The sequence below is a fragment of the Rathayibacter sp. PhB152 genome, assembly GCF_003751395.1.
In the GTDB taxonomy this organism is placed as follows: domain Bacteria; phylum Actinomycetota; class Actinomycetes; order Actinomycetales; family Microbacteriaceae; genus Rathayibacter; species Rathayibacter festucae.
Genome location: NZ_RJUT01000004.1, coordinates 1 through 56576, shown reverse-complemented (window position 1 = coordinate 56576; position 56576 = coordinate 1). Strand labels below are relative to the sequence as shown.

Below are 56576 nucleotides of genomic sequence, written 5' to 3'. Positions count from 1 at the left end.
ATCCAGCGCTGGGTCGGCTCCGCCGTCTCCGGCGAGGTCACCGTGCGCCTGCGCCGAGGCGACGACTACACGATCCTCGACACCACCGGCCCCGCCCTGAGCTACCACCCCGACAAGCTCTCGATGGAGCGCGTCGGCGACGCCGCCTTCGGCCCCGAGGACCGCATCGGCCAGCTGACCATGCGCAACCTCGACATCGCGGACTCCCGCTCGCGCCTCGAGCAGTACGCCGCCGCGGGCCTGGTCGGCGGCTCCACCGCCGAGCTGGTCGGCCACCTCGAGATCGGCGAGTCCGAGGCGATCACCGAGGGCAACGGCTCCGCCGCCGCCGACGCGCTCGGCCGCGCCACCGACCTCGCCTCCGAGGGCGCCGCCTTCGACGCCGGCACCGACTGACGCCCCCCTCCTGAGGGCCGGCGGAGACCCCTCCGCCGGCCCTCCGTCGTGCCGGGACTCCGCCCCACCACCTCCGGCACGCGAACCCACCCCCGGCACGCCGAATCCCCCGGATTCCCCGAGCCGAACGTGATTCCACGAGCCGAACCCGCCCGCCCCGCACCTCCGGCACGCGAAACCACCTCCGGCACGCCGAAGCGGCCCGATTCCGCGAGCCGAACGTCACTCCACGAGCCGAACCGTCCCGCCCGCCACCTCCGGCACGCCAAACGAGCCTCGGCACGCCGGGACAGCCCGATCCGCGAGCCGGCCGCACTTCCACGACCCGAACCCGCCGCCCCGCCACCTCCGGCACGCGAACCCACCCCCGGCACGCCGAAATCATCGGATTCCGCGAGCCGAACGTGATTCCACGAGCCGAACCCGCCGCCCCGCCACCTCCGGCACGCGAAACGACACTCGGCACGTCGGAACAGCCCGATCCCGCGAGCCAGACGCACTTCCACGAGCCGAACCCGCGGCGCCGACACCTCGGGCACGCGAACCCAACCCCGGCACGCCGAAGCCCTGAGATTCCACGAGCCGACCCTCGATCCACGAGCCGAAGGTCCCCACCGGCCACCTCCGGCACGCGGAACACCCCTCGGCACGCCGAATCGGCCCGTTCCCGCAAGCCGAACGCGGTTCCACGAGCCGAACATCCGCCCACGCCGCCCGATCCCTGGCGTTCCCCTCCGGCCCGAGCACACGGCCGCCGCCATCTCCTCCGAACGGAGGGGTGGTCGCGGTGCCTCGCCGCGGCTCCTGGCTCGGGCCTGGCGGGCGCGCCGCAGGCGCGCGGGAAGGAGCCGCGACGAGGTGCCGGGACCACCCCGTTCGCACCGACGAAGCGATGTCGCGAAGCGACAAGCACTCCAGCATTCAGCGCCCCGGGCCGTCAGTCCCCCCGCACCATCCCCAGCGCCGCTTCCGCTGTCGCCACCGACTGCCCCGGATCGACCCGCGTCAGAACCAGCGCCGTGACCAGCAGCGACACCAGCACCCCCGCCTGCCGCCCCGGGCCGTCAGTCCCCCCGCACCAGCCCGAGCGCCGACTCCGCTGTCGCCACCGCCTGCCCCGGATCGACCCGCGCCAGAACCAGCGCCGTCACCAGCAGCGACACCAGCACCCCCGCCTGCCGCCCCCGCCACTCGGCGGACTCCCCCGGCCACCGCGCCGCCGCCCCCGCGAGCATCGCCCGCTGCAGCTCCGCCCGGTACTCCGCGATCACCTCGCGCACCGCGTCGTCGCGCGCGATCGGCGCGCCCGCCGCATTGAGGAGGAGGCACCCGCTCTGCGCCGACACGGTCCGCGGATCCGCGAGCGCATCCCGCAGCCCCGAGAAGTAGTCCCCGAGGGCCGTCGGTGAGACGTCGACCCGGATGAGCGGTTCCAGCCGAGGCCGCACGATCTCGTCGAGGTAGCTCTGCACCGCCGCGTCGAAGAGCCCGCGCTTGCTGCCGAACGCGTGATAGAGGCTGGAGCGGCCGAGTCCGGTCGCCGCCTCGAGCTCGGGCAGCGACGCCTCCTCGAAGCCGCGGTCCCAGAAGACGGCGCGCGCCGACCGGACCACCTGGTCGGTGTCGAAGCTCTGCGTGCGTCCCACGGCGACTCCCTCTGCTGACTGCCGGAAAGAACCGGACTGTTGTGAACCGGTCGTTCCAGTATAGAGTGAGGCCGTTCGGTAGTGAACCGAGCGATACACAATCAGGAGGTCCCGTCGTGATCGTCATCGGACTCGTTCTCGCCGCCCTCGCGGCGCTGCTGCACGTCTACATCTTCGTGCTCGAGTCGCTGCTCTGGACGACCCCGCGCGCCCGCTCCACCTTCGGCACCACCGCAGGAGAGGCCGAGTCGACGAAGGAGCTCGCCTTCAACCAGGGCTTCTACAACCTGTTCCTCGCGATCGTGACGATCGTCGGCGTGATCGTGCTCGCCTCGGGCGCCACGGCCGTCGGCGCCGCCCTCGTCTTCACCGGCACCGGATCGATGGTCGCCGCAGCCCTCGTGCTGCTGCTCTCCTCCTCCGGCAAGCGGCGCGCGGCGCTCACGCAGATGGCACCCGGACTGCTCGCGGTCCTCGCGCTCGGCATCGGCCTCGCCGCCTCCTGATCCCCACCCCCACGACCCCTCGGAAGGCTCCATGACCACCGTCACCAGCACCCAGATCCAGCTCGTCCGCCGCCCCGTCGGCTGGCCCGTCGCCGAGGACTTCCGCACGGCGCAGGTCGAGTACGACGAACCCGCGGCCGGCGAGATCCGCGTCGAGAACGCCTTCCTCTCCGTCGACCCGTACATGCGCGGTCGGATGAACGACGTCAAGAGCTACACCCCGCCGTACGCGCTCGGCGAGACGATGACCGGCGGCGCGATCGGCCGCGTCACCGTGTCGGCCGACCCGGACTTCCCCGTCGGCGCCGTCGTGCTGCACCAGCTCGGCTGGCGCGACATCGTCCAGGCCGAGACCTCGGCGTTCCGCGTCGTTCCCGAGATCCCCGGCGCCCCGCTGTCGCTGCGACTCGGCGTCCTGGGCATGACCGGCCTCACCGCCTTCGTCGGCCTCACCACCATCGCGGGGCTGAAGGAGGGCGACACCGTCTTCGTCTCCGGCGCAGCGGGAGCCGTCGGCTCGGCCGCCGGCCAGATCGCGCGCCTGCTCGGCGCGAAGCGCGTCATCGGCTCCGCCGGCTCGGCCGAGAAGGTCGCGCTGCTGACGGAGAAGTACGGCTACGACGCCGCGTTCGACTACCACGCCGGTCCCGTCCGCGAGCAGCTCGCCGCGGCGGCGCCCGAGGGCATCGACGTGTACTTCGACAACGTCGGCGGCGACCACCTCGAGGCGGCGCTCGACGCGTTCAACGACGGCGGACGCGCGGCGCTCTGCGGCGCGATCGCCGGCTACAACAGCACCGAGAAGCCGGCCGGCCCCGACAACATGGCCAACGTCATCACCCGCGCGCTGACCCTGCGCGGCTTCACCCTGTCGGCGTACCTCGACCACGCCCCGGAGTTCAACCGCCTGATGGGCGGCTGGTTCCAGGAGGGGAGCATCGCCTACGACGAGACCGTCGTCGACGGCATCGACCACGCGGTCGACGCCTTCCTCTCGATGATGCGCGGCGGCAACACCGGCAAGATGATCGTCCGCCTCTAGGGCCTTCCCTGCTGGCCGAGGGGGTGCGCAGCGCCCCCTTACATGCTGGTCGAGTAGCCGCGCAGCGGCGTATCGAGACCCGCCCACCGGACGACGGCGGATCTCGATACGCCCTCTGCGAGGGCTACTCGATCAGCACGAGGGCAGCCCACTCCTAGCGCTACGCGATCAGCATGAGGCAGCCCTCTCCGAGCGCTACGCGATCAGCATGAGGGCAGCCCTCTCCGAGCGCTACGCGATCAGCAGGCCGTGCCCTCGCCGGTCAGCGCTTGACGGCGTCGATCTTCAGCATCTTGGCGATGACGGAGTCGAGCTCGGAGTCGTCGAAGATCTTCTTCCAGTCGTCCTTGATGAGCGCCTCGCGGCCGTAGCCCATGGCGATGTGGCACGCCTCGGAGAACGGGTTCGAGCCACGCAGGCCGTTCGTCAGTGCGATCCAGGTGTGGCCGTAGAGCATCGCGCGGGCCGCCTCGTAGGGCACGCCGACGCCGTTGACGGTCTCGTCCAGCGCCTCCTTGAGGAACTCGCCGACCATGCAGGCGATGGTCTCGACCAGGGTCGGCTCGAGCACGGCGAGCTGCTTGACGGTCACCCAGTGCACGGCGATGACGGGCGCGTAGATGGTCGAGATGACCTTCTCCGCGATCGCCCGCACATCGTCGTCCGCGTCCTCGAGGGCCGCGACGACCTCCTGCGGCGCCGCGATGCCGCCGAATGTGTCGGCCCACTCCTCAGGAGTGGTGCGCTCGAGGAACACCGACGGGTGGCACGGGTGCGCCACGGCGTAGTGGATGTCCTCGCGCTTCGCCAGCAGCCCCGCGTAGGCGGCGGCCGGGTCGAGGGTGAGGATGATCGCGCCGGACTTCATCTGCGGGATCACGTCCTCCGAGACCGCGCCGAGCACGACGTCGGGGACGGCGAGGATGACCACGTCGGCGTCCTTCACGGCGTCGGGCGTCGCGGTGATCTCGCGGCCCGCCTCGCGGGTGCGCTCCTGACCGGCGGGCGAGGCCTCGCTGTAGAGGGCGTTGTACTCGGACTTCTGCAGGTTGTTCGAGACCCGCATGCCCATCTTGCCGCCGGCGCCGATGACGGCGACGGTGAGAGCGGAGGCGGCGGTGCCCGGGGCGGTGGTGGCGGTGGTGTCGGTCATGAGTTCCTTCTCCTGAGCTGGTCGAGGGTGGTGCGGGTCCACTCGGCTTCGAGCCGGGTGGTGACGAGCGCCTGCTCCGCGGCGGGGACGGTGTCCTGCCAGGGGAGCCAGAACTCGATGATCTGGGTGATGCCGTGCTCGGCGGGCCGGAGCAGCGCGAGCATGCCGTCGTAGTCGAGGCGGCCGTCGCCGAGCGCCGTGCCGGTGTAGACGAAGCCGACCCAGCCGGGATTGCGGCTGAAGTCGAAGTCCTTCACGTGCCAGTTCGCGACGTACGGTGCGCAACGCGCGGTGACGTCCGTCGGCAGCTCGAGATTCGCGACGGTGTTCGCCGGGTCGAGGCAGATCCGGATCCGCGGGTGATCGAGCGTCGCGATCACGTCGACGAGGTCGGCGGTGCTCACCTGCTCGTAGGTCTCCAGGGCCAGCGTGACGCCGGCCTCCTCCAGCTCGGGCGCGATCTCGCGCAGGCGCCGCAGCGTCTCCGCGCGGTCCGGCCGGTCCTCCCCCGACGTCCACATGCTGCGCAGCAGCACGACGTCGAGCGCGCGGGCGAGGCGGAGCCAGCGGCGCAGGTGCACGGGATCGGTGCCGCGGGTGCCGAGCTCGAGCCCGACCCCCTCGGCGTCCGCGACCGCGCGCAGCGAGGCGAGCCGCTCCTCCGAGTACTCCTCGAGCGCCGGCACGTCGCAGAGCTGCAGCAGGTCGACGCCGAGCGCGGCGGTCTCGCGGACCATGTCCTCGACGCCGAGCGGCTCGGGAACGCGGTCGGAGGAGCGCCAGAAGAAGGCGTAGCTGCTGAGGCCGATGCGGCTCACTGGCGGGCCTCCGAGCGGGAGCGCACGAGGGCGAGCGCCTCGTCGAGAATCGCGCCGACCGCCTCGGGGTCGTGCGCGAAGCGGCCGAGGAACAGCCCGGGCACGCGGCCCTCGAGCGCGGTCAGCAGGCCGGGTCCGGCGCTGCCGCCGTAGATGACGCGGCTGCCGGCGCGGCCGGGGAGCTCCGCGAGGGCCGCCTCGAGCGCGATGACGACGCCGGCGATGAAGGCCGGCTCGGCGGGCTCCGGGGCGCCGATCGCCCAGACCGGCTCGTAGGCGGCGAGGATCGGGCCGACGGCGCCGGCCGCGTCCGCGTCCGCGAGGGCGGAGCCGATCTGCGCGAGCACGAGCTCGACGGCGTCCTCGACGGAGCCGCGCTCGGTCTCGCCGACGCAGAGCAGCGGGACGAGGTCGTTGCGGAACGCCGCCGCGACCTTCGCGCGCACGCGCTCGTCGTCGTCGCCGAAGAGCGCGCGCCGCTCGGCGTGGCCGATCTCGACCAGCCGGCAGCCGACCTCGCGCAGCTCCGCTCCGCTGACCTCGCCGGTGAATGCTCCCGCGTCCTCCCAGAACAGGTCCTGGGCGCCGAGCGCGACGCCGGCCTCCGCCGCGAGGGCGCCGACCGGCACCAGCGCGGGGAAGGTCGGCACCACGAACAGCTCGACGGCTCCGGAGGCGGTCGCCTCGTGCGTCCGCGCGATCTCGGCGATGCGCCGCATCCACTCGAGCGTCCGCGCGTGACCGAAGTACATCTTGAGGCTCACGCCGACGGTGAACGCCGGGGCGTCCCCGGCGGCGCGGCTCAGCACGAGCCGACCGTGGCGGCGTCGTCGGCGACCGGGTTGCCGGCCTCGTACGCCTCGATCACGCGCACCTTCTCCGCGGAGGCGGAGGACGTGTCGAACTCGTAGCCGAGCCACTCCTTCGCGAGGCGGCGGGCCAGCTCGATGCCGACGACGCGCTGGCCCATGCAGAGCACCTGCGCGTCGTTGGAGAGGATCGAGCGCTCGACCGAGAACGAGTCATGCGCGGTGACGGCGCGGATGCCGGCCACCTTGTTGGCGGCGATCGCGACGCCGAGTCCGGTGCCGCAGATCAGGATCGCGCGGTCGGCCTCGCCGCGGGCGACCATCTCGGCGGCGGCGATGGCGACGCTCGGGTAGGGCGTGTGCGACGAGCCGTCCACGCCGACGTCGACGACGGACGCGACGCGGGAGTCCTTCTCCAGGTCGGCCTTGACGATCTCCTTGTAGTCGAGACCGGCGTCGTCGGAGCCGACGACGAGGCGGAAGGGTGCGCTCATGGGTGTTCTCTCCTTGCTGGAAGCGGATTCGGGGACGGTGTCGACGCTACGCGCCGCTGCCGACAGAGCCGGGGGTCGCGGAGCCGGAGGTGCCCGAGCGCAGCACCGCGCCGATCGCGGTGACGATCAGCCCGAGCGAGTGGGCACCCGCATCGGGCGTGCCGAGGCTCTTCTCGGCGTGCGGCCGGGCGCGGCCCATCCTCGGCAGCAGCTGCGCGGTCGCCGCGGCGGCGGCGGCGCAGGCCTCGGCGGCCCGGGTCCAGGCCGCGGGCAGCTCCTCCCCCGCGGCGACGGCCTCGGCGAGGACGTCGGCGAAGGGCACGAGGGAGTCGACCATCGTCTTGTCCCCGGGCGTCGCGCCGAAGCGGAGGATCGCGGCGCGGGCGCCGTCGACCCCCTCGACCACCGCGGCGGCCGTGGGCGCGGCGGTGTCGCCGAGCGCCGAGCCGACCGCGGCGAGCGCGGCGCCCCAGAGCGCTCCGGAGGTGCCGCCGGCCCGGTCGGACCAGGCGTCGCCGGCATGGGCGAGCACGGTCCCCGCCCCGGCACCGGCCTCGAGTGCGGCCCGGGCGGCGGAGACCGCCGCGTGCACGCCGCGCTGCATGCCGATGCCGTGGTCGCCGTCGCCGGCGACCGCGTCGATCCTCCCGAGCTCGTCGGCGTTCTCGTCGATCGTGGACTGCGTCGCCTCGAGCGCCGCGAGTACGGTGCGGGCGGCGTCGCGGGAGTCGTCGCTCGCCTCGCCGATGACGACCGCGGCCGTCTCCTGCTCGGTCACCGCGGCCTGCTCGGCGGGACGGACCGAGCCCTTGCGGTAGGCGGGCGCCTCGGCCGGCGCGGCCCAGAGCCGCTCCAGCTCGTCGTCCACCCAGAAGAAGGTGAGCGAGACCCCGGCCATGTCGAAGCTGGTGACGAGCTCGCCGACCTCGGGCTCGAGCACCTCGAGGCCGCGCTCGCGCAGGCGCCGCTCGACGCCGGCGTAGACGACGAACAGCTCCTCGTACTTCACCGAGCCGAGCCCGTTCAGCACGACGACGAGGCGCGAGCCCTCGGCCGCGTCGACGCCGTCGGGCACCTCGGCGAGCAGGGACGAGACCAGCAGCTCGGCGAGACCGTCGGCCGTCGGCACGTCGTCCTCGCGGATCCCCGGCTCGCCGTGGATGCCCATGCCGACCGCCATCCGCCCCTCCGGCACGGTGAACAGCGGCTCGGACGCCCCGGGCAGCGAGCAGCCGGAGAAGGCCACGCCGAAGGAGCGGGTGCGCTCGTTGGCGAGGCGGGCGATGCGCTCGACCTCGTCCAGCGATGCGCCCTCCTCCGCGGCGGCGCCCGCGACCTTGAAGACCGTCAGATCGCCGGCGATCCCGCGGCGCTTGTGCTTCTCGGCGACGCTCGCGCTCGAGACGTCGTCCGTCACCGTGACGGTGCGGACGTCGATCCCCTCGTCGCGCAGGCGCCGCTCGGCCGCGTCGAAGTTCAGCACGTCGCCCGCGTAGTTGCCGTAGCTCAGCAGCACGCCGCCGCCGTGCTCGGCCGCCGCGGCGACCGAGTGCACCTGCTGCGCGGACGGCGAGGCGAAGAGGTTCCCCATCGCCGCGCCGTGCGCGAGACCCTGCCCGACGAGCCCGCCGAACGCCGGGTAGTGGCCGGAGCCGCCGCCCACCACGAGGGCGACCGAGCCGGGCGCGCTCACGGTCGAGCGCACCACGCCGCCCTGCACCCGCCGCACGAAGCGGCGGTTCGCGGCGACGAAGCCGTCGATCATCTCGTCGGCGAAGTCGGACGGGTCGTTGTAGAGCCGGGTCATCAGGAGTCCTGTTCGAGGAGAGGCGTCGGGCGGTCGGCGAGTCGTGCGGGTGCTCAGTGCGCGATCACGTCGACGCTGGGGGCGTCGAGCGGTGCGTCCTTGTAGCGGCGCGCCAGCAGGGACATCAGCACGGCCGAGAGCAGCAGGAAGAAGCCGACGATGAACATCGGGACCTCGTAGCCGCCGGTCGCATCCTTCAGGGCGCCCGTGATGTACGGGGCCGAGAAGCCGGCCAGGTTGCCGACCGTGTTGATCAGCGCGATGCCCGCGGCGGCCGCCGCACCGGTGAGGAACCGGGTCGGGAAGGTCCAGAAGTTGGGCAGCGCCGAGAAGATCGCCATCGCGGTGACGGTGATCACGGCGATCGTGGCCGCCGGGGAGCCGGCGAAGAGCGCGAGCGGGATGGACAGGCCACCGGCGATCGCGGGGATCACGATGTGCCAGGTGCGGACGCCGCGGCGGGTCGCGTCGCGCGACCAGAGGTAGAGGGCGATGGCCGCGGGCACGTAGGGGATCGCGGTGATCAGGCCCTTCTCGAAGATGCCGAAGGTGGTGCCGTACTGCTCCTGGAAGCCCTCGATGATCGTGGGCAGGAAGAAGGCGAGGGCGTAGAGGCCGTAGATGAAGCCGAAGTAGACGAAGCTCAGCATCCAGACGCGGCCGCTCGTGAAGGCGGAGGACATCTTGGGGTGCGTGGTGACGCCCTTGGTCTTCACGTCCTCCTCGCGCTTGAGCGCGGTGGTGAGCCAGACCTGCTCCTCGCGGGTCAGCCACTTCGCGTCGGAGGGCTTGTCCTTGAGGTAGAACCAGGCGATGACGCCGATGACGATCGCGGGCAGCGAGACGCCGAGGAACATGAAGCGCCAGCCCTCGAGGCCGAGGATGCCGTCCTGCTCGATCAGCAGCCCCGCGAGCGGAGCGCCGATGACCGTGGTGAGCGGCTGCGCCAGGTAGAAGAGCGCGAGGATCTTCGAGCGGTGCTTGGCCGGAACCCAGAGGCTGAGGAAGAGGATCGCGCCGGGGAAGAAGCCCGCCTCGGCGACACCGAGCAGGAAGCGCAGGGCGACGAGCTGCTCGAAGTTCTGCACCCAGGTGAAGAGCAGCGCGACGATGCCCCAGCTGACCATGATGCGGGCGAGCCAGCGGCGAGCGCCGAAGCGGTGCAGCGCGAGGTTGCTCGGCACCTCCAGCAGGATGTAGCCGATGAAGAAGACGCCCGAGGCGAAGCCGAACTGGGCCGCCGAGAGGGCGAGGTCGGCCTCCATGCCGTTCGGCGCGGCGAAGCCGATGGCCGTGCGGTCGAGATAGTTGATGAAGAACATCAGGGCGACGAACGGCACGAGCCGGATCGACACCTTCCTGATGGCGCTCTTCTCGACGGCGGCGTCCGCTGTCGCGGTTCCGCCTGTGCGGGAGGGAAGGTCCACGTCGATCTCCTGATCCGTGTCAACGACTGTGTTGGGTGGTGCGGGGTGGGGCTCGGGCCGCCTTCGGGGGAATTGGCTGACCGGTTGACCAATTAGAGGATGCCGTGCCGGGACGCCGGTTGTCAACCGGTTCTGCGGTCGCGTCGCTGCGGGTGGGGTGTCGGCGCGGTTGCTACGGTCGGAGCATGCCGGCGTACCCCGAAGACGACCCGTCCCTCGTGCGCCTGGAGCTGCAGGTCCTCCCCCGCGGCACCGCCGTCGCCGAGGTGGCCAAGCAGCTCACCTCGCTGCTCACCCGCGGCGATCTCGTGCCCGGCTCCCGCCTCCCGCCCGAGCGCCAGCTCGCCGAGAGCCTCGGCGTCGGCCGGTCGGCGGTGCGGGAGGCACTCGCGGCGCTGGAGATCCTCGGCATCGTCACGGTGCGGCCCGGCTCCGGCACCTACCTGCGCGACAGCACCTCCGAGCTTCTGCCGACCACGCTGAGCTGGGGCCTGATGCTCTCCGCGGGGCGCACGGCCGAGCTGATCGAGGTGCGCGGCACCCTGGAGGTGCAGGCCGCGATGCTGGCAGCGCTCCGGATCGACGAGGAGGGCCTCGAGCGCCTGCGCGCGCACCTGGCGGCGATGGAGTCGCATCTCGACGACATCGCGGCGTTCGTCGAGGCCGACGTGCGCTTCCACCTGCAGATCGCGGTCAGCGCCGAGAACGTGGTGCTGCGCGATCTGCTGCAGACCATCCGCTCGCTGCTGCGACTCTGGGTCGAGCGCGCGCTCAGCAGCCCCGAGCAGGCCCTCGACGCCTTCACCGAGCACCGCGCCGTGCTCGAGGCGATCGAGGCGCGCGACCCGTCCGCCGCCGCGCGGGCGATGGAGGCGCACATGAGCACCGCGTCCCGGCGCCTGGCGGACACCGGGAGCTGATCGCGGGCCGCCGATCCGGGGCTGCAGATCGTGGGCCGTCGATCGCGGGCTGCCGGTCCGGGGCCGCCGATCGCGCCCCGCGGTGGCAGACTCGGCCCATGAGCGTCCTCCTACGCCGCGGTGCCGCGGCGGCCCTGACCCTCGCCACGGTCGGCCTCCTCGTCACCGGCTGCGCGGGGCGCGCCGACATCGCCTCCTCCACCTCGCCGCTGCCGCGGCCGAGCGCGACAGCCACGGTCACGCCTACTGCCTCGCCCACCGCGACGGCGTCGGCACCCGCCTCGATCGTCCCGACCGCGGAGCCGACCGCCGCGCCGACGGCGGCACCCGAGACTCCCGCCCCGCTGCCGACCGCGTCCCAGCAGCCGGCACCCGCGCCTGCGCCTGAGCCCTCGACCGTCCGCTGCGTCGGGAGCGACCTCTCGCTCGAGTACCGCGCCGACCCCGACGCGTCCGGCGCGGGCAGCAGCGCCTTCGACCTGATCTTCACGAACACGACCGACCGGACCTGCACGCTCGCCGGCATCCCCGGGGTCTACGCCGCGGGGGCCGACGGCAGCCGCCTCGGCGCGGTCGCCTCCGCCGACGGCCCGAACCCGGCCGGCCTGCTCGCCCTCGCTCCGGCGGCACAGGCGGACGTCCGGGTCGCCTGGCACTCCCCCGGTGCCTTCGGCTGCCCGGCCGCGACGTCGACCTTCCTGGTGGCCGAGGTGATCGACGCGGCCGATGCCGCCGTCCGCGCGCCCGCCGCGATCGAGGTCTGCACCGACAGCACCGTGTACCTGGACGCCTCGACCTACACGCTGCTCGGCTAGGTCCTGCGCCGGTCCCCCGAGGACCGCGCCCAGGTGGTGGAATGGACGAGGACAAGGAGAACCCATGCTCATCCCCCTGCACGACACCGGCGCCCGCGCCCGGTCCACCCGCCTGCCCTCCGTGCCGGCCACCCGCTCCGGCGATCACTCGCCGCTGTCGTCGACAGTCGCCGTCTGATGGCCGAGGAGCGCGCGATCCTCGCCGGCGGCTGCTTCTGGGGCCTGCAGGAGTTGATCCGGGATCTCCCGGGCGTCTTCGAGACCCGTGCCGGCTACGCCGGCGGGACCACCCCGAACGCCACCTACCGCCACCACGGCGACCACGCCGAGGCCGTGGAGATCGAGTTCGACCCCGAGCAGACCTCGTACCGCGATCTGCTCGAGTTCTTCTTCCAGGCGCACGATCCGACCACCCGGAACCGGCAGGGCAACGACATCGGCACGGGCTACCGCTCCGTGATCGTCGCCCTCTCGCCCGAGCAGGAGCGCGTCGCCCGCGAGACGATCGCCGAGATCGACGCCTCCGGCCGCTGGCCGGGCCCGGTCGTCACCGAGATCCAGCCGGCCGGCGAGTTCTGGGACGCGGAGGAGGAGCACCAGGACTACCTCCGGAAGCACCCCGGCGGCTACACCTGCCACTGGGTGCGCCCGGGCTGGACCCTCGACGCCTGAGCGGCGGACCGCTTCCGGCGGCACCCGGGCAGCGGATCGGGGCCGACGCCCTGATCGCGACCCGGGTGCCGGCGGCGGCGCTCACGTCCCGCGGAGGGCCGCGATCGGCTCGATGCGGGACGCGCGCCGCGCCGGCACGCTGCCCGCGAGCAGTCCGATCAGCGCGCCGAGGAGTGCGCCGCCGAACGCCACCCCGGGGTCGAGCACCGGGGTCCACTGGTGCGCGAGCGAGACCGCGAGCACCGCGAGGACGCCGGTCGCCGCACCGAGCAGACCGCCGAGGAGGCCGATCACGGCCGACTCGACGATGAACTGCTGCGCGATCCTGCGTCGTGTGGCGCCGAGGGCACGGCGCAGGCCGATCTCGCCGACGCGCTCCATCACCGACAGCGTGGTGACGTTAGCGATGCCGACGCCGCCCGCGAGGAGCACCACCACCGAGAGGATCAGGAACACCAGGTCCACGTCGGCGCGGACGTCGCCGGCCAGCTCGGACCGGCCGCCTGGCGCGGAGACGGAGACGGAGTCGGGTGCGTCCGGGGCGAGGGTCAGCGGTGCCTGCGCCGCGACCTGCGGGCCGGCGCCGATGTCGATGCGCGCCTGGAGGTCCCCCGGCGTCGCGAGCGCGAAGTCGGCTCGCGCGGTGCCGGTGGGGAGGACGACCGCGTCGAGCAGCTCGGCGCGGGCGTGGACGTCGGCGAAGATCCCGAGGACCGAGTAGGCGACCCCGTCGATCAGGATCGACGGCCGGGAGTCGACGCGCTCGACACCGAGCCGCTCCGCCGCGCGGCTGCCGAGGACGACGACGCGATCGGCGCGCGCGTCGTGTCCGGAGTCGAACATCCGCCCGGTGGTCACGTCGCCCTCGAGGGTGCCGAGGAGATCGGCGGAGGCGGCGAACACCCGCGGCGGGGCGGCGGCGGGCGCCGAGGGATCGTTGACCGGGACGGCGGTGACGCTCGCGCCCTCGCGGAGGGACACCTCGCCGACGAGAGCCGCCTGCTCGACACCGGCGAGCCGGAGCACCCGGTCGACGGCGTCCCAGGGCAGGCGCCCGGTGGCGACGCTGTCGCCGGAGGAGTCCTTCGCCTCGGCCGGCTGCACGACGACCTGGGTGGCGGCGAACGCGTCGAACCGGCGGGCGAGCTGATCGGCGGTCGTCTGGGCGAAGCCGATCGTGGCGACGAGGGCGCCGATGCCGAGCACCGTGCCGAGCAGGGTCATCACCAGCCGGGCCGGCCGCGTGCCGATGTCGGAGGTGGCCTCGGCGAGCAGGTCGGCGGCGGTGAAGCGGTCCGCGCGACGGACGGGCCGCAGCAGCGCGGACGCGGCGGCCGAGCGCGGTCGCCGGCGCCCGAGCCGCCGGCGCAGCGCCGCGAGTGCCGGGCTCATGCGGTCACCTCCTGCATCCGTCCGTCGGCGATGCGGAGGCACCGGCGCGCCCGCCGGGCGACGGCGAGGTCGTGGGTGATGACGACCAGGGTGAGTCCGGTGTCCGTCAGCTCCTCGAAGAGCCGCATGACGTCCGCCGTCGTCGAGCCGTCCAGATTGCCGGTGGGCTCATCGGCGAGGAGGAGGCTCGGGCGGGCGACCACGGCGCGCGCCACGGCGACGCGCTGGCGCTCGCCTCCCGAGAGCGTGGTCGGCAGGAAGCCGAGCCGGTGCCCGAGGCCGACCCGGAGCAGGGCGTCGCGGGCGCGCGCCTCGCGGTCGGCGCGCGGCGTCCCGCTGTAGAGCATCGGCAGCATCACGTTCTCGAGCACCGTGCGCCGCGGCAGCAGGTGGAAGGACTGGAACACGAAGCCGATGCGCTGCGCCCGCACGGCGGCCCGGGTGTCCTCGTCGAGCGCCCCGGTGAGCGCGCCGTCGAGCCGGTACTCGCCGACGCTCGGCCGGTCGAGCAGCCCGAGGATGTTCAGCATCGTCGACTTGCCCGAGCCGCTGGGGCCGACGATCGAGACGTAGTCCCCCTCGTCGATCCGGAGGCTGACGCCCTTGAGCGCCTGCACCTCGGGCGGACCCGGGAACGAGCGGGTGACGTCCCGCAGCTCGACCAGCGGAGCGGTCACCGTCCGACCACGACCAGGTCGCCCTCGTCGAGCGTCCCGTCCACCGGCGACACCTCGACCGCGCCCTTCGCGGCGAGTCCGGTGGTGACGACGACGAGCCGGGTGGCGGCGCCCGGGTCGCGCGGATCGCCGTCGACGACCTCGACCCGGCTCTCGCCGCCGGAGCCGGCGGACAGCGCGGCGACCGGGACCGAGAGCACGGCGCCCTCGGTCGCTCCGACCGCGACCGTGACCTTGACGTTGGTGTCGCGCAGCTGCTCGATCTGCTCGGGCGAGAGCGGATCGGGGGTGAGCGTCACCGTCCAGCGCCCCTTGCCGTCCTTCGCGGGATCGACACCCGACACCGTGGCGCCGTGCGACGAACGGTCGGGAAGTTCGAACGAGGCCTTCTGCCCGACCGAGAGCAGCCGCGCGTCGGCCTCGGCGGCGGAGCCGGAGAGCTCGACCTGCGCGCCGGAGACCGTCATCGCCGCCCCGGACAGCACGCTGCCGCGCTTGGCGGTGACGGCGTCCACCCGCCGCGGGAGCGAGGTGAGGAACAGCACCTCGCCTGCGGGGAGCGCCGGGAGGACGGACTGGCGGGCGCGGGTGAGGTCCTCCTGGGCCTGCGTCACCTGGGACTGCGCCGACTCGACGGCGCCGCGCTGGGCGCCGGTGTCGGTGCTCGCGCCCAGCTGGGCTCGCCGGAGCTCGGCGAGGCCGAGCGCGTCGTCGAGGTCCGCGATGCGGAGGCCGTCCGGCGGCTCGGCCGCGCGGGCGGCCTCCAGTTCGCGCCGTGCGCTCGCGACCGCGTTGTCCGCCCCGCGGACCTCGACGGGCGAGGAGCCGGCCCGAGCGGCGTCGAACTCCTTCTGCGCGGCGACGAGCCCCTGCTCGGCCGAGCGCAGCGTCTCCTGGGCGGCGCGGACGACGTCCTCGCCGTCCTCCTGCGTCGCGGGCGGCGCGTAGCCTGCCTGGGCGTAGAGCTCGGTGACCGCGTTCGCGGCCGTCTCGTCGAAGACGCCGTCGGCCGGATCGCCGGCATCGATCCCGAGGCCGCGCAGCGCCGTCTTGAACTGCACCACGTCCGGTCCGGACACCCCGAACCGCAGGGTCCGGTAGGCCGGCAGGTCGCCGGGGAGGACGATGACGGGGCGACCCGCGATCTCCAGGGCGATCGACAGCGGCGACAGTTCGGCACCGGCCGCCGGGACCTGACCGGTCACCACCGCCGCGCCCTGGATCCCGGTCGTGTCGATGGTCACCTCGACGGCGTCCGCGTAGCGCACCTCGCCGCGGAGGGTCACGTCGTTGCTCAGCTCGCCGGACTCGACCGGCGCGGTGATCAGGCCGGGGGCGGGTGGTTCCGCGTTCGCGGCGGCCTCGGCGGGCGACACCACGAACCTCCCGACGAGCAGGCCCGCGACGAGGCTCACCAGCGCGGCGGCGGCCACGATCCAGAGGACGCGGTTGCGCGAGACGACGGCGGCGAGCGCGGCGAAGCGGCCGCGGCGTCGCGGAGCCTGGGAGCCGTCGTCGGGGGGCTCGGTGACCGCGAGGAGGTCAAGCGGATCGGTCGGCGTCGGATCGGAGGTCGTTCGACCGGTCGGCTCCGAGTCGGGCGGCGTCGGATCGCCGGAGCCCGGGCGGCGGGGAACGCGCATCTACTCGCCCTGCTCGGCATCGGCCTTCAGCGCGTCGAGCTCGGCGCGGTGGTCGTCGATGAACCGCTGCTCCAGCGCGTCCTGGACCTTCTTGTGCACCGCGGTGTAGTCGGTCTTCTCCCGGCAGTCCAGATCGGCGAGGGCGAGCTCGATCTCCTCGTCCTTCACCGCGACGAGCTTCGGGTCGGTCGGCTCGACCACCTGGTCGCCGGCCGCGTCGTAGACCGCCGTCAGCTTGTCGCTGATCGAGTTCACGGCGTCGTAGGGGGTGGCGAAACCGGGGTAGCCCGCGTCGCTCAGGCAGGAGGACCACGCCGCATCGAGATCCGCCAGCTCGGGGACCGACTGCAGATCGGTGTAGAACTCGTTCAGCGCGTCCATCACCGGCTTGTGCTTCTCCGCCGACGCCGGATCCTCCCCCTCGAGCTCGTGCTGGGCGGCGCCGAATCAGCCCGCCGTCGTCCAGTCGTACTCGTACGATCCGTCCTCGGAGGCCGCGGCGTCCTCCGGCTCCGCCGGGCCGTGGAGCGCCTCGGAGTAGGCCGCCTTCTCGGACTCCGAGAGGCTGTCGTAGTACTCGGAGTTGGCGTCGACGTACTCGTCCTCCGGCTCGGCCGAGTCGTAGCGACCGGGAGAGTCGACGACGCCGTAGCCGTACTGCGCGACCCATTCGCGATCGTCCGGCTTGTAGGCGTCGGCGTCGGACGACGAGAACGACGCCGACTGCACGCTCGGGGTGTAGTCGAAGCCGGACTCCTGCATGCACGTCGCGACGAGCTCCTCGCGCTTGCGGTCCTGCTCCTTGTACTTCTCCTCCTGCTCCTCCGGCGAGAGGTCCCCGCCGGAGAGCGCACCGAGGTAGTCGATCAGCGGAGAGGTCGGCTCGGCGGTCTTCGCGTCCTCGGCGGGGGCGGAGCAGCCGGAGAGCGCCAGCACGCCGGACAGCGCCAGAGCGGACAGTGCCAGTGCGGAGCGTGCGGTGGTCAGGTGGGCGCGGCGTCGATGCTTCACGGAGGTCCCTCTCGTTCAGGGGCGCGCGGCGCGGGCGGGGGTCCCGCGCTCGCGCGCCGCCGACGACGATACCGACGGATCCTCACCACCGTGTGGTCGTGGCGGGCTCTGGCGTCGCACGTCGGTCGACGCGCCGCAGGACGCCCGCGTCGAGCGGTTCCTGCGGCGCGGGACGTCGCTTCGCGGACGCGGCTACGGCGTCAGCAGCACCCGCGCGGCTCCGCCCGGTTCGAGCACGAACGGCTCGCCGTCCGCTCCTCCGGCCGCCTCCCAGCGCTCGATCCCCGTCGGATCGATCGCCACCGCGACGCCGCTCGGGTTGCCGAGCAGCACCACCCGGCCGTCCGCGGCGACGCCTCCGAGCGCGACGAGCCCCGGCGCGTCCACGTCCAGACGAGGTGACCCGGTGAGGGCTGCCGCCCACTGCAGCACCGTGCCGGCAGCCGTGACGCCGGCCTCCGCGGTGACACCGCGCGGTCCCCACTGCTCGAAGTAAGCGAGCGAGGCGACGCCCGGTTGCGCGAGCGCGTCGAGGCTGCCGACGACCCAGGCCGCGAGCGCGGGCGCGTGCTGGCGCGCGTCGTCCGCACCCGGGACGATCTGCGGACCGTAGCCGGACCGGTCGACGTCGACGGCGCCGGGGTCGAACGGCGAGGTCGACACCGCGTTCATCCGCGCACCGAGCGTGACCGGACCGATGTGCAGGCGGCGGCCCTGCGCGAGCGCCGTCGCGTCCCGCACCACCGTGCGCTGCACGGCGAGGGACTCGACGAGCTGGTGCCCCGAGCGGTCGTGCATGAAGGGAGTGATGCTGAAGGCGAGCGCCGCGTCCACGTTCGCGAGGGCGTCCGCGCCGCGGTTGAGCTCGGTGAAGTGCGAGCGGACGCCGCCGACGACCTCGGCGCCGCGCTCGGCCGCCGCCCGGCGCGCCGCCTCGAGCAGCTCGGGTGTGCTGCGGTGGCCCCGGGCGGCGAAGACGCCGAGGCGGGCGAGCGGCGCGTCGCCGAGCTCGTCGAGGACCGCGCGGACGTCCTCCGGGCCTGACGCGACGATGCGCAGATCGACAGGGCGTCCGTCGGCGTCCTCGAGCGCGCGCCGCAGCGCGCGACGCCAGCCCGCCCAGCGCACGTCGCACTCGACCAGCAGATCGAGCGCCGGTCGCACGTCCGGCCGGAGGTCCGTCGGCGCGCTCGCGGCGGAGGTGCGGATCTCGGGGAGCGGGTGCCCGGCGCTCCCGGTCCGCAGGACGGAGGGGGACGCGGGCGATTCCCGCGTGACGGTCGGCGGAGTGCCGCCGCAGTCGATCCGCAGGCTCTGCCGGACGATCTCCCCCGCGGCGACCGGCACCGGGAACGGCAGGCTCAGCGGCGTCGAGTAGGTCTTGAACGATGCGTCTGTCCAGTTGCGCTGATCCTCCGTCTCGAACACGTCGCCCTCCAGGGTCAGCTCGACCGGGACGCCGTCGGCGGTCCAGGCGAGACCGGCGAGGTCCTGCACGGGCTGATGGGGCGCGATCCGCTCGGGGAAGGCGAGGCGGTCGGCGGTGCCGTCCGGGTGGCGCGCCTCGACGGCCGCTCCAGCGCTCTCCGTGCCGTGCAGCACGATCAGCCCCATCCGGTTGCGGAGGAAGGGCGTGCTCGCGCGTGCCTCGAGTGCGATCGTGAGCGAGTCGCCGGAGAAGTCGGTGCGCAGGGTCCAGGTGACGCGTGCTTCCCCCTGAGCGCTCTCGCCCTCGACCATGAGGGTGCCGTTCTCGACCTCGAGGGCCGCGCGGACGGTCGCGAAGGTCCCCCAGTCCTCGTCGCGGACGACGAAGCGGACCCCGCGGAGGATCCGCGCCGTGCCGAACCGGAGGTCGTCGAGCCGGCCGTCCGAGAACCGCAGCGACCACGGGCCGCAGCGGACCGTCCGCTCGTCGCGCTCGGCGGTCTGCAGGAGCCCGGCCGGGACCGTCGGCGCGGCCGGCCGGATCTCGATCGCGGGCACGATCAGAGGGTGGTCATGCCGCCGTCGACGCGGAAGAGCGCGCCGGTGGCGTAGCTCGACTCGTCGCTGGCGAGGTAGACCATGATGCCCTCGACGTCCGCCGCGGAGCCGGGTCGGCCGAGCGGGATCCGCGAGGTGATCGCGGCGCGGGCCTCGGCGTCGCCCGAGATCGCGGTCACCAGCGGGGTCTCGGTGTAGCCGGGGACGACCGTGTTCACGCGGATCCCCTCGCCCGCGTACGCGGCGGCGACGGTGCGGGCGAGGCCGTGCATGCCGGCCTTCGAGCTGCTGTAGGCGGTGAAGTCCTGGCCCTCGCCGTTGAGCCCGGTCGGGCTGCCGGTGAGGACGATGGAGCCGCCGCGGCCTCGCATCGCACGGACGGCGTGCTTGACCGTCAGGAAGGTGCCGGTGAGGTTGATGTCGATCGTGCGGCGCCAGACCTCGAGGTCGAGGTCGGCGATCTTCGCGTCCTGCCCGAACAGCTGCACGCCGGCGTTCGCGACGACCACGTCGACCGCGAAGCCGTCCGCCGCGAGGCGGGCGAAGGCCTGCTCGACGCTGCTCTCGTCCGAGACGTCGAGCTGGACGGCGACGGAGTCCGGGAAGGCGGCCGCGGCGTCCTCCGCGGCAGCGAGGTCGCGATCGGTGAAGGCGACCCGGGCGCCCTCGCGCGCGAAGCGCTCCGCCACGGCCCGGCCGATGCCGGAGCCGGCTCCGGTGACGAGTGCGGTCTTGCCAGTGAGGCGTCCGGTCATGCGTGCTCTCCTTCGAGTCGATCTTCTCCGATCATAGGAGGCGAACCGGTTGACCGCCTAGGCCGCTCCTGCTCGATCTCCGCCCCTCGCGCGACCCCTTGACCCGGCCCGGCCGAGCCGCGACGCTCGCTCTACACGTCCCGCACCACCCCATCCCTCCCGGAGGTCACCATGAAGGTCGGCTCGCTCGTTCTCCGTCTCGCCGTCGGCGGTCTGTTCGTCGGACACGGACTGCAGAAGCTCCGCGGCTCGTTCGACGGCCCGGGCCTCGACGGCACCGAGCAGATGATGAAGAGCCTGGAGCTGCACCCGGCGCGCCGGAACGCGGTCGCCGCCGCCGTCACCGAGACCGCGGGGGGCGCCGCGCTCGCCCTGGGCCTGGCGACGCCGGTCGCGGCGGCCGGGCTCATCGCGACGATGGTCACGGCCGTCCGCAAGGTGCACTGGTCGAACGGCCTCTGGAACAGCGGCGGGGGCTGGGAGTACAACGGCCTGCTCGCGGCCGCCGCGACCGCGATCGTCGCGGACGGACCGGGCGCTCTCTCCTTCGACGGCCTCGTCGGGAAGCGGAAGTGGGGGGCCGGCTGGGCGCTCTTCGCCCTGGTCGCCGGCGCCGCCGCCTCCACCGCCGTGATCGAGGCCGGACGCCGCGCCGCACCCGCCGAGGTCGAGGACTCCGGCAGCGACACCCTGGCCGCGCCGGACTCCCCCACCGCGTCGGGCGACACCGCCACCGCATGAGCGCACCCCTGCTGATCGAGTAGCCCGCGCAGCGGGCGTATCGAGACCCGGTAGCGTCGGCACGTGACCGCCTCCACTCCTCCCGCCGTCCGCCAGCTCCGCCTCGTCGTCCAGGTGGACGACCTCGACGCGGCGCTCCGCTTCTACCGGGACACCCTCGGTCTGTCCGAGCGCGCCGCCTTCGAGGGTGACGGCGACGCCCGCGTCGCGATCCTCGAGGCCGGCGTCGCCACCCTCGAGCTGGCGAACCCCGCGCAGGTCCGGATGATCGACGGCCTCGAGACGGACGGCGACACGAGCGACCCCCTCCGCGTCGCCTTCGAGGTCGACGACGCCGCCGCAGCGACCGCGGCCCTCGCCGACGCGGGCGCCGCGCTCGTCGCCTCCCCGCGGGAGACGCCGTGGCGCTCGCTCAACTCCCGCCTGCGCTCCCCCGACGGCCTGCAGCTGACGCTGTTCGAGGAGCTCGGAGCGGCGTTCGAGGACGACGCGGACGACGAGCTCCTCCTCTGGCAGCGCGCCGTCGATCGGCTCGACGGCCTCGAGGATCCGGACGGTGTCGTCGAGCGGATGCGAGTGCTCGCCGCGCGCTACCCGGGCACCGACGGCGTCGCGCACTTCGAGCTCGGCGGCGCCCTGGACAGTGCGGGCCACGAGGCGGAGGCGGCCGCGGAGTACGAGCGCGCCGTCGCCGCCGGTCTCGACGACGAGCGGCTCGCCCGGCTGAGCATCCAGTACGCCTCGACCCTGCGGAACCTCGGCCGGACCGAGGAGGCGATCGTCCTCCTCTCCTCCGCCCCGCAGCACCCGTCGATCGGTGCGGCGCGCGAGGTCTTCCTCGCACTCGCCCTTCACAGTGCCGGTCGCACCGACGAGGCGCTGCGGACCGCCCTCGAGGCGCTCGCCCCGACCCTGCCGCGCTACCGCCGATCGGTCGCCGCCTACGCCGCCGATCTCACCGACTCGGCGCCGCAGAGCTGAGACGGCCGGTCGCCGGACGGCGCGCCCACCGCCGCCGGCCGTCGGCCCTGCTCACTCCGCGAGCAGCGCGTCGATCTGCCCCATCGCCTGGTTCATCCCCTCCTCCATGCCCATCTGCACCATCTGCTCGAGCTGCTCGAGGGTCTCGAAGGAGGAGCGGACGGTCATCCGTGTGCGTCCGTCCACCTCGGCGAGGGTGACGACCGCGTGGGTGACCCCCATCGAGTCGTCCGGGCTCCCCTCCTCATCGGCGAAGCCGTCGTCGAATTCGAACCGCGTCGGCTCCTCGACCTTCGTCACCACCCAGTAGCCGCGAGCCTTCTCCCCGTCCGGCCCCGTCATGAAGTACCGGCTTCGCGAGCCCTCCACCGCCTCGTGCGTCTCGAAGGTCGCCGGCCAGGTCGGCGGTCCCCACCAGCGCTCGAGCCGCCGCGGGTCCGCCCAGATCCGCCACACCCGCTCGACGGGCGCCTCGAACTCGGCGGTGATGGTCATGGTCAGGTTCTCGATGTCCTTGACGGACTCCACGACGGTCATCCTGCACGTCCCTTCCTTCGTTCCTCCGGTGGTCGCACCTCGTCCTCGGCGAGGACGTCGGCGATGCGGTCGACGCGATCGCGCCAGAGCAGCTCGTAGGCCTCGAGCAGTCGCGCCGCCCTCCTGAGCGAGGCGACCTCTCCGCTCACGAGCTGCTCCCTCCCGCTGCGGCGCTTGCGGACGAGCTCCGCCCGCTCCAGCACCGCGACGTGCTTCTGCACCGCGGCGAAGGACATCTCGTAGCGTGCCGCGAGCACCGTCACGGACTGCTCCGCTTCCAACACCCGAGCGACGATGTCGCGCCGCGTCCTGTCGGCGAGCGCCTGAAACAGCCGGTCGACATCGCTCTCGTCCTCGATTCGTACAACCATGTGGTTGCACGTTACTCGCGCTCGTCCAAGGCGGCAAGGGCCGCGCTCGGAGCGGCGTCACCACGTGCTCTCCGCGCCGGTCACACGTGTGCCGCCGCCCGGTCCAGCGACCGGGTCGCGGAGTCGAGCACCCAGTCGGGCACGGCGCGGATCTCGAGCACCGACCGGTGGAGCTTCGCCAGCGAGTAGTGCGGGTCGATCCGGAGCGCCTCCTCGAGGTGCCGGGTGGCGATCGAGGAGACGCCGAGCGCCCACCAGCACCAGGCGAGGACGGTCAGCACCGGCGGCCGCGCCTCGACGGGCGCGAGCGCCGCCGCGCGAGCGAGCCGACCTGTCGCTCGCTCGGTCCGCTCGAGATCCGGGCCGGGCCCCGTCCCCATCATCAGCGACGCGGAGAGCAGGTCGTGCGCGTCCTCGAGTCCCGCGTCGGCGTCGCCCTCGACGAGCTCGTCCATCGGGCGGCCGGTGCGCGCCTGCTCCTCCTCGAGCCGCTTCTGACGCCGCCGCTCCTCGATCGCCGTCTCGCAGCCGAGGGCGATCTGCAGGGTCGCCTGATCGCGCAGCGCCGGGGACTGCAGCACCCGGATCAGCGTGGCCTCCTGCCGCGGTGCCGGCGGACCGTGCAGCCACCGCTCGACCAGGCCGATCACGTCGTGCGCCCCCGAGGCGGGATGACGCACGATCGCCTCGACCGTCGCGCGATCGGAGTCCGAGACCGTCGGCAGTGCGGCGAGCGCCGTCACGTCGAGCGGCTCGGGAGCCGCCGCGCGCGCGAGGACGCCGGTCCCGCTCTCCTCGATCTCGGCGAGCGGGCGCGGCTCGCGCGTCTCCTCGATCGAGGTGTAGCGCCCCCAGCCGTCGGCGGCGACACAGGCCACGCCGACGATCCCGAGGTCGGTCCGCTCCAGCCGCCGGAGGACGGTGCGGCCGAGGTCGAGCAGCGGGATGCCGTGCGCGGTCTCGTAGCTCTGCCGCGTGTAGACGATGGCCAGCACCCCGGTCGCCCGCGAGATCGACGCCGTGAAGCGCTCGCACCGGCCCGCCAGCTGGTCGACCTCCGCTCGGCGCAGTCGGTGAGGGATCGGGAAGCGGAAACCGCCTCCGGCCCGGTTCCCGAGGAACGGGACGACGACGAGGGCGTCCTCCGGATGGAGGCCGATCATCGAGGGGACGGCGGCGAGCAGGTCGGGCAGCCCGCTCACGCGGAGGAGCTCCGGCTCCCGGGAGGGGCTGTGGCGGGCGGTGGCGAGGCGATCGGTAGGAGTCATGCCAGCAACGGTCGTCGTCGCCGCCTCCGCCGTGGGAGCCGGTCGGCGGATCCGTGGAGAGCCGCCGCGACTCCTCTCCTGTGGAGGGACGGCGTCACCTCGATGCAGCCGCGTGCATCCGCTCGAGAGCCGCGCGCACCGCCGCGAGCGTGTCCGGATCCCCGTCCACCCGATGCTCCACGCCCACCGGGACCCAGACCAGCGCCGCGAGCAGACCGGCCACCGTCTCCGCCTCCACCGGCCAGCGCGTCCACCGAGCGTCGAGCGCGACGGATCCCGCCGACCACCGTCCGAAGACCCGCACCACCTCGTCGATCGGCATCGCCAGATCGACCATCAGCTCATACCGCGCCGTCCGCCCGGACGACGCCACGAACGCCGCGGCGTCGTCCTCGGGGATCCGCCGCGGCTCGAAGTGCACGCGCGTCTCGAGGAGCCGGCTCACCCGGTCGAGCCGGAACGTCCGCCAGTCCTCGCGCTGCCGGTCCCAGCCGACCAGCACCCAGGAGCGGTGCGTGGACACCACCGCGTGCGGCTCGACGACACGGTCGCTCTCGGCCCCGTCCGCCGCGACGTAGTGGAAGCGGAGCCGTTCGTGGTCGCGGCAGGCCAGCGCCATCCGGCCGAGGATCTCCGGCGGGATCGACGCGGCGCGCGGCCTGGCGGACCGGAGCACGCCGCCGACCGCGCTGACGCGCTCCCGCAGAGCACTCGGCAGCACCTGCTCGAACTTCGCGAGGGCGCTCAGCGTCGTCCGCTCGCCGTCGGCGAGCCCCTCGTCGGCCGCGAGCCGGAGTCCGACCGCCACGGCCACGGCCTCGTCGTCACTGAGGAGCAGCGGGGGAACGCGGCTGCCCGGCTCGAGCCGGTAGCCGCCGAGTGCGCCGCGGGTCGCCGCCACGGCGTAGCCCAGCTCGCGCAGCTGCTCGATGTCGCGGCGCAGAGTCCGCTCCGTCACGCCGAGGCGCGCCGCGAGGACCGGCCCCGACCACTGCCGGTGGGTCTGCAGCAGGGCGAGCAGAGCGAGTGCGCGGGAGGTGGTCGCAGCCATGCCGACATCCTGCTCCTCCATCAGGACGTGATCCGACCTGATGCCGCTCGAACGTCGTCCCCGAGAGCCCGGCCGGGCACTCGAAGGACACGGAGCGGGAGAGACACCATGGACATGAAGCTCGAGCTCGTCGCGGTTCCGGTGACCGACGTCGATAGCGCCAAGCGGTTCTACGTCGAGCGGATCGGCTTCGTCGCCGACCACGACCACACGGTGCACGAGGGGCTGCGCTTCGTGCAGCTGACGCCGCCCGGGTCGGCCTGCTCCATCGTCCTCGGCGTCGGCATCACCGAGATGGTGCCCGGCTCGCAGAAGGGCCTGCAGATGGTCGTCGCGGACGCGGCGAAGGCCCGGGAGGAGCTGCTGGCTCGTGGCGCGGAGGTGTCCGAGGTCGACTCGCAGCCCTGGGGCGAGTTCGTGTACTTCGCCGATCCCGACGGCAACACCTGGGCTCTGCAGCAGATCGTGATCCCCGATCTGTCCTAGCGGGGGGCGCTCTTCTCGGCGGCCGGATCGGATTCTGAGACGATCCGCGCCCGCCCGACACTGTCAGAGTGAGAGGGAGAGGAGGTCCGCGGATGACGCCCACTCAGGAGAGCACGCCTCAGGCGCGAACGCCTCGGGAGGAGACGACGGCACCTCGCGGGGCGGGCACCGCCTCGGAGGAGACCGACGCCGAGCTCGTGCGCCGCGCGGCTGCGGGCAGCGAGCTCGCCTTCCGCTCCCTCTATCGCGCCTACGTCCGCCCCGTCTACTGGCTCGCGCACGGAATCCTCCGCGACCCCCGGGACGCCGAGGACGTCGCGCAGGAGACCTTCGTCCTCGCCTGGAGCCGACTCGGCGGGCTCGAGCTGGTGAGCGATTCCCTCCTCCCCTGGCTCGCGACGATCTGCCGCTTCCAAGCGGCCAACCGCCTGCGCTCCCGCCTCCGCGACCGGGAGCGGACCGTCGAGGCCGACGACGAGACGCCCTCTCCGCACGACCTCGAGCAGCAGATCGTCACCGCGGCGCTCGCCGAGGCGATCCTCCGAGAGACGGCCGGGCTCGCCGAGCTCGACCGTGCGATCTTCCGCCTCTGCGCCACCGAGGGGCGCGGCTACGAGGAGGCCGCGGTCACCCTGGGCGTTTCGCACGCCACCGTCCGCAACCGCCTGTCGCGCGTCCGTCGACGCCTCCGACTCGTGGTCGACGACTTCCGAGGAGCCGAGACGTCATGACCGAACCCACCGACGAGCGGGTGAATGCGCTCCAGGCCTCCGAGTTCCAGCCTGCCGAGATCCACGCGTCCGATCGCCCAGCGCCCGAGCTCGACACCCTCGACGAGGACCGCGTCTCGGCACTCGAGGCGCGGGTCTTCCGCTCCATCAGCGCCGCGCGCCGCGAGAGAGGAGCCCGCCGCCGACGCGTCGCCGCGATCGGGAGTGTCGCCGCGGGCCTCCTCGTGGTCGCCGTCGTCGTCGGCCCCCTGATCGGAGGCGGTGTCGGAGTGGGGTCCGCTTCGAGCGCGGCAGGGTCCTCGAGCGAGGCAGGCGGTCCCGACTCCGGGCAGTCGGGCGCGGACTACGCGCCGCAGTTCACCGACGGCTCGGCACAGGGCTCGGCGGAGGCACCCGGCGACGCGTCCGCGGAGGGGACCGGCAGGGAGGTCGTCTCCACGGCGAACGCGACGCTCGAGGCCGGCTCCGTCGCCGACGCGATCGCCGCGCTCAGCGCGACCGCCGCCGCGCTCGGCGGCTACGTCGAGAGCTCCAGCATCAGCTCCAGCACCTCCGAGCCGGCGGCCGGAACCGACCCCGCTCTCGACCCGTCGCAGTACGCGCCCCTGCCCGAGGGCGCTGGGAGCGTCTCGATCCGGGTCCCCGCTGACCGGCTCGCCGACGCTCGAGAGTCGCTGGCGGCCCTCGGCACGGTGACCGGCTCGTCGATCGACCGGCGCGACGTGACCACCCAGGCGATCGACCTCCGCGCGCGGGTCGACGCCGCCCAGGCCTCCGTCGACCGGCTGACCGAGCTGATCGCCCAGGCCGGCAGCCTCGCCGACCTCCTCGCCGCGGAGTCCGCTCTCGCCGATCGCCAGGCCTCGCTCGAGTCCTCCCAGCAGCAGCTCGCCGCCCTCGAGGGCCAGGTATCGCTGGCGACCCTCACGGTGACGGTCCTCCCGGAGTCGTCCCCCGTCACCGCAGAGCCCACCGGCTTCCTCGACGGCCTGCTCGCCGGCTGGAACGGTCTGGTCGTCGCCGCGAACGGCGCCCTCATCGGCCTCGGCTTCCTCCTCCCCTGGCTCGCCGTCGTCGCCGTGATCGCGCTCATCGTGGTGGCGGTCCGCCGTCGTCGCGGGCCACCCACCGGCGCGCCGACATCGGGTCGGCCGGGCCCCGATCGGAGCGAGGGCGCCGACGGAAGCACGGTCGAGAGTGCAGGCAGTGGCAGGAGCCGGGCCGCCGGAGGGTGACCGCGCCGCGAGCAGCGGTGACGTCAGCCGCGCAGCACCTTCGTCATCGCCTTGCCCTTCGCCAGCTCGTCGACCAGCTTGTCCAGCCAGCGGATCCGCTGCATCAGCGGATCCTCGACGCTCTCGACGCGAACGCCGCAGACGACTCCCGTGATCAGGGCCGCGCTCGGGTTCATCGGCGCCGCGGCGAAGAAGTCCTCGAAGGTCGTCCCGGCCTCGAGGTGGCGGTGCAGCTCCTCGTCCGAGAAGCCGGTCAGCCACACGATCACCTCGTCGACCTCGGCCCTCGTCCTCCCTTTCCGCTCGGCCTTCGCCACGTAGTGCGGGTACACGGAGGCGACGCTCGTCGTGAAGATCCGGTGCATGCGTCGAAGGGTAGCCCCGCACCCCCGACCACGGCGAGGCCGCGCCCTGCGGACCCCGCCGATCAGCCCCGAGCCCGCGCCGCGTAGACCGCGGGCGTGGCCGCATCGCCGAGCAGGGCACGCACGCCGAGCTGCTCGCCACCGGCGGGCCGTACGCGCTCCTGTGGGCGTCGTGGAGCGGCCTTCCGCGCCAGTGAAGCGGCAGGGAGCGGACAGGCGGAGCAGGCTCCGCCGCTCACCGACGGGATGTCGGTGCAGTGCACGAGAATGACGGCATGCCCGCCGTCGCTCAGGTTCATCACCTCCGCAAGCTCGCCGATGACGACGTCGCCCTGCGCCTTCTCTCGACCGACAACCTCCCCGTCATCGCGGGACTCCTCGGCACGCACCTCGGCGCCGACGAGCGACGGGTCGACGCGGAGGAGCTGTACGAGCGCCTCGACGGCGACCTCGAGCGGCTGCGCGATCAGGGCCTGCACCTCCCTCTGAGTGCGAAGGGCTACTGCGCCGACTGGCGTTCGGCCGGCTACCTCGTGCGTCGGCCGTCGACCGAGGCTCGCGGCGAGACGTTCGAGCTGTCCCCCGAGGCCATCGTCGCGATCCGCTTTCTGGAAGGGCGAGCCGCGCCGCGCTCGAGCGTGACGGAGTCACGGCTCACCGGTCTCGCGACGCAGGTCCGGCTCCTCGCGATCGAGACCGACCCCGACACGAACACCCGGGTCGCGCTGCTCGAGGAGGAGCTCGATCGCATCGAACGACGCATCCGCGACCTGCAGGCCGGAGACGCCCCCACGCTCGACCCCGATCGCGCGCTCGAGAGGGTGCGCGACCTCCTCGCCCAGGCCGCCGAGGTGCCCGACGACTTCGCCCGCGTCCGCGGCGAGTTCGAGGCGCTCAATGCGTCACTGCGAGCCAAGATCGTCGAATCCGGCGCCTCCCAGGCGACCGTCGTCGACGAGGTGTTCCGCGGGATCGACCACATCAGCGACTCGGACGCGGGGCGCAGCTTCGCCGCGTTCTCGCAGCTCGTGCTCGATCCCGCGCTCGGCGCGGCGTTCGAGGCGGATGTCCGGCGGATCCTCGACCGCTCGTTCGCCAGCGCTCTCAGTTCGGCGGAGCGCCGGTCGCTGCGCTCCTTCCTGACGACGCTCAAGGGCCGCAGCGCGGAGATCCACGACGTGATCACCCTCTTCGCGCGGGCGCTCCGCCGCTACGTGCAGTCCCAGGACTACCAGCAGGATCGGGTGATGCGCTCGCTCCTCCGGACCGCGCAGCACGCAGGCATCACTGCCGCACCGCACACTCGGCCGTGGTCGTCCGTCGGTCTGTCTCTCGACCTCTCCGCGGTCTCGATGACGAGCGTCGGCTCGATCGACCTCCACGATCCGGCCGAGCTCGACGCCACCGCGGAGATCCACGAGAACCCCGCGGCGGTCGCCGACCTCGCGCACCTCCGGGCTCTGGCCCGGGAGACCGAGATCGACTTCGACGAGCTCATCCGCAACACGAACGATCTGCTCGCCGCGCGAGGGTCCTGCACGGTGGCCGAGGTCCTGCAGGTCCATCCCGCGACGCAGGGCGTCGGCAGCGTCGTCGGCCTGCTCGCCCTCGCAGCCGAGCAGGGAACCGTCGACGACGAGCTCGAGATGCTCTCCTGGCGCGGCACCGACGAGATCCCACGGACCGCCGTCGTCGCGGCGCACCGCTTCATCGGGACCGTGTCGTGACCGGCGAGCAGCAGGCCGTGCCCTCCTCCGCCGGAACGGACGACCTCGACGAGCCAGGTCTCTGGCAGGGTGACAGCGGGACCTTGCCCGACCGCACCCGGCGCGTGCAGCTCCGGCTCATCCGGGGCCCCTACCTCTCGGGAGCACGGGAGCCGCAGCTCTGGGCCGTGCTCCTGAGCGACGAGAGAGTGATCCGCTCGCGACTCGCCGATCTCTTCCTCGAGCTGGTCCTCGACCGCGACCGCGAGTTCGCGTTCGTGCGGAACGCGCCCTCCGACGACGCACCGAGCGCGGTGCGCTCCGAAGCCCTGACCTTCCTCGACAGCGCGATGCTGCTCGTGCTTCGGCAGACCCTGCTGAGCGAGGAGGGGCGAGGACGCGTGATCGTGGGCAGGACCGAGGTGCTCGAGCAGCTGACCGTCTACCGCACCAAGGATCGCGACGAGAAGGACTTCGCAAGCCGCCTGAACGCGTCCTGGCACAAGATGCAGAACAAACTGCGTGTCCTGCACCCGCTGAAGGACGACCGCGCTGAGATCTCTCCGGTGCTGCGGCTCATCGTCGACGCCGACCAGGTCCGCGCCATCACTGCCGAGTACGAACGGATCTCTCGGCAGGGTGCGGCCGCTCCCGAGGCCCTCCGCGACGAGAGCGACGACGAAGACCTGAAGGACGAGGACGACGAATGACGATGCTCACCTTCGACGACGACGCCTCCGACGTGACGCCCGGGCTTGAGCCCACCCGGCAGTGGCGCCTGGCGGAGGTCGAGCTCTTCAACTGGGGCACCTTCTCCGGCCGGGTGAGAATCGGCATCGCGCGCTCCGGCCACCTCCTCACCGGCGCGTCGGGCTCGGGCAAGTCGTCCGTACTCGACGGGATCGCCGCGGTCGTGACTCCCGACCGCTGGCTCAGGCTGAACGCCGCGGCACAGGACGGCGCCTCCAGGCAGAGCGATCGCTCCCTGATGAGCTACGTGCGGGGCGCCTGGACGAAGGAGGTCGACGAGAGCTCCGACCGGGCGACCACGACCTTCCTCCGGTCCCGCGCCACGTGGAGCGGGGTCCTGCTGCGCTACGAGAACCTGCACGACGACCCCGTCGTGCTCGCTCGTGTCTTCCATGCTCCGGGCACCCGCACCGAGACGACCGCGCTGAAGGACGCCCGGATCTTCACGCGCGGCGACCTCGACATCGTCGCCCTTGCGCCGCACGTCGCGACCGGAATCGATGCGCGGCGGATGTCGGCCGCGCTGCCCGACGCGCTCATCACGACCGGCGGCAAGCACGGCAGGTTCCACGAGCGGGTGGTCCGGCACTTCGGCTTCCGCAGCGACACCACGCTGCAGCTGCTCCACAAGACGCAGTCCGCGAAGAATCTCGGGACGCTCGACGCCCTCTTCCGCGGTTTCATGCTCGAGTCCCCAGCGACCTTCGCGCGGGCCGACAATGCGGTGGAGCAGTTCGTCGAACTCGATCACGCGCACGCGCACGTCGTCGATCTCCGGCGCCAGGCCGACGCCCTGCGGTCGCTCGACGCCTCGATCACGGCGTTCGATCTCGCCTCCGCCGAGTCGTCCTCGGTCGCCCAGCTGCACGACGCTGTCGAGCCGTACACCGATTCGGTCAAGCGGCGGCTGGCGCACGAGGCGCTCGGCCCCGCGCGCGCGACACTCGCCAGAGCCCGGTCGCGGTTGTCTGATACCTCGCGCCAGCAGGCGATCGCGCGGGGTGCCCTCGACACTGCCGTCGCGAGGGTGCGGGAGGAGGGCGGCGCTCGTGTCGAGCTGCTGCAGGAGCGGATCACCGCCGCCGAGCGGGCCGAGCGCGAGGTGACACGGGAGCGAGATCGCCTGTCGAGTGAGCTGAAGCGGATCGGCGTTCCGCTGCCTGCCGATGCGGCGCAGTTCGCCGACCTCCTCGCGACGGCCGCCGCCGAGCTGACGAAGCGCGTGGCTCCTGTGCCCCATTCCATCCGGGATGCGGCGAGCGAGACCCGGAAGCGGTTGGCAGCCGTCGAGGCTCAGATCGTCGCACTGCGCGAGCATCGCAGTAATCTCGACCCTCGGCTCCTCGCCGCGCGCCGTTTCCTCGCCCGCTCGCTCGGCGTTCCGGACGCTGCGGTTCCCTTCGCCGGCGAGCTCGTCGCCGTCCTGCCCGAGCACGCGGCCTGGCGCGGCGCGATCGAGCGGGTGCTCGCACCACTCGCCACGACGCTCCTCGTGCCCGACGACCTCCTCCCTGCAGCTCGTCGGGCGTCCGACGCCCGACATCTCGGTGTCCGTCTGGTGATGGAGGCCGTCCCGGAGGTGAGCGAGCCACCTCGCCGACCACGCGACCCCCGCTCACTCCTCCATCGCGTCACGGTGAGTGAGGGCCCGTTCACCCTGTTCCTCCGGCGGCGACTCGCATCCGACTTCGATTTCGCCTGCGTGGCCGACGCCGACGAGCTCGATGACGTCGACCGCGGAGTGACGATCGGCGGGCTCGTCAAGCGCACCTCGCGCCGATACGAGAAGGACGACCGCTCCGCCGTCGGCGATGCGACCCGGTGGCTTCTCGGCGGTGACACGGAGGCGCGGCTGGACGCGCTCCTCGCTCAGCAGCGGGAGGCCGAACGTGCCAGCGCGACGGCCGCCGCAGCCGACGGGAAGGCGGACGCCGCACGAGAATCAGCGCTCGGTCAGCGAGCGGTCCTCGAGAGGGTCGTGACGGTCTCGTGGGAGCGCATCGACCTCGCCGCGGCTGCGGAGCTCAGTGCGGCGCACCGCGCGGAGCTGAGAACTCTGACGTCGCGGTCGTCATCGCTGCGCGACGCGCAGGAGGCTCGGGAGCAGGCGGCCTCGCAGCTCGAGGACGCCACGCACCGGAACGAGCAGGCGCTCCGCGAGGAGGCGATCGCTCAGGGTGCGCTCGAGCGGATCGAGTCGCAGCTCGCTGCTCTGGAATCCGCACCCCCTTCGAGCCTGGACGACTCCTCAGCCGAAGCCCTCGGCGCTCGGTTCCGGGCCGAGAGGCGCTCGCTGACCCTCGAGACCGTGGACGCGATCGCGCGCGCCGTGCAATCGGCACTCTCCCGGGAGAAGGACATCGCCGCGCGACGCAGTGGCGACGCCGCGGCCGCCTTCGCCGCGGGTGCCGCCGCGTTCCGCGCCGCCTGGCCCGCGGCGGGCGCCGATCTGACCGCCGAGATCGCAGACAGGTACGGCTACCGGGCTCTCCTCGAGGGCATCCTCAGCCGGGGGCTCCCGGAGAAGGAGAGCGACTTCCGGCGCCTGCTTCGAGAGCGGTCGCGGGACGTCGTGGCCCACCTCCTCGGCGATCTGCGGGATGCGCCGGGACTCGTCCGGGAGCGCATCCTGCCGGTCAACGCCTCTCTCGGACGGTCTCCGTTCGAAGGACGGGACCGATTCCTCGAGATCGACATCAGGACGACGCGCTCCCCCGAGGTCGAGGACTTCCTCGCGAATCTGCGCCGCATCGTCGAGGGCAACTGGGCCGACGAGTCCGCGGCGGGCGCCGAGCAGCGCTTCGCCGTCCTGCGCACGGTGATGGGTCGGCTGGGCTCGCGGGACCGGGTCGATCAGGACTGGCGCGCTCGCGTTCTCGACACCCGCCTGCACGTCAGCTTCCTCGCCCGCGAGAAGGACGCCGCGGGGACCGTCCTCCGGGTGTACGACTCCGCCGAGGGGCTGTCGGGCGGTCAGCGGCAGAAGCTCGTCATCTTCTGCCTCGCGGCCGCGCTCCGCTATCAGCTCACCGAGGAGGAGGCGGAGTCACCCCGGTTCGGGACGATCATTCTCGACGAGGCGTTCGACAAGGCCGACAGCCGTTACACGCGGAACGCGATGGACGTCTTCCGCTCGTTCGGGTTCCACATGGTCCTCGCCACGCCGCAGAAGCTCCTCCAGACACTCGAGCCCTATGTGGGCGCCATCACCGCGGTGTCCAACCCGGACCGCAACGCCTCGAGGATCGCCGACGTGGTGTTCTCTCCGCAGGAGGCCGGCGGAACGCCTGGAGAGGAACAGCATCGATGACGGCACCTGTCACCGTGGCCGACCTCCGCGACCGCGCCCAGCGGATCTTCCAGCGCGAATCGCGCTCATGGGCTGCGCGCGGCGACCAGGAGCCGATGCTCGATCTCCCGCTCCATCCGCCCACCGAGCGCGATGCATTGACCGATCTGGATGCCGCGCGGACCTGGGTGGAGTCCTGGCGCCGCGCGGCGGAGTCCGGCGAGATCGAGGTCTCCTGGACGGTGCGGAGCTGGTCGAGGGTCGGATCACAGGAGATACCGGAGCGCGCCGTCGTCCGGGGGGCCACCTCGATCGCGCGTGCGGCGGGAGCGGAGCCCGAGTGGCTGCGCCTGCGGCACCGCATCGATGCGCTCCGATCCCTCACCGGTGGCGGAGACGCCGCGGTCGCGACACTGCAGACCCACGCGCGCACCATCACGGCACTGACCGAGGACGACTTCGACCGGCTCGTCGCCGTCCTCCTCTGGCTGCGGGACAATCCGGTCTCGAACCGGTTCGTCCGCGAACTCCCCATTCGCGGCATCGACTCGAAGTGGATCGAGCGACGCCTCGGTCTCGTGACGGCACTGCACCGCTCCACGACCGGCGCCATCGATCTCGGACTGAGGAAGCCGTCGACGCTCCTGCGGGTGCGCATCCTGGACTCCGCCCTCGCCCTGTCCGGACTCTCCGACGTGACGGCGCCGATCGACGATCTCGCCCGGTTGTCCTTCCACCCCTCGAGGGTCTTCGTCTTCGAGAACCTCGCCACGGTCCTGGCGATGCCGGACGTACCGGGCGCGGTCGTCCTGCACGGGGGAGGCGACCGAGCGGGACTGGTCTCGCATCTGCCCTGGGCCCGCGAGGTCACCTACTGGGGTGATCTCGACTCCCAGGGCTTCTCGATCCTGCACCGCCTGCGGGCGCTCGGTGTCGCCGCGACATCTGCGCTGATGGACACGGAGACCCTCCTCGCCCACCGCGACCTCTGGGGGACCGACCCGGCACCCGATCTGGGAGCCCTTCCTCTGCTCACCCGCTCCGAGGACGACGCTCTGAGTCTCCTCAGCACCGCGGGCAACATCCGACTCGAGCAGGAGCGGATCGCCTGGTCGTACGCGCTCGATCGCCTCGGGGCGCTCTGACCACGCGGGGCGCTGATCACGACAAACCCCCGTCACCGTCCTCGCTTCGCTCGCGTCGGCCTCGCCCGATCCCGATGAGAGACAGAACCCGCCAGTGCGCCCACTTCGCGTCACTTCTTCGCTGCGCCGCGGGGTGCTGCCGGACACTCTCAGCGGTCCCGCGCCGATCCCCCGACTCCCCGCAGGACGGCTCCGGAACCACCACTCACCGACGAGAGGTCGCAGAATGCCGTTCGACGAGCACACCGGAGATCAGCACGATCACGACTCCGCCCAGAGGCCGGGAGTCGCCCGACGGTCCACTCTCGCCGCCGCGTGGTCGACGCCCGTCATCGCCGCCTGCGCGGCGGCGCCCGGTGCCGCGGCATCCGTCTCCCCTTCCCCCGTCCTCCCCGAGACCTTCCTGGGGGTGCGCGTCATCGATGCCGGACTCGTGACCACCGACCTGGGTGCCCGTCGGCGCTTCGAGATCTCGGTGTTCGTGAACGGAGACGGGATCACAGGAACTCCGATCGTGCTGCGCCAGGAGGGCAGGGTGGACTTCAGGACGGATCACGACTTCACCCTCGGGTCGACGCAGGTCGTCCGCGTCGGTCCCCGCGGCGGCTACATCCTCATCCCCGCGGGCTCCTACGCGGGTTCGATCCCCTACAGCATCGGCGGTGTCATGAAGGTCGCAGCGCTCGTGAGTGGCGCGCCCTACCCCTTCGTCTACTCCGACCCTCCGCAGCGCGCCCACGTGGAGGTGATGGTCACCGGCGGCCCCGCCCATCCCGGGACGCCCGCTCCGGGAACGATCAGCACTCGGGAGAAGGACGAGCTCACGACGGACTGACAACGGCCTCGCCGCGGGAGCGCGCGAAGGCCCCGCCTCCCGCCATCGGCGCGAGGGCTGCCGCACGGGCCCGCCGCGCCGCTATCCTCCCGGAGTGCCGTCGCATCGCGACCCGCCGCACACCGCGTCACCTCACCAGAGAGAACCACCGTGAGCCTCCTCCGCACCAAGTCCGTCGAGCAGTCCATCGCCGACACCGACGAGCCCGAGACCCGCCTCAAGAAGTCGCTGAGCGCCCTCGACCTCACCGTCTTCGGCGTCGGCGTCGTGATCGGCGCCGGCATCTTCACGCTCACCGGCCGCGCCGCACACGACATCGCCGGCCCCGCGATCGTGCTGAGCTTCGTCGTCGCCGCCTTCGCCTGCGCGCTCGCGGCCATGTGCTACGCGGAGTTCGCCTCCACGGTGCCGGTCTCCGGCTCCGCCTACACGTTCTCCTACGCCTCGCTCGGCGAGCTCTTCGCCTGGATCATCGGCTGGGATCTGATCCTCGAGCTGTTCCTCGGAGCGAGCGTGGTCGCCCAGGGCTGGAGCGCCTATCTCGGCTCGTTCCTCGGGCAGTTCGGCATCGTCCTGCCGGAGGCGATCTCCTACGGCGGCGTGGTCGACGTCCCCGCGATCCTGCTGGTGCTCGTGCTCGGCGCCCTGATGACCTTCGGCATCAAGGAGTCCCTGCGCGTCAACCTGGTGCTGGTCGCCGTGAAGCTCTTCATCGTGCTGTTCGTCATCATCGCCGGGCTGCAGTTCATCAACGCGAGCAACTACTCGCCGTTCATCCCGCCCGCGGAGGCGTCGCAGGCCGCGTCCGGTCTCGCCCAGCCGCTGCTGCAGTTCCTCTCCGGCATCGAGCCGGCGACCTTCGGAGTCGGCGGCATCATCGCCGGCGCCTCGCTGGTCTTCTTCGCCTACATCGGCTTCGACGTCGTCGCGACCACCGCCGAGGAGACCCGCAACCCGCAGCGCGACATGCCCATCGGCATCATCGCCTCGCTGATCATCTGCACCGTGCTCTACTGCGCCGTCGCCCTGGTCGTCACCGGCATGGTCCCCTACCGCGAGCTCGACCCCTCCGCCGCCCTCGCCAACGCCTTCGCGTATCACGGCCAGACCTGGATGGCGACGGTCATCTCCGCCGGCGCCGTCGCCGGCCTCACCACTGTCGTGCTGACCCTGCTCATCGGCGCGACCCGCATCATCTTCGCGATGTCGCGGGACGGCCTGCTCCCCCAGCGCCTGGCGAAGGTCCACCCGCGCCTGCGCACCCCCTGGGTCACCTCGGTCGTCGTCACGATCATCGTCGCCCTGCTGGCCGGCCTCACCCCGATCGGCGTCCTCGAGGAGATGGTGAACATCGGCACCCTCTCCGCCTTCGTCCTGGTCTCCGTCGGCGTCATCGTCCTCCGCCGCAAGCGCCCCGAGCTCAAGCGCGGCTTCCGCGTCCCACTCAACCCCTGGCTGCCCGGCCTCTCCGCCCTGATCTGCACCTACCTGATGCTCAACCTCTCCATCGAGACCTGGCTGCGCTTCCTGATCTGGCTGGCCATCGGCTTCGCGATCTACTTCGCCTACTCCCGCTCCCACGCGAAGCTCGGACAGCTCACGAAGTAGACCGGCGCGAGGCCGGCAGTCGGTCAGATCGTGTGCAACGCGCCAATTCGAGGATTCCTCTTGTCTGATGGTGGGCGCGAACCTACGCTCCTCGATGACGTCGAGGAGGGGGAGCGTGAAACGCACAGCAGAGTTCCGCAGGGTGATGACCATCGCCGGACAGGTGGCCCAGCAGCAGAGTGAGCCTGTGTCGGCGCTGCACGTCGCATTCGCCTACGCCTCGTGCCTCGCGCCGGGTGACAGCACCGAACGCGTGATCCAGGCATTCGGCGACGAGCGCGGCTGGGATGCGAGCACCACCGCACGACCCGTCCTTCAACTGCTCATTCGTCATCGACGAGCGGTGCAGTACGACCCCGCAGTCCGTCGGGCAGTCGAGAGGGCCGCCGCGAGCGGATCTCCCGATCTCCGGAAGATGCTCGCAGCGCTTCTGAAAGAGGGCGGCCTCGATCCGTTGCGGGAGGCGATCGAGCGGGCCGGCGGCGATCTCTCCCTCTGGCTGACCACCGATGGGTGACAACGACACTCCTCGCCTGCTCCTCGACGTTCGAAGCCTCGGGAAGCGCATGGGCTCAGTCGATGTGCTCCGCGACGTCTCCTTCACGATCGACGCCGGCGAGGTGGTCGGACTCGTCGGACCCAACGGCGCCGGGAAGACCACCCTCATGCGCACCCTCGCCGGACTGTACGAGCCCTCGCATGGCAGTGCCCTCGTCCTCGGTCACGCGATCGGCACGACGGAGGCTCGACGAGCCCTCAGCCTCATGCCGGAGGAACCGGACCTGTACCCGGGTCTGAGCGTTGTGGAGCACGTCCGGCTGATCGAGCGGCTGAGCGGCTCACCCCGGAACGAGTCGCTCGGACCGTCGCTCCTCGAGCGCTACGGACTGAGCGACAAGCACGACCTCCTCCCTCATCAGCTCTCGCAGGGGATGCGCCGCAAGCTCGCTCTCGTTCTTGCGCTGCTGAAGGGCGCCGGGCTCCTCTTGCTGGACGAGCCGTTCAACGGCCTCGATGCCGTCTCGGTGCGCGAGCTCCGGAACGAGGTCCGGCGGCTGGCCGAGGAAGGCTGCGGCGTGCTGCTCTCCATGCACGGGCTGACCGAGCTGGAGCGCATCGCCGATCGAGCGGTGATCCTGCACGCCGGGAGGATCGCGCACATCGCGCGTCTCGGGCGCGACGATCTCGAGGGGCAGCCGCCTCTGGAGGACGTCTATCTCCGTGTCGTGGGAGCTCTTCGCGATGACGACGACTGAACGAGCGCGGCGTCTTCCCCTTGCCGGCGCGCTCGCTCTCTCCCGGGCCTACCTGCGCATCCGCATCCGCAGCACCACGGCCCTCGTGACGAATCCCCTCGCGATCGTCGCCCTCGTGATCGCTGCGTCGAGCGGCGTCTGGCTCCTGGTTCAGGGTGGGGCCGGCGGGTCTCCGACGGAGGCGCCCTCCACGCGGATCGCGGGATTCGTCCTCGGTCTCTCTCTGATCCTGGTGTCACTGACAGCGCAGCGGGGTTCGCCGCTGCGGTTGCAGCCCGCGGACGTGTCCTGGGTGCTGCAGAGCCCGAGTGGTCCGCGGATCGTCGTGGTGGTGCATGCGGTCGGGACCGCGGCGATCGCGTTCGTCACCACCTCCACGGCGTCGGCGACGGCGCTGCTTCTCCGCGGAGAGCCGGTCGCGTGGGGCGTCCTCTCGGGGTGCGCGATGACGGCCGTCCTCCTCCTGATCCGGGCGACGTCGTTGACCAGCCATCTCCTCGGAAGAATCGCCCGGCCGGGGCGGCGCCGGATCGGGCTGACCTGCGTCCTCGCCGCGGGCGCGGTCTGGATCGCCCTCGGGGTGCAGTCGCTGCTCGTGGGCGAGGACTCCATCGGGTCGGCCGCGATGAGCGCCGCCGGTCTCCTCTTCGAGGTGATCCTCGCGCCCGAGGCGAGCGGACTCGCGCACGCCTCCGCCACCATCGGCGTTCTCCTGCTGTCGAGCGTCGCCGTCGGCCTGCTCGTCCGGCGATCCGGAATCTTCGTCGAACCCGCGGTCGAGGAGAGCATCCTCGCGAACCAGCTCACCCGGGTCCTCTCCGGCGAGTCGAACCGGACTCTTGCCGGCCGGGGCTACGCCGTCGGCCGTCCCTCATGGACGCGATGGCCCGACTCCGCGGTCGGCGCGGTCCTCGCGAGTCACCTGGCGCAGACTCGGCGCCGGCGCTGGCAGGAGCCTCGCACTGCGCTCGCCCTCCTCGCCGTGGCGGTGCTCTCCAGCCTGTTGCGGGACAGCGTGCCGATGCCGTTGGGCGGACTTCTCCTCGTGCTGATCCTCGCGCTTCCGGGTCCGTCTCAGGCGACCGCGCAGGACCTCGACCACCAGCACCTCCCGCTCGCGGACGTCTCGATCGCCCGAGCCGGATTCGCCGGTGTCGGCCTTCACGCCCTCATCTCGTCGGCCGTGTCGCTGCCCGCCGTCGTTCTCTGGGCCTCGGTGTACTTGCACGGGATCGGCTGGGGTGTGCTTGCAGTCCTTCCTCTCGCACTCTGCTGCGCAACCGCTGCGCTCGCCGGCGTCGGATCACGCGCCTTCTCGGATCTGCTTCTCGGCCGGGTGGTCGTGGCGGTCGCGCTCACCGTGCTGCCGGTGGCCGGCGCCGCCTCCAGCCTTGCGCTCCACAGCCAGGGAAACGACGCACTCCGTGTCCTGCTGACCCTCTCCGGCGCACTGCTGATCTCCGGCCTGCTCTCCTCCGGTCTCGCCTGGGCCGTCCTCGAGTCCGCCAGGCCTGCCCGATCGTCGCGTGCACCCGAGGTCTAGGGTGCAGTCATGCCCCGCGCCATGGCCGACCTCGACTTCCGCCGCCAGCAGTGGGAGCAGCGCTACGCGCCCCACGTCGCCCCGGTCAACCGCTGGATCGACGAGCTGCGGAACCCGTACGACCGCGGCTGGCTCCCCTACATCGCTCCCCTGCACGGCGGCACCGAGGCGCGGGTGCTCAGCATCCTGCGCGACCCCGGCCCCGGCACCCGGGACGGCGCGGGCAGCGGGTTCCTCTGCACGGAGAACGACGACGGCTCCGCCGAGCTGATGTCGCGCCTCATCACGGACGTCGGACTCACGCCGTTCGATCTCCTGCCCTGGAACGCCTACCCCTGGTACATCGGCAAGGCACCGACCGCGGAGCAGCTCGACGCGGGGATCCCGACCGTCCTGCACCTGCTCGACCTCGCACCGAGCATCGAGGTCGTCCTGCTGCAGGGCGCCGACGCCGACCACGGCTGGCGCCGCCTGCTCCGCCTGCACCCGGGCATCGAGCGCGAGCGCGGCCTGGCCGTCGTGCGCACGTTCCACCCGTCCCCGCAGGCCCTCTTCACGAAGGACCCGCTCGAGCGGGAGGCGCGAGTGGCTCGGCGGGAGGCGGCCTTCGCGGAGGTCGCGGCACTGCTGCACTGAGCAGCTCGTCTCGCTGAAGAGCTGCCGGAGAAACGACGAAGCCCTGATGAGGACCAATCCGCGAACGGAGGTCTCATCAGGGCTTTCTGTCGGGCTGACAGGATTTGAACCTGCGACCCCTTGACCCCCAGTCAAGTGCGCTACCAAGCTGCGCCACAGCCCGTGGCAGTCCGGACCGAGGCCCGGGCAACTCGACTACCTTAGCGGATCGCGGGGCCGAGAGTGAAAACGACCGACGCTCGGCGCCCGTAGAATCGCTGAGGCAGTGCGCGCCGGGCGGACCGGAGCGAGCGCCCTACAGGAGGCAGCAGCAGTGGACGCGCGGCAGAAGCGATCGCAGGTGGCCCTGCACCGAGCCATCATCGATCTGGCGACTGCCAGAGACGTCTCCAGCCTCACGGTCTCCGAGATCACCGACCGTGCCGGCGTCAACCGCTCCACCTTCTACGCGCACGCGACCTCGGCCGCCGAGCTGCTCTGTGCGGCACTCGCCGACGAGCTCGACACGATCCGCGACGAGTATCTCGACACCCTCCGAGCCGGAGCGGCGACCGACTCGACCATCCGCCAGGGCACGGCGCGGATCCTCGGTCACCTCGAGTCGCGCCGCGACCTCTACTTGCGCGCGTTCGACGCTCCCGGCGGCGACTCGGGTGTCCGGGCGATGCTCGCGCTGCACTTCCGCGCGGCCGTCCTCGCGACGCTCGAGACCGGGACGCTGCAGCTGCCCGACGGCGACGACATCACCGCGTTCCTCGCGGACGGCACCGCCTCCTTCCTCGCCGCCGGTTCGACCGGCCTGATGGAGGCGTGGCTGCGGCTCCCCGAGCCGCGCACTCCCGAGACCTACCTCGCGGCGTACCGGCGGCTGCTGCCGTCCTGGTGGCCGTTCGCCACGCAGGACTGATCCGTCACGAGTGGTCGGGTCGGCGCGCGGAGCACGACCGTTCGTGACCGATCGATCGCCGGATGCGCGGGCGGGGGTGGATCTCGAGACGCCCGCTCCGCGGGCTACCCGATCAGCATGGTCCGGCACGCAGAAACGCGTCCGGCTCGCGGGATCCGAGGATCCCCGCGAGCCGGATGCAGAACGACGAGCCGAAGCCGCCGCGACAGAACGCCTCAGCGCGCGCGCTTCTCCCGCACGCGCATGTTGACGTTCACCGGCGAGCCCTGGAAGCCGTAGATCTCGCGTAGGCGGCGCGCGATGTAGCGGCGGTAGCCCGGGTCGAGGAAGCCGGTGGTGAAGAGCACGAATGTCGGCGGGCGCGAGGACGCCTGGGTGCCGAACAGCACGCGGGGCTGCTTGCCGCCGCGCAGGGGGTGCGGGTGCGCCGCGGTGAGCTCGGTGAGGAACGCATTGAACTTACCGGTCGGGATGCGGGTGTCCCAGGACTCGAGGGCGAGCTCGAGCGCGGGCACCAGCTTCTCGAGGTGACGCCCGGTCTTCGCGGAGATGTTGACGCGCGGCGCCCACGCCACGTGCGCGAGGTCCTTCTCGATCTCGCGCTCGAGGTAGCGGCGGCGCTCGTCGTCGAGGAGGTCCCACTTGTTGAAGGCGAGCACGAGCGCGCGGCCCGACTCGAGCACCAGGTCGATGATGCGGACGTCCTGCTCCGAGATCGGCTCGGAGACGTCGATCACGACGACCGCGACCTCCGCCTTCTCGAGCGCGGTCGAGGTGCGCAGCGACGCGTAGAAGTCGGCGCCCTGCTGCAGGTGCACGCGGCGGCGGATACCCGCCGTGTCGACGAAGCGCCAGATCTTGCCGGCGATCTCGACCTGCTCGTCGACCGGGTCGCGGGTGGTGCCGGCCAGCTCGTTGACGACGACCCGCTCCTCCCCCGCGGCCTTGTTCAGCAGGCTCGACTTGCCCACGTTGGGGCGGCCGAGGATCGCGACGCGGCGCGGGCCGCCGACCTCGCGCTTGGCGACGAGCGACTCGAGCGGCAGCTTCTCCAGCACCGTCTCGAGCAGGTCGGCGACGCCGCGGCCGTGCACGGCCGAGACGGGGTGGGGCTCACCGAGGCCGAGCGACCACAGCGAGGCGGCGTTCGGCTCCTGGCGCACGTCGTCGACCTTGTTGGCCGCGAGGAAGACCGGCTTCTTGGTCTTGCGGAGCAGCTTCACGACGTGCTCGTCGGTCGCCGTCGCGCCGACGTTCGCGTCGACGACGAAGATGACGGCGTCGGCGAGGTCGATCGCGATCTCGGCCTGCATCGCGACGGAGGCGTCGATGCCGCGGGCATCGGGCTCCCAGCCGCCGGTGTCGACGACGGTGAACTGGCGGTCGAGCCAGTCGGCCTTGTACGAGACGCGGTCGCGGGTGACGCCGGGGGTGTCCTCGACGACGGCCTCGCGGCGGCCGAGGATGCGGTTGACCAGCGCCGACTTGCCGACGTTGGGACGGCCGACGATCGCCACGACCGGCAGCGCCGGGAGGTAGCGGATCTCGTCGGGGTCCTCGCTGGCGTACTCGAGGAGGTCGCGGTCCTCCTCGTCGAGGTCGTAGTCCTCGAGTCCGCTGCGCAGCGCCTGGGCGCGCGAGGAGGCGAGCTGCTCGTCGAGGTCGCCGAGGCGCTCGACGAGGTCGTCGTCTCCGAAGTTCAGCTCGTCGTCACCGACGTGCGTGTCCTGTGCCATGATCGGCCCTTGCTCTCGAAGTTCGGACCTCGGCGATGACCGCATCGACGGTCTGCTCGAAGTCGAGGTGAGTGGAGTCGAGAAGAGTGACTCCGTCTGCGGCGTTCATGAAGTCCACCACCTGGGAGTCGGCGCGGTCCCTGGACCGCAGTGCCTGACCCGTCGCTTCAGCGGATTGCGTGGTGACTTCGCGCGAACGCCTCGCCATCCTAGCCTCTTCGCTCGCCGTCAGGAGGATCCGCACCCCGGCGGTCGGCGCCACGACCGTCGTGATGTCGCGCCCCTCGACGATGATGCCGGCCTTGCGGGTCTCGCCGATGATGCGGCGGAACAGCAGCGTGATCCGCCGGCGCACCTCCGGGACCTTGGCCACGGCCGAGACCTGACCGGTCACCCGGGGCTCTCGGATGGCAGCGGTCACCTCGGTCCGGCCGACCCAGACCGAGTACGACTCGGGGTCGGTGCCGATGGAGTAGTCGAAGCCGTCGAGCGCGTCGACGATCGCGTTCTCGTCGGCGAAGTCGAGCCCGGTGTCGAGGCCGTGCCAGGCGAGCGCGCGGTACGCGGCGCCGGTGTCGAGGAACTCGAAGTCGAGCCGGCGGGCCGCCTCGCGCGAGACGCTCGACTTGCCACTGCCGGCCGGTCCGTCGATCGCGACGACGACGGCGTCGCCGAAGTCGGGCACGTCGTCGCTGCGAGAGCCGCTCGCGCGCTCGGGCGCCGCTCCCCCGTCCTCCGGGATGCTCTGCTGGGCGCGGCGCGCGGGCGTCATACGGTTCAGGCCGCCCTCCTGCCTGTTCTGCTCCGTGCTCATCCGGCGATCCTCCAGCCGCGTGCGGTCAGTTCCTCGGTCAGCGGGCCGACGGCCTCCGGCACCACCGAGATCTCGGCGAGGCCCACGCGGCGCCCCTCCGCATGCTCGAGGCGCACGTCCTCCAAGTTGACCCCGGCCTCGCCGATCTCGACGAACAGCCGGGCGAGCGTGCCCGGGGTGTCGTCGACGAGGACGATCAGGGTGGAGAAGCGCTGGTCCTGGCCGTGCTTGCCGGGCAGCCGGGCGACCCCGGCGTTGCCCGCGGCGAGGTGCTCGGCGAGCAGGCGGCGGGCACCCGGGGCGTCGAGGTCGCGCAGGGCGTCGGCGACCGCGGCGACGTCGTCGCGGAAGGCGTCGAGCACGGCGACCACGTGCTCGCGGTTCGCGCCGAGGATCTGCACCCACAGCTCCGGAGCGGAGGCGGCGAGCCGCGAGACGTCGCGCACGCCCTGGCCGGCGAGCCGCAGGGCGTCGTTCGGCGCGTCGACGAGACGCTGCCCGAGCAGGGAGGAGATCACCTGCGGCGCGTGCGAGACGAGGCCGACCGAGCGGTCGTGCTCCTCCGGGCCCATCTCGATGATCGAGCCGCCGAGGTCGAGCGCGAGCGCCTCGACCCGGGCGAGCGCCTCGGGCGGCGTCTCGCCGTCGCGGCAGATCACCCAGGGCCGGCCGACGAAGAGGTCGCCGCGGGCCGCCACCGGACCACCGCGCTCTCGACCGGCCATCGGGTGCGAGCCGATGTAGCGGCTGAGGTCGAGGCCGCGGGCGCGCAGCTCGCGCAGCGGCTGCATCTTGACGCTCGCCACGTCGGTGACGACCGCCTCGGGGAACGCGGCCAGCTCGCGCTCGACGACGCCGGCGACGACGTCCGGCGGCACGCAGACCACGATCAGCACGGGCCGGTCGTCGGCGGTCGCGGCGCGGCCGGCCCCGTAGTCGATGGCGAGCGAGAGGCTGGCGGGCGAGGCGTCGTCGAGGACGACGTCGACCCCGCGCGAGGCGAGGCCCAGGCCGATCGACGCGCCGAGCAGGCCGGAGCCGACCACCCGCACCGTCCCCGTCGTCCGCATCGCGGGCGGGGCGGGGTGCAGGAGCTCGTTCACCCCGACAGCCTACCGATCAGGCCGACGCCGCTTGTCCTGGCCGCTGCGCCGCACACCGGAGTCGGGCCGCTCGGCGCTGTTCGCGGAGGGGCGTCGCCGGTCCTGCGGCGGCGTCGCGCGGTCGTCGGCGCGCAGCGCATCGGACGGACGCTCGCGCGGGCGCTCGTCGCGACGGCGCTCGTCCGAGCGACGGTCACCGCGGTCGTCCGCGCGACGCTCGGGACGCTCCTCGGAGCGACGCACCGGGCGGTCGTCCGAACGGCGCTCGGGCCGGTCCTCGGATCGACGCACGGGGCGATCGTCCGAACGACGCACCGGACTGTCCTCCGACCGACGCTCGGGCCGGTCCTCGGATCGCCTGACGGGCCGGTCGTCCGATCGACGGACGGGCCGGTCGTCGGAGCGACGCTCAGGCCGTTCCTCCGACCGACGCACCGGACGGTCCTCCGACCGGCGCTCAGGCCGCTCCTCGGAACGCCTGACCGGCCGCTCCTCCGAGCGCCGCACCGAGCGCTCCTCGGTCCGCCGCTCCCCGCGCCCCTCGGTCCCCCGGTCGTCCGCCGTCTGCGGCCGCGGCCGCCGCGCGCCCGCGCTCGCCTGGCGCGTCGGCTCCGGCTTCTCCACCGGCGCCTCGCCGCCCTGGCGCGAGATGGTCAGCAGCGCACCCAGCTCGTCGCGGGTCAGGTCGCGCAGGTCGCCCGAGCGCAGCGAGCCCAGGTGCAGCGGGCCGAACTGCCGGCGCACCAGCTCGAGCACCGGATGCCCGACCGCGGCCATCATCCGCCGGACGACGCGGTTGCGCCCGGAGTGCAGCGTGATCTCGACGAGCGACGCGTTCGAGCGCCCCTCGGGCCGGCCGAGCAGCCGCGCCTTGTCGGCCGCGACAGTGCCGTCCTCCAACTCGACGCCGGCGGTCAGCGCCGCGATCGTCTGCGGAAGCACCTGGCCGTGCACCTTCGCGATGTAGGTCTTGGTCACCCCGAACGACGGGTGCGCGAGCACGTGCGCCAGCTCGCCGTCGTTGGTCAGCACCAGGAGCCCCGAGGTCTCGGAGTCGAGGCGGCCGACGTTGAACAGCCGCTCCTCGAAGTTCTGGGTGTAGGTCCGCAGGTCCGGCCGGCCGTTCTCGTCCGAGAGCGAGCTGACGACGCCGACCGGCTTGTTCAGCATCACGTAGCGCCGCGAGGTGTCCAGCTGCACGGCGACGCCGTCGACCTCGATCCGGTCGTTCTGCGGGTCGATGCGGCGGCCGAGCTCGCTCGCGACCTCGCCGTTCACACGGATCCGCCGCGCGACGATCATCTCCTCGACGACGCGGCGGGAGGCGACCCCCGCGGCCGCGAGGACCTTCTGCAGTCGTTCGCCCTCGGGCAATTCAGCCGCGCTCATCGAATCCGTTCCGTCCGTCGCTCAGTAGGGGGGAGATCTTCGGCAGCTCGTCGAGCGAGGCGAGGCCGAGATGGACGAGCAGCTGCTCGGTGGTGCCGTAGAGGACCGCGCCGGTCTCGGGGTCGCTGCCGACCTCCGCGATCAGGCCGCGGCCGAGGAGGGTGCGCGCGACGGAGTCCGCGTTGACCGCGCGGATCTGCGCGACCTGGCCGCGCGAGATCGGCTGCTTGTAGGCGATCACCGCGAGCGTCTCGAGGGCCGCCTGCGACAGCTTGGTCGGGTTCTGGGTCAGCACGAAGTCGGAGACGACGGAGTCGTACTCCCGGCGCACGTAGACCCGCCAGCCGCCGCCGACCTCGCGCAGCTCGAAGCCGCGGCGGATGCCGCCGTCGGCGCCGTCGAAGTCCGCGGCGAGCCGCTCGACCGACTGCCGGACGACCGGGATCGGCCGGGAGAGCGCCGTGGCGAGCGCGGCGAGCGACTGCGGCTCGTCCGCGATCATCAGGATCGCCTCGACGGCGCGGTCGATCTCGAACGCGACGGTGCCGGGACCGGCGACGGTCGTGGAGTCGGCGCTCGTGGGCTCACTGGTCATAGTCGGCCCCCAGGTGCGCGAGGTTCGCGTCGGACCAGTTCTCCGCCACCCACTGCAGGGTCAGCTCGCCGAGCGGCTCCGGCTGCTCGAACGCGATCGCGGCGTGCCGGTAGAGCTCGAGCACTGCGATGAAGCGCGCCACGATCACGCCCTTCTCGTCCGCATCGGCGACGAGCACGCGGAAGGTCGCCGTCGTCCGCTCGCGCAGCACGGCCACGATGTACGCGGCCTGCTCGCGGATGCTGATCAGCGGCGCGTGCAGGTGGTCGAGCCCGACGGTCGGGATCTCGCGCGGCGCGAGCGCGAAGGCGGCGAGCGCCGCGAAGTCCTCGGGCGAGAGCGTCCAGACCAGCTCCGGCTTCTTCGCGCGGAACTCCTCCTCGAGCGGCACCTGGCGCACGTGCCGGCCGGTCTCGGCGTCGATCCGCTCGGCGAACCACGCCGACACCTGCTTGAAGGCCCGGTACTGCAGGAGCCGGGCGAAGAGCAGGTCGCGCGCCTCGAGCATCGCCGCGTCCTCCGCGTCGACCAGCTCGCCCTGCGGCAGGAGCCCGGCGATCTTGAGATCGAGCAGGGTCGCCGCGACGACCAGGAACTCCGAGGCGCGGTCGAGCCCCTCGGCCGTGTCGATGCCGTGCAGGTAGGAGAGGAACTCGTCCGTCACCGCGCTCAGCGCGATCTCGGTGATGTCGACCTGCTGCTTGGCGATCAGGCTCAGCAGGAGGTCGAAGGGCCCCTCGAAGTTCGACAGCGCGACGGTGAAGCCGCGGGAGACGGGGGCGGTGTCCGCCTCCTGGTCGAGCAGGAGCGCCTCAGGCGACCGCGCCACGCGAGATCAGCTCCCTGGCGAGCTTGCGGTAGGCCTTCGCCGCGTTGTGCTCCGGCGCGAACGTGGTGATCGGCACCCCCGACACGCTCGCGTCGGGGAACTTCACCGTGCGTCCGATCACCGTCTCGAGCACGCTGTCGCCGAAGGCGTCGACCACCCGGTCGAGCACCTCGCGCGAGTGCAGCGTGCGCGAGTCGTACATGGTCGGCAGGATGCCGTCGAGCTCGATCACCGGGTTCAGCCGGTCGCGGACCTTGTCGATCGTCTCGATCAGCAGCGCGACGCCGCGCAGCGCGAAGAACTCGCACTCGAGCGGGATGAGCACGCCGTGGCTCGCGGTGAGCGCGTTCACGGTGAGCAGGCCCAGCGACGGCTGGCAGTCGATCAGGATCACGTCGTAGTCGGCGCTGACCTTGCGCAGCACCCGGGCCAGGATCGTCTCGCGGGCGACCTCGTTAACGAGGTGCACCTCCGCGGCCGACAGGTCGATGTTCGCGGGGATGATGTCGAGGCCGGGGACGCGGGTCGGGCGGATCGCCTCGCTCGGGTCCTTGACGGTGCCGAGCAGCAGGTCGTAGATCGTGATCGCGTCGTAGGTGGCGACGCCGAGACCGGCGGAAAGCGCGCCCTGCGGGTCGAAGTCGATGGCCAGCACGCGGCGGCCGTACTCGGCGAGCGTCGCGCCCAGGTTGATGGTCGTCGTCGTCTTGCCGACGCCGCCCTTCTGGTTGCAGAGCGAGATGATGCGCGCGGGCCCGTGCCCGGTCAGCTCCGCCGGGAGCGGGAAGTCGCGCAGGGGCCGGCCGGTCGGGCCGAGCGTCGGGGCTTCGAGACCGGTGAGCTCGGCCTTGTCGTCCGTCTTGCGTGTCACCTGCGTCGCCTCGCTTCCCGTGTCGGCGTGCGCTCCCGCGCGGCCTCCGTCGAGTGTACCGGCGACCCCGTCGTCGTCCCCGCCGCCGCCCCGGCGTCCGTCGATCTCGAGCGCGCCTGCTGGTCGAGCAGCTGCAGCGGCCCCCTCCATGCTGGTCGAGTAGCCCCGCAGGGGCGTATCGAGACTTGCCGTCCTCAGCAGGGCGGGTCTGCAGACTCCACTTCTGACGCTGCCGGATCTCGATACGCCCGCTCCGCGGGCTACTCGATCACCATGAACCGCCCCGCCCCCTCAGCGCCGCGCGCGCGGGTGCGCCGTCGTGTACACGTCGCGGAGCGTGTCCGCCGTCACCAGCGTGTAGATCTGCGTCGTCGCCACCGAGGCGTGCCCCAGCAGCTCCTGCACCACCCGCACGTCCGCCCCGCCCGCGAGCAGGTGCGTCGCGAAGGAGTGCCGGAACGTGTGCGGCGAGATCTCGCGATCCAGCCCCGCCTTCTCCGCGACCGCGCGGATCACCAGCCACGCGCTCTGCCGCGACAGGCGGCTTCCGCGCACCCCGAGGAAGAGCGCCGGCGTCGCCCGCCCGCGCCGCGACAGCTCGGGCCGCGCCCCCACCAGGTAGTCCTGCACCGCCTCGCGCGCGAAGCTCCCGAGCGGCACCATCCGCTGCTTCGAGCCCTTCCCGGTCAGCCGCACCACCTCGGAGTCGAACACGTCGTCGACGCTCAGATCGACCGCCTCCGAGATGCGCGCCCCGGTGGCGTAGAGCAGCTCCAGCAGCGCCCGATCGCGCAGCTCCGACAGCTCCTCGCCCCGGGCCGCCTCGAGCAGCGACGCCATCTGCTCGACCGTGATCGCCTTGGGCAGCGTCATCGGGAGCTTCGGCGGCAGCACGTCGTGGGCGACGTCGTCGGCGACGTGCCCCTCCTCGAGCGCGAAGCGGTGCAGCCCACGCACGCTCGAGAGGATCCGCGCCCGCGAGCTCGCCGCCAGCGGCCGTTCGGCCCGCGCCGCGAGCCAGGACGCGAAGTCCCCCACGTCCGAGCGCCGGAGCGTCGCGAGATCGGTGACCCCGCGCTCCTCGAGCCAGCCGAGGTAGAGCCCCAGATCGCGCCGGTAGGCGGCGATCGTGTGCGCCGAGAGTCCGCGCTCGACGCTCGCCTGCCGGAGGAAGGCGTCGGCGATCGCGGCCGGAGTCACCCCCGGCGGACCCGCGGGTGCCGCGTCCACGGCGAGGAGGCGTCGCCGAGCCCGGCCCAGCCGCGCGCGCGGAAGGCGTCCGCCGCGAGCACCGCGAGGCAGAGGGACGGGTTCTGCACCCGCCGCGCGAGCACGGCGTCGACCGCCTCGTCGAGCGCGACCCAGCGCAGCTCCATGTCGGCCTCCTCCGCCTCGCGCTCGAAGGCGGCGTCGGTGGCGGAGAGATCGCGCGCCAGGTAGATGCGGATCACCTCGTCGCTGCCGCCGGGCGAGGTGGCGAACTCCGAGAGCAGGTCCCAGCGGCCGGCCCGCAGGTCGGTCTCCTCCCCCAGCTCGCGCTGCGCGGCGACGAGGGCGTCCTCCCCCTCGATGTCGAGGAGGCCGGCCGGGATCTCCCACTCGCGGGTGCGCACGGGGTGGCGGTACTGCTTGATCAGCGCGACGCGGTCCTCGTCGTCCAGGGCGAGCACCGCGACGGCACCCGTGTGGTCGAGGAACTCGCGGCGCAGCTCGCCGTCGCCGTAGCGGAAGGTCTCGGCGCGGACGCCCCAGACCATGCCGTCGAAGACGCGCTCGCTGGTGAGGATCTCGGGCTCGACGAGCTCGTCCGAGAGCAGCGCGTCCGAGGGCACGGAGTCGGTCGCGTCAGTCATCGGAGCCGGCCTCCGACGCCGGGAACAGCCGCGACGCCTCCTGGCGCTCCAGCGCCGCGGTCACGAGCCCCTTGAAGAGCGGGTGCGCGTTGTTCGGCCGCGAGCGCAGCTCGGGGTGCGCCTGCGTGCCGACGTAGAAGGGGTGCTTCTCCCGCGGCAGCTCGACGTACTCGACGAGGCTGCCGTCCGGCGACGTCCCCGAGAACCAGAGGCCGGCCTCGGCGATGCGGTCGCGATAGCCGTTGTTCACCTCGTAGCGGTGGCGGTGACGCTCCGCCGCCTGCGGCGCTCCGTAGACCTCGGCGACGATCGAGCCCTCGGCGAGATCGGCGGTGTAGAGACCCAGGCGCATCGTGCCGCCCATGTCGCCGGCGGCGAGGATCTCGACCTGCTCGGCCATCGTCGCGATGACGGGGAACTCGGTCTCCGGGTCGAACTCGGAGGACGACGCGCCCTCGAGTCCGGCCTCGTTGCGCGCGTACTCGATCACCATGCACTGCAGCCCCAGGCACAGGCCCAGCGTCGGGATGCCGTTCTCGCGGGCGAAGCGCAGCGCGCCGAGCTTGCCCTCGATGCCGCGGATGCCGAAGCCGCCGGGGACGCAGATGCCGTCGAGCTCCGAGAGGGCCTTCGCGGCCGCCTCCGGGTCCTCGAGTCCGTCGGACGCGATCCAGCGCAGGACGACCTTGGTCTGCTGCGCGAAGCCGCCGGCCCGCAGCGCCTCGGTGACCGAGAGGTACGCGTCGGGCAGGTCGATGTACTTGCCGACCAGGCCGATGGTCACCTCGTGCTTGGGCTCGTGCACGGCCTCGAGCAGCTGCGACCAGCCGTCCCAGACGACCTCGCCGGCCGTCAGATCGAGCTGGTCGATGATGTAGGAGTCGAGCCCCTGCTCGTTGAGCATCGACGGGATCTCGTAGATCGAGGCGACGTCCTTGGCGTTGACCACGGCCTGCTCGTCGACGTCGCACATCAGCGCGATCTTGCGCTTGTTCGACTCCGACACCGGCCGGTCGCTGCGCAGCACGAGCGCGTCCGGCTGGATGCCGATCGAGCGCAGCGCGGCGACGGAGTGCTGGGTCGGCTTGGTCTTCTGCTCGCCGGAGGCGCCCATGAACGGCACGAGCGAGACGTGCACGAAGAAGACGTTGCGGCGGCCGAGCTCGTGGCGCACCTGGCGGGCCGACTCGATGAAGGGCTGCGACTCGATGTCGCCGACGGTGCCGCCGATCTCGGTGATGATCACGTCTGGCTGCGGGTCGTCCTCGGACTGCAGGCGCATGCGGCGCTTGATCTCGTCGGTGATGTGCGGGATGACCTGGACCGTGTCGCCGAGGTACTCGCCGGCCCGCTCGCGGGCGATCACCCGGGAGTAGATCTGACCGGTGGTGACGTTCGCCGCCTGGTTCAGGTTGATGTCGAGGAAGCGCTCGTAGTGCCCGATGTCGAGGTCGGTCTCCGCGCCGTCGTCGGTCACGAAGACCTCGCCGTGCTGGAACGGATTCATCGTCCCGGGATCGACGTTGAGGTACGGGTCGAGCTTCTGCATCACGACGCGCAGTCCGCGCGCGGTGAGCAGGTTGCCGAGGCTGGCGGCCGTCAGGCCCTTGCCGAGCGAGGAGACGACCCCGCCCGTGACGAAGATGTGCTTCGTGACCTTCGCAGGGGCGGTGTCGCGCCCGGCCGCAGAAGTGTCGGAAGAAGAAGAGGAAAGGCCCGAGTTCGAATTGTCCACCACGGGGTTCCACCGTAACAGCAGAACCGGCTCCGGGCGCCGCCCCCGCCGATTTCGAACCGGTCGGGGGGCCGCGAACCGCGCGTCGTCAGCGCCGCCGGCTCGACTCGAGCAGCTCCCGCGCATGCGCCAGGGCGTTCTCGGAGTCGGTCAGTCCGGAGAGCAGGCGTGCCATCTCGGACACCCGCTGCTCGGGATCCAGCTGGGTCACCGCGCTCGAGGTGACCGAGCCGTCCGAGCCCTTCTCGACCCGGAGGTGGTTGGTCGCGAAGGCCGCGACCTGCGCCAGGTGCGTCACCACGATGACCTGCGACGTCTCAGCCAGGCGCGCGAGCCGGCGACCGATCTCGATCGCCGCCGCACCGCCGACGCCTGCATCGACCTCGTCGAAGACGAACGTCGGCACCGGATCGTTCGCCGCCACGACCACCTCGATCGCGAGCATCACCCGCGAGAGCTCTCCCCCGGAGGCGCCCTTCGCGAGCGCGCGCGGAGTGGCGCCGGTGTGCGGCTGCAGCAGCATCTCCACCGTGTCGCGTCCGTGCACCGTCGGCTCGCTCGCGCTGCCGACCTGCACGTGCAGACGCGCATCGGCCATGGCCAGCGCGGTCAGCTCGTCGCTCACCCGCGCGCCCAGCTCGACGGCGGCGGCGGTGCGCAACTCGGTCAGCCGGTCGGCGAGCCGCTCGACCAGATCGGCATCGGCGGCGGTGTCGACCTCGAGGGCTGCGATCCGCTCGTCGTCTCCGTCGAGCTCGAGCAGCCGCAGACCGGAGGAGTCGACGAGGTCGAGCACGTCGTCGAGGGTCGGCCCGTAGGTGCGCGCGAGCGCGGAGAGCTCCGCCCGGCGGTTCTCGATCAGCTCGAGGTCGTGCGCGCCGTCGAGGTCGAGCTCGGCGAGGTAGGAGGAGAGGCCGGCCGCGACGTCGCCGAGCAGCACCGACGCCTCACCGAGGGTCTGAGTCAGCGGCTCGAGCGCCGCGTCGTGCTCCGCGGCGCGCTCGAGCACCCGGCGGGCGATCTCGACGAGACCGAGGGCGTCGCGGCCGTCGAGCTCCTCCGAGGACACGGCCTCGCGGGCCTCCCCCGCGGCGATGCGCAGCTGCTCGATGCTGCCGAGCCGCTCGGACTGCGTCGAGAGCTCGACGTCCTCGCCGCGCTGCGGAGCGACCACCTCGATCTCGGCGAGCGCACTGCGGAGTCGCTCCGCCTCGCGTGCCCGCGACTCGCGCGCCGTGGTCAGCTCGTCGAGCTCCTCGCGGTTCGCCCGCCAGCGCTCGAAGGCGCTCGCGTAGTCGCACAGGGCCTCCCCCAGCTCGGGCCCGCCGAAGCGGTCGAGCGCGTCGCGCTGCGCGGCCGCCGAGCGGAGCCGGATCTGGTCCGACTGCCCGTGCACCACGACGAGCTGATCGGCCAGCTCGCTGAGCACGCTGACCGGAGCACTGCGGCCGCCGACGACGGCGCGGCCGCGCCCCTCGGCCGAGACCGAGCGGGCGAGCAGCAGCTCGGGGCCGTCGAGGTCGCCGCCGGCGTCGTGGACGCGATCCGCGACCGCGCCCTCCTCGGGCACGAGCCAGCGGCCCGACACCCAGGCCTGCTTGCTGCCGGAGCGGACGGCGGACGCGTCGGAGCGCGCGCCGAGCACGAGGCCCAACGCGGTCACGACCATGGTCTTGCCCGCACCGGTCTCACCGGTGACGGCGGTGAATCCCGGTCCGAGCGGGAGGGTCGCCTCGGCGATGACGCCGAGGTCGCGGATCTGCAGCTCCTCGAGCATGCGGCTACTCCGTCTCCGCCGACCCCCGCCATCCGCGGATGGGGAGACCGAACTTCTGCACCAGGCGATCGGTGAACGGGGCGTCGTGCAGGCGGGCGAAGCGCACCGGCACGGGCGAGCGGCGGTAGACCACCCGCGCCCCGGGCGGCAGCTCGTAGGTGCGCCGGCCGTCGGCCCAGAGCACGCCGACGCCGTCGGTGCGCTCCTTCACCTCGACGGCGAGGCTGGAGTCCGGCCCCACGACGAGCGGGCGGGCGAACAGGGCGTGCGCACTGAGAGGCACGAGCAGCATCGCCTCGAGCGTGGGCCAGACGACGGGACCGCCGCCGGAGAAGGCGTAGGCGGTCGAGCCGGTGGGCGTCGAGACGACGATGCCATCGCAGCCGAAGCTGGAGAGCGGGCGGCCGTCGACGCCGACCATCACCTCGAGCATCCGCTCGCGGCTGCCCTTCTCGACGGTCGCCTCGTTGAGCGCCCAGGTCTCGTAGACGACGGCGTCGTCGATCTTGACGCGCACCTGCAGCGTCATCCGCTCCTCCACGGCGTAGTCGCCGTCGAGTGCGCGCGCGACCGCGTCGTCGAGGTCGTCGCGCTCGCTCTCGGCGAGGAAGCCGACATGGCCGAGGTTCACTCCGAGCAGCGGCGCCGTGCCGGTCCGGACGATCTCGGCCGCGCGCAGGATCGTGCCGTCGCCGCCGAGAACGAAGACCAGCTCGATCTCCTCCAGAGTGACGTCAGCACCGAGGACGGCCACGTCGCTGAGCTCGGGTGCGGTGCGGACGATGTCGCCCTTGTCGTCGGCGCAGAGCACGGGCCGGGCACCGGACCCGCGGAGGCGTCCGACCACGAGGATCGCCGCTTCGAGGGAGTCCGCCCGTCCGGTGTGGGCGATGACGAGGATGTTGCGCTCGCCAGGAGGGGACTGCATCGAGTGGGTGTCCTTCGGGTCGATCGACGGCGGCGGACACGATCGCGTCACCCGAGAGTGAGCGCGGTGACCGCGTCCCTCCATTCTGTCGGAATCGTTCCGCGGTCGCGGTGGAGGTGCACCAGATACTCCTGATTCCCAGCGCCGCCCGGGAGCGGCGAGGCGATCAGACCGGCCACCCCGAGTCCCGCGTCCCAGGCGGACCAGAGCACGTCCGAGAGTGCCTCGCGCCGGAGCTCCGGATCGCGGACGATGCCCTCCTTGATGCCGAGTCGCCCCACCTCGAACTGCGGCTTGACCAGGACGACGAAGTCGGCGCTCGGCGCGACGGAGGCGGCGACGGCCGGCAGCACCATCGACAGGGAGATGAAGGAGACGTCGGCGACGACCAGGTCCGGTACGTCATCCGTTCGAGAGGCCGCTGCGAGCGAGCTCGCCGTCATCTCCCGGGCGTTGAAGCCCTCGACGACTCGCACTCGCTCCTCGGAGCGGATCCGAGGAGCCAGCTGCCCGTGACCGACGTCGAGCGCGATAACCGACGCGACTCCGCGTTCCAGGAGCACCTGGGAGAAGCCGCCGGTGGAAGCGCCGACATCCAGGGCGTTCGCACCGTCGACCTTCACGGTGGGGAAGGCATCCAGTGCGGCGATCAACTTGTGAGCCGCCCGGCTGACGTAGTGGTCCAGCGAGGCGACGGCGACCTCCTGCTCGGGTCGCACTCGGATCGACGGCTTGAGCGCCGGCGCACCGTCCACGGTGACGACGCCGTCGGCGATCATGCGCGCCGCATGCACTCGGGAGCGGGCGATGCCTCGAGTGGCGAGTGCGGTGTCGAGCCGCTGATCCTCGGAGTCGGTCATCGAGTGGAGTCACCACCCTCGAGCCGGACCCGCAGCTGCTCCTGCAGTTCCGCGTAGGCGGCCGCCCGCGATGCCAGGGGCGACTGCTCGATGTCGTCGAGGCGATCGCCGAGCTCGACGCTCTCGCTTCCGGACGTGCGGTCCTCGGACATCGTCACTCCTCACGGCGCCGCGTCGAGCGGCTCTCGGCTCTCCCGTGGAGAACCTCTGGTTAAACAGCGATGGCCACCCATTTCTGGGTGGCCATCGTGAATTGGTGTCCGGCGGTGTCCTACTCTCCCACAGGGTCCCCCCTGCAGTACCATCGGCGCTGAGAGTCTTAGCTTCCGGGTTCGGAATGTGACCGGGCGTTTCCCTCTCGCTATGGCCGCCGTAACCCTCTCAGACACACCCACCAGCCGAAGGCGTGGTGGTGGTCAAATCTGGGTCACACGTCATGCGTGTGTTCTATTATCCGCCCCGAAGGTGCGGTGTGCTGATCGTGTCTTTGCGAACACGACCCGCGTTATGTAGCCCGTATTCTGGGAACCACAAAGTGGACGCAAGCAATCTCTGACCACTCCTACCAGCCTTTACAACGATATGAGTGTAGTGATTATCAAGTTATCGGCTTATTAGTACCGGTCAGCTCCGACAGTCTTTAGTCCTGTCTTCCACATCCGGCCTATCAACCCAG

General features: G+C 72.3%; 54 protein-coding genes, 1 tRNA gene, 1 rRNA gene and 1 pseudogene (1 of these 57 running past the window's edge). 22 read left to right on the top strand and 35 right to left on the bottom strand.

The features are described 5' to 3' along the window. Positions 1 to 396, top strand: partial view of an argininosuccinate synthase gene (gene argG / locus EDF36_RS10225; RefSeq protein ID WP_123732945.1) — the final stretch only. The gene continues 1041 nt to the left of window position 1, outside the view; the window shows 396 of its 1437 coding nt (coding positions 1042-1437); the start codon falls outside the window, past its left edge; the stop codon is at positions 394 to 396. 1064 nt (positions 397 to 1460) lie between these two features. Here the strand turns inward: argG and EDF36_RS10220 are convergent. Beyond that, complete coding sequence (locus tag EDF36_RS10220; protein ID WP_123732944.1) at positions 1461 to 2042, bottom strand: TetR/AcrR family transcriptional regulator; 582 nt, start codon at positions 2040 to 2042, stop codon at positions 1461 to 1463. A gap of 116 nt (positions 2043 to 2158) precedes the next feature. Here EDF36_RS10220 and EDF36_RS10215 point away from each other — a divergent pair, with 116 nt between their 5' ends. Next, entirely contained in the window at positions 2159 to 2548 is a 390-nt protein-coding gene (locus EDF36_RS10215) for a DUF1304 domain-containing protein (RefSeq protein ID WP_123732943.1), read from the top strand. Between the two features lie 31 nt (positions 2549 to 2579). After that, complete coding sequence (locus EDF36_RS10210) at positions 2580 to 3590, top strand: NADP-dependent oxidoreductase (RefSeq protein ID WP_123732942.1); 1011 nt, start codon at positions 2580 to 2582, stop codon at positions 3588 to 3590. Between the two features lie 262 nt (positions 3591 to 3852). Here the strand turns inward: EDF36_RS10210 and EDF36_RS10205 are convergent, their stop codons facing one another. From EDF36_RS10205 to EDF36_RS10180, 6 genes are read right to left on the bottom strand one after another with little or no spacing between them, the layout of a single operon-like run. Continuing rightward, entirely contained in the window at positions 3853 to 4743 is an 891-nt protein-coding gene (locus EDF36_RS10205; RefSeq protein WP_123732941.1) for a phosphogluconate dehydrogenase C-terminal domain-containing protein, read from the bottom strand. Beyond that, positions 4740 to 5561: a sugar phosphate isomerase/epimerase gene (locus EDF36_RS10200; RefSeq protein ID WP_260300668.1), complete on the bottom strand. Its 822-nt coding sequence runs from the start codon at positions 5559 to 5561 to the stop codon at positions 4740 to 4742. Before EDF36_RS10200 ends, EDF36_RS10205 begins: the two co-directional genes overlap by 4 nt. Then, positions 5558 to 6370, bottom strand: a complete 813-nt coding sequence (locus tag EDF36_RS10195) for a triose-phosphate isomerase family protein (RefSeq protein WP_260300667.1) — start codon at positions 6368 to 6370, stop codon at positions 5558 to 5560. Before EDF36_RS10195 ends, EDF36_RS10200 begins: the two co-directional genes overlap by 4 nt. Beyond that, positions 6364 to 6864 (bottom strand): ribose-5-phosphate isomerase, encoded by a 501-nt coding sequence (locus tag EDF36_RS10190; RefSeq protein WP_123732940.1) that lies wholly within the window; start codon positions 6862 to 6864, stop codon positions 6364 to 6366. The genes EDF36_RS10195 and EDF36_RS10190 overlap by 7 nt, the downstream gene beginning before the upstream one ends. A 46-nt stretch (positions 6865 to 6910) precedes the next feature. Further along, entirely contained in the window at positions 6911 to 8671 is a 1761-nt protein-coding gene (locus tag EDF36_RS10185) for a dihydroxyacetone kinase family protein (protein ID WP_123732939.1), read from the bottom strand. A 53-nt stretch (positions 8672 to 8724) separates the two neighbouring features. Next, positions 8725 to 9993 carry an MFS transporter gene (locus EDF36_RS10180; protein ID WP_221181652.1) on the bottom strand — a complete coding sequence of 423 codons (1269 nt, stop codon included), beginning with the start codon at positions 9991 to 9993 and terminating at the stop codon, positions 8725 to 8727. 290 nt (positions 9994 to 10283) lie between these two features. Here EDF36_RS10180 and EDF36_RS10175 point away from each other — a divergent pair, with 290 nt between their 5' ends. From EDF36_RS10175 to msrA, 3 genes are all read left to right on the top strand, one after another. Further along, positions 10284 to 11018, top strand: a complete 735-nt coding sequence (locus tag EDF36_RS10175) for a FadR/GntR family transcriptional regulator (protein ID WP_123446065.1) — start codon at positions 10284 to 10286, stop codon at positions 11016 to 11018. A 98-nt stretch (positions 11019 to 11116) separates the two neighbouring features. Continuing rightward, entirely contained in the window at positions 11117 to 11833 is a 717-nt protein-coding gene (locus tag EDF36_RS10170) for a DUF4232 domain-containing protein (protein WP_123732937.1), read from the top strand. A 177-nt stretch (positions 11834 to 12010) separates the two neighbouring features. Beyond that, positions 12011 to 12505, top strand: a complete 495-nt coding sequence (gene msrA, locus EDF36_RS10165; RefSeq protein WP_123732936.1) for a peptide-methionine (S)-S-oxide reductase MsrA — start codon at positions 12011 to 12013, stop codon at positions 12503 to 12505. Between the two features lie 81 nt (positions 12506 to 12586). Here msrA and EDF36_RS10160 read toward each other — a convergent pair whose 3' ends face one another. The 7 genes from EDF36_RS10160 to EDF36_RS10130 all read right to left on the bottom strand — a co-directional run bounded on the left by EDF36_RS10160 (position 12587) and on the right by EDF36_RS10130 (position 19969). After that, a complete protein-coding gene (locus EDF36_RS10160; RefSeq protein WP_123732935.1) occupies positions 12587 to 13897 on the bottom strand; it encodes an ABC transporter permease in 1311 nt (436 codons plus the stop codon). Beyond that, the gene (locus tag EDF36_RS10155) at positions 13894 to 14574 is read right to left on the bottom strand and encodes an ABC transporter ATP-binding protein (protein WP_123732934.1); all 681 of its coding nucleotides are present in this window, start codon (positions 14572 to 14574) and stop codon (positions 13894 to 13896) included. Before EDF36_RS10155 ends, EDF36_RS10160 begins: the two co-directional genes overlap by 4 nt. Then, positions 14571 to 16217 carry a TolC family protein gene (locus tag EDF36_RS10150; RefSeq protein WP_185020442.1) on the bottom strand — a complete coding sequence of 549 codons (1647 nt, stop codon included), beginning with the start codon at positions 16215 to 16217 and terminating at the stop codon, positions 14571 to 14573. The genes EDF36_RS10155 and EDF36_RS10150 overlap by 4 nt, the downstream gene beginning before the upstream one ends. Then, positions 16218 to 16598, bottom strand: a complete 381-nt coding sequence (locus EDF36_RS10145; RefSeq protein WP_123732933.1) for a hypothetical protein — start codon at positions 16596 to 16598, stop codon at positions 16218 to 16220. Between the two features lie 66 nt (positions 16599 to 16664). Continuing rightward, positions 16665 to 17228, bottom strand: a complete 564-nt coding sequence (locus tag EDF36_RS10140) for a hypothetical protein (RefSeq protein ID WP_123732932.1) — start codon at positions 17226 to 17228, stop codon at positions 16665 to 16667. A 192-nt stretch (positions 17229 to 17420) separates the two neighbouring features. Further along, a complete protein-coding gene (locus tag EDF36_RS10135; RefSeq protein WP_123732931.1) occupies positions 17421 to 19214 on the bottom strand; it encodes a hypothetical protein in 1794 nt (597 codons plus the stop codon). A 2-nt stretch (positions 19215 to 19216) separates the two neighbouring features. Further along, positions 19217 to 19969, bottom strand: a complete 753-nt coding sequence (locus tag EDF36_RS10130; protein WP_123732930.1) for an SDR family NAD(P)-dependent oxidoreductase — start codon at positions 19967 to 19969, stop codon at positions 19217 to 19219. A 171-nt stretch (positions 19970 to 20140) separates the two neighbouring features. Between EDF36_RS10130 and EDF36_RS10125 the strand changes: the two genes are divergently transcribed. Then, the gene (locus EDF36_RS10125; protein ID WP_123706581.1) at positions 20141 to 20710 is read left to right on the top strand and encodes a DoxX family protein; all 570 of its coding nucleotides are present in this window, start codon (positions 20141 to 20143) and stop codon (positions 20708 to 20710) included. A gap of 63 nt (positions 20711 to 20773) precedes the next feature. Next, the gene (locus EDF36_RS10120; protein ID WP_123706582.1) at positions 20774 to 21691 is read left to right on the top strand and encodes a tetratricopeptide repeat protein; all 918 of its coding nucleotides are present in this window, start codon (positions 20774 to 20776) and stop codon (positions 21689 to 21691) included. Positions 21692 to 21742: 51 nt separating this feature from the next. Here the strand turns inward: EDF36_RS10120 and EDF36_RS10115 are convergent, their stop codons facing one another. The 4 genes from EDF36_RS10115 to EDF36_RS10100 form a co-directional block, all read right to left on the bottom strand. Beyond that, positions 21743 to 22228: an SRPBCC domain-containing protein gene (locus tag EDF36_RS10115; protein ID WP_123706583.1), complete on the bottom strand. Its 486-nt coding sequence runs from the start codon at positions 22226 to 22228 to the stop codon at positions 21743 to 21745. Then, positions 22225 to 22599 carry a helix-turn-helix domain-containing protein gene (locus EDF36_RS10110; RefSeq protein WP_123446055.1) on the bottom strand — a complete coding sequence of 125 codons (375 nt, stop codon included), beginning with the start codon at positions 22597 to 22599 and terminating at the stop codon, positions 22225 to 22227. The genes EDF36_RS10115 and EDF36_RS10110 overlap by 4 nt, the downstream gene beginning before the upstream one ends. 80 nt (positions 22600 to 22679) lie before the next feature. Then, on the bottom strand, positions 22680 to 23867 hold the full coding sequence (locus EDF36_RS10105; protein ID WP_123732929.1) for a DUF4192 family protein: 1188 nt from the start codon (positions 23865 to 23867) through the stop codon (positions 22680 to 22682). Positions 23868 to 23961: 94 nt separating this feature from the next. Further along, a complete protein-coding gene (locus tag EDF36_RS10100) occupies positions 23962 to 24918 on the bottom strand; it encodes a YafY family protein (protein ID WP_185020441.1) in 957 nt (318 codons plus the stop codon). Between the two features lie 108 nt (positions 24919 to 25026). Between EDF36_RS10100 and EDF36_RS10095 the strand changes: the two genes are divergently transcribed. From EDF36_RS10095 to EDF36_RS10085, 3 genes are all read left to right on the top strand, one after another. After that, positions 25027 to 25404: a VOC family protein gene (locus EDF36_RS10095; RefSeq protein WP_123732927.1), complete on the top strand. Its 378-nt coding sequence runs from the start codon at positions 25027 to 25029 to the stop codon at positions 25402 to 25404. Positions 25405 to 25496: 92 nt separating this feature from the next. Continuing rightward, on the top strand, positions 25497 to 26135 hold the full coding sequence (locus EDF36_RS10090; RefSeq protein WP_123732926.1) for an RNA polymerase sigma factor: 639 nt from the start codon (positions 25497 to 25499) through the stop codon (positions 26133 to 26135). After that, positions 26132 to 27370: a DUF4349 domain-containing protein gene (locus tag EDF36_RS10085; protein WP_123732925.1), complete on the top strand. Its 1239-nt coding sequence runs from the start codon at positions 26132 to 26134 to the stop codon at positions 27368 to 27370. The genes EDF36_RS10090 and EDF36_RS10085 overlap by 4 nt, the downstream gene beginning before the upstream one ends. Positions 27371 to 27393: 23 nt before the next feature. On the opposite strand, the gene EDF36_RS10080 is transcribed toward EDF36_RS10085, so the two are convergent. Then, positions 27394 to 27735: a DUF2200 domain-containing protein gene (locus tag EDF36_RS10080; protein WP_123732924.1), complete on the bottom strand. Its 342-nt coding sequence runs from the start codon at positions 27733 to 27735 to the stop codon at positions 27394 to 27396. A 275-nt stretch (positions 27736 to 28010) separates the two neighbouring features. Here EDF36_RS10080 and EDF36_RS10075 point away from each other — a divergent pair, with 275 nt between their 5' ends. The 10 genes from EDF36_RS10075 to EDF36_RS10030 all read left to right on the top strand — a co-directional run bounded on the left by EDF36_RS10075 (position 28011) and on the right by EDF36_RS10030 (position 40503). Beyond that, positions 28011 to 29462, top strand: coding sequence for a DUF3375 domain-containing protein (locus tag EDF36_RS10075; protein ID WP_123732923.1), 1452 nt, complete (start codon positions 28011 to 28013; stop codon positions 29460 to 29462). Then, positions 29459 to 30151 (top strand): DUF4194 domain-containing protein, encoded by a 693-nt coding sequence (locus EDF36_RS10070; protein WP_260300666.1) that lies wholly within the window; start codon positions 29459 to 29461, stop codon positions 30149 to 30151. Before EDF36_RS10075 ends, EDF36_RS10070 begins: the two co-directional genes overlap by 4 nt. Further along, on the top strand, positions 30148 to 33501 hold the full coding sequence (locus EDF36_RS10065; RefSeq protein WP_123732922.1) for an ATP-binding protein: 3354 nt from the start codon (positions 30148 to 30150) through the stop codon (positions 33499 to 33501). The genes EDF36_RS10070 and EDF36_RS10065 overlap by 4 nt, the downstream gene beginning before the upstream one ends. Further along, positions 33498 to 34625: a DUF3322 domain-containing protein gene (locus EDF36_RS10060; protein WP_123732921.1), complete on the top strand. Its 1128-nt coding sequence runs from the start codon at positions 33498 to 33500 to the stop codon at positions 34623 to 34625. The genes EDF36_RS10065 and EDF36_RS10060 overlap by 4 nt, the downstream gene beginning before the upstream one ends. Before the next feature lie 226 nt (positions 34626 to 34851). Further along, on the top strand, positions 34852 to 35460 hold the full coding sequence (locus tag EDF36_RS10055; RefSeq protein ID WP_123732920.1) for a hypothetical protein: 609 nt from the start codon (positions 34852 to 34854) through the stop codon (positions 35458 to 35460). A 150-nt stretch (positions 35461 to 35610) separates the two neighbouring features. Then, entirely contained in the window at positions 35611 to 37068 is a 1458-nt protein-coding gene (locus EDF36_RS10050; protein WP_123732919.1) for an amino acid permease, read from the top strand. Positions 37069 to 37183: 115 nt separating this feature from the next. After that, a complete protein-coding gene (locus EDF36_RS10045; protein ID WP_148060016.1) occupies positions 37184 to 37585 on the top strand; it encodes a hypothetical protein in 402 nt (133 codons plus the stop codon). Positions 37586 to 37634: 49 nt separating this feature from the next. After that, entirely contained in the window at positions 37635 to 38324 is a 690-nt protein-coding gene (locus EDF36_RS10040) for an ABC transporter ATP-binding protein (protein WP_185020440.1), read from the top strand. Continuing rightward, entirely contained in the window at positions 38290 to 39867 is a 1578-nt protein-coding gene (locus EDF36_RS10035; RefSeq protein ID WP_123732916.1) for a hypothetical protein, read from the top strand. Before EDF36_RS10040 ends, EDF36_RS10035 begins: the two co-directional genes overlap by 35 nt. Positions 39868 to 39876: 9 nt before the next feature. Then, complete coding sequence (locus tag EDF36_RS10030; RefSeq protein ID WP_123732915.1) at positions 39877 to 40503, top strand: uracil-DNA glycosylase; 627 nt, start codon at positions 39877 to 39879, stop codon at positions 40501 to 40503. Positions 40504 to 40592: 89 nt separating this feature from the next. On the opposite strand, the gene EDF36_RS10025 is transcribed toward EDF36_RS10030, so the two are convergent. Continuing rightward, a tRNA-Pro gene (locus EDF36_RS10025) sits at positions 40593 to 40666 on the bottom strand. A 177-nt stretch (positions 40667 to 40843) separates the two neighbouring features. Between EDF36_RS10025 and EDF36_RS10020 the strand changes: the two genes are divergently transcribed. After that, positions 40844 to 41410 (top strand): TetR family transcriptional regulator, encoded by a 567-nt coding sequence (locus tag EDF36_RS10020; RefSeq protein WP_148059256.1) that lies wholly within the window; start codon positions 40844 to 40846, stop codon positions 41408 to 41410. 215 nt (positions 41411 to 41625) lie between these two features. Here the strand turns inward: EDF36_RS10020 and der are convergent, their stop codons facing one another. The 15 genes and pseudogenes from der to rrf all read right to left on the bottom strand — a co-directional run bounded on the left by der (position 41626) and on the right by rrf (position 56275). Further along, positions 41626 to 43146, bottom strand: coding sequence for a ribosome biogenesis GTPase Der (gene der, locus EDF36_RS10015; RefSeq protein ID WP_123732914.1), 1521 nt, complete (start codon positions 43144 to 43146; stop codon positions 41626 to 41628). Further along, positions 43121 to 43960, bottom strand: a complete 840-nt coding sequence (gene cmk / locus EDF36_RS10010; protein ID WP_260300665.1) for a (d)CMP kinase — start codon at positions 43958 to 43960, stop codon at positions 43121 to 43123. The genes der and cmk overlap by 26 nt, the downstream gene beginning before the upstream one ends. Continuing rightward, positions 43957 to 45030 carry a prephenate dehydrogenase gene (locus tag EDF36_RS10005; RefSeq protein ID WP_123706617.1) on the bottom strand — a complete coding sequence of 358 codons (1074 nt, stop codon included), beginning with the start codon at positions 45028 to 45030 and terminating at the stop codon, positions 43957 to 43959. Before EDF36_RS10005 ends, cmk begins: the two co-directional genes overlap by 4 nt. 657 nt (positions 45031 to 45687) lie before the next feature. After that, positions 45688 to 46452: pseudogene (locus EDF36_RS21795) on the bottom strand (pseudouridine synthase); the annotation flags it as partial. Then, a complete protein-coding gene (gene scpB / locus EDF36_RS09995) occupies positions 46439 to 47047 on the bottom strand; it encodes an SMC-Scp complex subunit ScpB (RefSeq protein ID WP_123732912.1) in 609 nt (202 codons plus the stop codon). The pseudogene EDF36_RS21795 and the gene scpB, both read right to left, overlap by 14 nt. Next, positions 47037 to 47876, bottom strand: coding sequence for a ScpA family protein (locus EDF36_RS09990; RefSeq protein WP_123732911.1), 840 nt, complete (start codon positions 47874 to 47876; stop codon positions 47037 to 47039). The genes scpB and EDF36_RS09990 overlap by 11 nt, the downstream gene beginning before the upstream one ends. Then, positions 47860 to 48747: a ParA family protein gene (locus EDF36_RS09985; RefSeq protein ID WP_123732910.1), complete on the bottom strand. Its 888-nt coding sequence runs from the start codon at positions 48745 to 48747 to the stop codon at positions 47860 to 47862. Before EDF36_RS09985 ends, EDF36_RS09990 begins: the two co-directional genes overlap by 17 nt. Before the next feature lie 291 nt (positions 48748 to 49038). Continuing rightward, positions 49039 to 49947 (bottom strand): site-specific tyrosine recombinase XerD, encoded by a 909-nt coding sequence (gene xerD, locus EDF36_RS09980; protein ID WP_123733312.1) that lies wholly within the window; start codon positions 49945 to 49947, stop codon positions 49039 to 49041. After that, positions 49944 to 50600 carry an NUDIX hydrolase gene (locus tag EDF36_RS09975; RefSeq protein ID WP_123732909.1) on the bottom strand — a complete coding sequence of 219 codons (657 nt, stop codon included), beginning with the start codon at positions 50598 to 50600 and terminating at the stop codon, positions 49944 to 49946. The genes xerD and EDF36_RS09975 overlap by 4 nt, the downstream gene beginning before the upstream one ends. Continuing rightward, positions 50593 to 52356, bottom strand: coding sequence for a CTP synthase (locus tag EDF36_RS09970; RefSeq protein ID WP_185020470.1), 1764 nt, complete (start codon positions 52354 to 52356; stop codon positions 50593 to 50595). The genes EDF36_RS09975 and EDF36_RS09970 overlap by 8 nt, the downstream gene beginning before the upstream one ends. Before the next feature lie 67 nt (positions 52357 to 52423). Continuing rightward, a complete protein-coding gene (gene recN / locus EDF36_RS09965) occupies positions 52424 to 54112 on the bottom strand; it encodes a DNA repair protein RecN (protein ID WP_123732907.1) in 1689 nt (562 codons plus the stop codon). A gap of 4 nt (positions 54113 to 54116) precedes the next feature. After that, on the bottom strand, positions 54117 to 55040 hold the full coding sequence (locus tag EDF36_RS09960) for an NAD kinase (RefSeq protein WP_123733311.1): 924 nt from the start codon (positions 55038 to 55040) through the stop codon (positions 54117 to 54119). 47 nt (positions 55041 to 55087) lie between these two features. Further along, entirely contained in the window at positions 55088 to 55900 is an 813-nt protein-coding gene (locus EDF36_RS09955) for a TlyA family RNA methyltransferase (protein ID WP_123732906.1), read from the bottom strand. Continuing rightward, complete coding sequence (locus EDF36_RS21270) at positions 55897 to 56052, bottom strand: hypothetical protein (RefSeq protein ID WP_185020439.1); 156 nt, start codon at positions 56050 to 56052, stop codon at positions 55897 to 55899. Before EDF36_RS21270 ends, EDF36_RS09955 begins: the two co-directional genes overlap by 4 nt. Positions 56053 to 56158: 106 nt before the next feature. Continuing rightward, positions 56159 to 56275, bottom strand: a 5S ribosomal RNA gene (rrf, locus tag EDF36_RS09950). Between the last annotated feature and the right edge of the window lie 301 nt (positions 56276 to 56576).

Coding starts and splice junctions, on each gene's coding strand:
- EDF36_RS10160 (WP_123732935.1), bottom strand. CDS start 13,897: ATGAGCCCGGCACTCGCGGCGCTGCGCCGGCGGCTCGGGCGCCGGCGA.
- EDF36_RS10075 (WP_123732923.1), top strand. CDS start 28,011: ATGCCCGCCGTCGCTCAGGTTCATCACCTCCGCAAGCTCGCCGATGAC.
- EDF36_RS10030 (WP_123732915.1), top strand. CDS start 39,877: ATGCCCCGCGCCATGGCCGACCTCGACTTCCGCCGCCAGCAGTGGGAG.
- EDF36_RS09955 (WP_123732906.1), bottom strand. CDS start 55,900: ATGACCGACTCCGAGGATCAGCGGCTCGACACCGCACTCGCCACTCGA.
- EDF36_RS21270 (WP_185020439.1), bottom strand. CDS start 56,052: ATGTCCGAGGACCGCACGTCCGGAAGCGAGAGCGTCGAGCTCGGCGAT.
- EDF36_RS10145 (WP_123732933.1), bottom strand. CDS start 16,598: ATGGACGCGCTGAACGAGTTCTACACCGATCTGCAGTCGGTCCCCGAG.
- EDF36_RS10150 (WP_185020442.1), bottom strand. CDS start 16,217: ATGCGCGTTCCCCGCCGCCCGGGCTCCGGCGATCCGACGCCGCCCGAC.
- EDF36_RS10040 (WP_185020440.1), top strand. CDS start 37,635: ATGGGCTCAGTCGATGTGCTCCGCGACGTCTCCTTCACGATCGACGCC.
- EDF36_RS10060 (WP_123732921.1), top strand. CDS start 33,498: ATGACGGCACCTGTCACCGTGGCCGACCTCCGCGACCGCGCCCAGCGG.
- der (WP_123732914.1), bottom strand. CDS start 43,146: ATGGCACAGGACACGCACGTCGGTGACGACGAGCTGAACTTCGGAGAC.
- EDF36_RS10095 (WP_123732927.1), top strand. CDS start 25,027: ATGGACATGAAGCTCGAGCTCGTCGCGGTTCCGGTGACCGACGTCGAT.
- EDF36_RS10125 (WP_123706581.1), top strand. CDS start 20,141: ATGAAGGTCGGCTCGCTCGTTCTCCGTCTCGCCGTCGGCGGTCTGTTC.
- EDF36_RS10205 (WP_123732941.1), bottom strand. CDS start 4,743: ATGACCGACACCACCGCCACCACCGCCCCGGGCACCGCCGCCTCCGCT.
- EDF36_RS10105 (WP_123732929.1), bottom strand. CDS start 23,867: ATGACTCCTACCGATCGCCTCGCCACCGCCCGCCACAGCCCCTCCCGG.
- EDF36_RS10065 (WP_123732922.1), top strand. CDS start 30,148: ATGACGATGCTCACCTTCGACGACGACGCCTCCGACGTGACGCCCGGG.
- recN (WP_123732907.1), bottom strand. CDS start 54,112: ATGCTCGAGGAGCTGCAGATCCGCGACCTCGGCGTCATCGCCGAGGCG.
- EDF36_RS09960 (WP_123733311.1), bottom strand. CDS start 55,040: ATGCAGTCCCCTCCTGGCGAGCGCAACATCCTCGTCATCGCCCACACC.
- scpB (WP_123732912.1), bottom strand. CDS start 47,047: ATGACCAGTGAGCCCACGAGCGCCGACTCCACGACCGTCGCCGGTCCC.
- EDF36_RS10080 (WP_123732924.1), bottom strand. CDS start 27,735: ATGCACCGGATCTTCACGACGAGCGTCGCCTCCGTGTACCCGCACTAC.
- EDF36_RS10085 (WP_123732925.1), top strand. CDS start 26,132: ATGACCGAACCCACCGACGAGCGGGTGAATGCGCTCCAGGCCTCCGAG.
- EDF36_RS10170 (WP_123732937.1), top strand. CDS start 11,117: ATGAGCGTCCTCCTACGCCGCGGTGCCGCGGCGGCCCTGACCCTCGCC.
- msrA (WP_123732936.1), top strand. CDS start 12,011: ATGGCCGAGGAGCGCGCGATCCTCGCCGGCGGCTGCTTCTGGGGCCTG.
- EDF36_RS10185 (WP_123732939.1), bottom strand. CDS start 8,671: ATGACCCGGCTCTACAACGACCCGTCCGACTTCGCCGACGAGATGATC.
- EDF36_RS10210 (WP_123732942.1), top strand. CDS start 2,580: ATGACCACCGTCACCAGCACCCAGATCCAGCTCGTCCGCCGCCCCGTC.
- cmk (WP_260300665.1), bottom strand. CDS start 43,960: ATGAGCACGGAGCAGAACAGGCAGGAGGGCGGCCTGAACCGTATGACG.
- EDF36_RS10115 (WP_123706583.1), bottom strand. CDS start 22,228: ATGACCGTCGTGGAGTCCGTCAAGGACATCGAGAACCTGACCATGACC.
- EDF36_RS10055 (WP_123732920.1), top strand. CDS start 34,852: ATGCCGTTCGACGAGCACACCGGAGATCAGCACGATCACGACTCCGCC.
- EDF36_RS10175 (WP_123446065.1), top strand. CDS start 10,284: ATGCCGGCGTACCCCGAAGACGACCCGTCCCTCGTGCGCCTGGAGCTG.
- EDF36_RS10005 (WP_123706617.1), bottom strand. CDS start 45,030: ATGCGGACGACGGGGACGGTGCGGGTGGTCGGCTCCGGCCTGCTCGGC.
- EDF36_RS09975 (WP_123732909.1), bottom strand. CDS start 50,600: ATGACTGACGCGACCGACTCCGTGCCCTCGGACGCGCTGCTCTCGGAC.
- EDF36_RS10110 (WP_123446055.1), bottom strand. CDS start 22,599: ATGGTTGTACGAATCGAGGACGAGAGCGATGTCGACCGGCTGTTTCAG.
- EDF36_RS10180 (WP_221181652.1), bottom strand. CDS start 9,993: ATGTTCTTCATCAACTATCTCGACCGCACGGCCATCGGCTTCGCCGCG.
- EDF36_RS10130 (WP_123732930.1), bottom strand. CDS start 19,969: ATGACCGGACGCCTCACTGGCAAGACCGCACTCGTCACCGGAGCCGGC.
- EDF36_RS10100 (WP_185020441.1), bottom strand. CDS start 24,918: ATGGCTGCGACCACCTCCCGCGCACTCGCTCTGCTCGCCCTGCTGCAG.
- EDF36_RS10190 (WP_123732940.1), bottom strand. CDS start 6,864: ATGAGCGCACCCTTCCGCCTCGTCGTCGGCTCCGACGACGCCGGTCTC.
- EDF36_RS10090 (WP_123732926.1), top strand. CDS start 25,497: ATGACGCCCACTCAGGAGAGCACGCCTCAGGCGCGAACGCCTCGGGAG.